Genomic DNA, 57,671 nt, shown 5'->3' on the forward strand with positions numbered 1-57,671 from the left:
GTGAATATGTCGAATTTAAAGCCCCGCTCCCGGAGGATATGGCAGAATTAATCGAAAACCTCAGAAAAAACGGTTGACAGACTGTTTCTTTTCTGAAATAATAAACGAAGCTGAATAGATTCTTTAAAACAGTCCAGAGAGGCTGAGAAGGATAACGGATAGACGGGATACGTGTATATGCGCGCACCTTGTCCTAAAACCCCTCTATGCTCTGGCAGGAGGGGTTTTTTTCTTCTATATGAACTGTGAGGTGTCACACATTGAATCAAAAAGCTGTCATTCTCGACGAACAGGCAATCAGACGGGCACTGACCAGGATTGCTCATGAAATGATCGAACGCAATAAAGGAATGAATAACTGCATCCTTGTCGGCATCAAGACAAGAGGGATTTACTTGGCAAAACGCCTTGCAGAACGAATCGAACAGATTGAAGGGAATCCTGTAACAGTTGGTGAAATTGATATTACTCTTTACAGAGACGATCTTTCCAAAAAAACGAGCAACGAAGAACCGCTTGTGAAAGGTGCAGATATTCCGGTAGACATCACAGATCAAAAAGTCATTCTCGTTGACGATGTCCTGTACACCGGAAGAACGGTCAGAGCAGGTATGGATGCGCTTGTTGATGTAGGCAGACCTTCCTCCATTCAGCTGGCTGTGCTTGTTGACAGAGGACACCGGGAGCTGCCGATCCGAGCGGATTATATCGGGAAAAACATTCCCACATCAAAAGCTGAAAAGGTGATGGTTCAGCTTGATGAGGTAGATCAAAACGATCTCGTCGCCATTTATGAAAATGAATAATAGATCACCTTTTTAAAGGCAATCCAGAGAGGTTGCAAAGAGGTGCACAACAAAGTCCCGAAAGTATTCGGCAGGTCTTTGTATGCCTCTTTGCGTAAAAATAGCAAAGAGGTTTTTTTATACAGTCATTGAGTCATCCTAAAATGAAAGTCAACAATCAGGGGGAAATCATCATGAGTAAGAAAAAAGTAAATTTAGGAGTCAGGGATGTCCCGACACCTTTCTCTTGGGTTTCATTCAGCCTGCAGCATTTGTTTGCCATGTTTGGCTCAACGATTTTGGTTCCGAAGCTGGTCGGAATGAGTCCTGCTGTGGCATTGGTGACAAGCGGCATCGGGACACTTGCTTACCTTCTTATAACGAAAGGGCAAATTCCGGCGTATCTCGGTTCATCCTTCGCCTTTATTTCTCCAATCATACTGGTAAAAGCGACCGGCGGGCCGGGAGCGGCAATGGTCGGGGCGTTTCTTGCAGGGTTAGTGTACGGGCTGATTGCCTTATTGATCAGGCAGCTTGGAACAGGATGGCTGATGAAGATTCTCCCGCCTGTAGTCGTAGGCCCTGTTATTATCGTCATCGGGCTGGGTCTGGCAAGTACTGCAGTAAACATGGCGATGTACGCTGATCCAAACGCAAGTGAATTGGTCTACAGCTTAAAGCACTTCAGTGTCGCAGGAGTTACGCTGGCCATCACGATTATTTGCGCCATTTTCTTACGAGGATTTTTAAGCCTGATCCCTGTTTTGATCGGAATTATCGGCGGATACTTGTTTGCCCTTACTCAAGGGATTGTCAACTTCCAGCCGGTGCTTGACGCGAAATGGTTTGCAGTGCCTGAATTTATCATCCCGTTCAAAGACTATTCACCGTCAGTAACACTCGGCATCGCAGCGGCAATGGTTCCCGTCGCGTTTGTGACAATGTCAGAGCATATCGGCCACCAAATGGTGCTGAGCAAAGTCGTCGGACAAGATTTCATTAAGAAGCCGGGGCTTCATCGCTCCATTATGGGGGACAGCGTGGCGACAATCCTTGCTTCCCTGATCGGCGGTCCGCCGACAACGACTTACGGGGAAAACATTGGCGTGCTGGCCATCACAAGAGTATTCAGCGTCTTTGTCATCGGCGGCGCGGCAGTGATTGCCCTTTGCTTCGGCTTTATCGGCAAAATCTCAGCGCTGATCAGTTCAGTGCCGTCAGCGGTCATGGGAGGCGTCTCCTTCCTGCTGTTCGGAATCATCGCTTCGAGCGGTCTGAGAATGCTGATTGACAACAAAATTGATTATGAAAACAACAGAAACCTCATTATTACATCAGTTATCCTTGTGATCGGTGTAGGAGGCGCATTTATCCAAGTGTCTCAAGGGGGATTCCAAGTGTCGGGAATGGCGCTTGCAGCAATAGTCGGTGTCATCTTAAACCTGATTCTTCCACAGCCGAAGGAAGAGCAGGCAGATACATCTGAACAACATCATATCTAAAACCTTTTAAAGAAAGTCCAGAGAGGCTTGGAAGGGTTATGAAGAGAAGGAAGCTTCAATGCTGCCCTCTATTTAACCATACCCCGAGTCTATCTAAGACCGGGGTTTTTTTCAGCCTTAAAGTTGAAATGAGAGGGGAAAAAACATGAAGCATTTAACGACGATGAGCGAACTCAGTATTGAGGAAATCAAAGATTTGCTTCAAACAGCACAAGACCTAAAAGGCGGAAAAACAGACAATTGGCTTATGGGGAAATTTGCAGCGAACCTGTTTTTTGAACCGAGCACGAGAACGCGGTTCAGCTTTGAGGTCGCAGAAAAAAAGCTGGGTATGAATGTGCTCAACCTTGATGGAACAAGCACAAGCGTGCAAAAAGGCGAAACCTTATACGACACCATCCGGACGCTCGAATCAATTGGTGCGGACGTGTGCGTCATCAGGCACAGTGAGGATGAGTACTATAAAGAGCTTGTCAGCCAGGTGAATATCCCGATTCTGAATGCGGGAGACGGATGCGGCCAGCATCCGACACAATCACTGCTTGATTTAATGACGATTTATGAAGAGTTCAATACGTTCAAAGGGCTTACCGTCTCCATTCACGGCGATATCAAGCACAGCAGAGTGGCAAGGTCTAATGCAGAAGTTTTGACTAGACTAGGTGCCCGAGTCCTGTTTTCCGGTCCTTCGGAATGGCAGGATGAAGAAAATACATTCGGCACATATGTCTCAATGGATGAAGCAGTTGAGTCTTCCGATGTCGTCATGCTGCTGCGCATTCAAAATGAAAGACATCAGTCCGCTGTCAGCCAGGACGGCTATTTAAACAAGTACGGTTTGACTGCAGAACGGGCTGAACGTATGAAGCAGCATGCAATCATTATGCATCCAGCTCCGGTAAACAGAGGAGTGGAGATTGATGACAGCTTAGTAGAAAGCGAAAAATCAAGAATCTTCAAGCAAATGCAAAATGGTGTATTTATCAGAATGGCAGTGATACAGCGTGCCTTACAAACCAATGTGAAAAGAGGAGAAGCAGCGTATGTCATATCTCATTAAAAACGGCTGGATACTTAACAAAAATGGTGAAAAAACAGAAGCGGATATTCGAGTGACCGGAGAAATCATCTCTGAAATCGGCAAGCTTGATGCAGCGGATGAAGAAACAGTAATTGATGCAAAAGGATTGCTTGTTTCACCTGGATTTGTTGATCTCCACGTACACTTCAGAGAGCCGGGCGGAGAGAAAAAAGAAACCATTGAAACCGGCGCAAAAGCAGCAGCGCGCGGCGGCTATACAACAGTAGCAGCAATGCCGAATACGCGGCCTGTTCCTGATACGAAGGAGCAGATGGAATGGGTGCAAAACCGTATTAAAGAAACATCATGCGTCAGAGTTCTTCCGTATGCATCTATTACGATCAGACAAATCGGCGGTGAAATGACAAACTTTGAAGCTTTAAAAGAAGCCGGGGCATTTGCTTTCACAGATGACGGCGTCGGTATACAGACAGCAGGAATGATGTATGAAGCGATGAAACGGGCAGCCGCAATTGACAAAGCGATTGTTGCGCATTGCGAAGACAACTCCTTAATTTACGGAGGAAGCGTTCATGAGGGGACATTCTCCAAAGCGAACGGTCTCAATGGCATTCCATCTGTGTGTGAATCGGTTCATATTGCCCGCGATGTATTGCTGGCTGAAGCGGCAAACTGCCATTATCATGTATGCCATATCAGCACGAAAGAGTCTGTCAGAGTCGTACGCGATGCGAAAAAAGCAGGAATCAGAGTGACAGCAGAAGTATCACCGCATCATTTGCTGCTTTGTGATGAGGACATTCCGGGGCTGGACACAAATTATAAAATGAATCCTCCGCTCCGCAGCGCAGAAGACAGAGCCGCTTTAATCGAAGGTCTTTTAGACGGAACAATTGATTTTATCGCAACAGACCATGCGCCGCATACAGAAGAAGAGAAAAACACAGACATGAAGATGGCGCCATTCGGAATTGTCGGCTTAGAAACAGCGTTTCCGCTTCTATACACACACTTTGTCAAAAAGGGCAGCTGGTCGCTGAAACAGCTGATTGAATACATGACAATCAAACCATGCGAAGCGTTCGGTCTCCCATACGGAACATTACAAACGGGGCAAGTCGCTGATATTACGTTAATCGATTTGGAAAAAGAAGCAGTTATAGACAAAGAAACATTTTTATCAAAAGGAAAAAATACACCATTCAACGGCATCAGCTGCACCGGCTGGCCGGTCGCTACAATTGCGGCAGGGAAGCTTGCTTATGAAGAAGGGAGACTTGTCAAATGAAGAGACGATTAGTACTGGAAAACGGAGCGGTATTCGAGGGAGAAGCCTTCGGAAGCTTAGAGCACAGCATGGGAGAAGTCGTTTTTAACACTGGGATGACAGGCTATCAGGAAATTTTATCTGATCCTTCTTACTGCGGGCAGATTGTAACATTAACGTACCCGCTTATCGGAAATTACGGCATTAACCGTGATGATTTTGAATCCATTACCCCTTTTGTGAAAGGGCTGATCATCAAAGAATTATGTGAACTGCCTTCAAACTGGCGTTCAGCATACACATTGGACGAATATTTAAAAATGAAAAACATTCCGGGACTGCAAGGAATTGATACGAGAAAGCTGACAAGAATGATTCGCACGGCAGGCGCGCTAAAAGGAACATTCACTTCACCAGATGAAGATATCGAGGCAGTGCTGAAAAGACTGAACGAAACTGAACTGCCGAGAAATCAAGTATCCCAAGTATCAGCCAAAACAGCATATCCGAGCCCGGGAAGAGGCAAACGCATTGTCTTGGTTGACTTCGGCATGAAGCACGGGATTCTAAGAGAGCTGAACAAACGGAAATGTGACGTTATCGTTGTGCCTTACAACATTACAGCAGAAGAAGTGCTTCAGCTGAAACCGGACGGCATCATGCTTTCTAACGGACCTGGGGATCCAAAAGATGTGCCTGAAGCGATTGAAATGATTAAAGGTGTTCTCGGAAAAGTGCCATTATTCGGAATATGTCTTGGCCACCAATTATTCGCGCTGGCGTGCGGGGCGAATACTGAGAAAATGAAATTCGGCCACAGAGGCTCAAACCACCCGGTAAAAGAGCTGGCTACCGGAAAAGTCGCCTTAACATCTCAAAACCATGGCTATACAGTGTCATCCATCAACGAAACAGAACTGGAAGTGACACATATCGCAATTAATGACGATACGATTGAAGGGCTGAAGCATAAAACACTGCCGGCATTTACAGTTCAATACCATCCTGAAGCCTCGCCTGGTCCTGAGGATGCCAACCATCTATTTGACAGATTCATTGAAATGATCGAAACAACAGAGAAAGAAGGGGAAGCGGTATGCCAAAACGCGTAGACATTAACAAAATTTTAGTAATCGGATCCGGACCGATCATCATCGGCCAAGCAGCAGAATTTGACTATGCGGGAACGCAAGCCTGCCTTGCTTTGAAAGAAGAAGGCTATGAAGTCATCCTTGTCAACTCAAACCCTGCCACGATCATGACAGATACAGAAATGGCTGACCGGGTTTACATCGAACCGCTCACACCTGAATTCCTGACACGAATCATCAGAAAAGAACGCCCAGATGCCATTCTTCCCACTCTCGGAGGCCAAACCGGTTTGAATCTTGCGGTTGAGCTTTCAGAAAGAGGCGTCCTGGCAGAATGCGGCGTTGAAGTGCTTGGCACGAAGCTGTCTGCGATTCAGCAGGCTGAAGACCGCGACTTGTTCAGAACACTGATGAATGAGCTGAATGAACCGGTGCCTGAAAGTGAGATCATCCACTCTCTGGAAGAAGCTGAAAACTTCGTCAGTCAAATTGGTTTCCCTGTCATTGTCCGCCCGGCATATACATTAGGCGGAACAGGCGGAGGCATCTGCTCGAACGAAACCGAACTGAAAGAAATTGTTGAGAACGGCTTAAAATTAAGCCCGGTGCATCAATGTCTGCTTGAAAAAAGCATCGCCGGCTATAAAGAAATCGAGTATGAAGTCATGAGAGACAGCCAGGATCACGCCATTGTCGTTTGTAACATGGAGAACATTGATCCAGTCGGAATCCATACTGGAGACAGTATTGTAGTCGCGCCGAGCCAAACGCTCAGCGACCGCGAATATCAGCTCTTGCGGAATGTATCGTTAAAACTGATTCGCGCTCTTGGAATCGAAGGCGGATGTAACGTACAGCTCGCTTTAGATCCGGACAGCTTCCAATACTACATTATTGAAGTAAACCCGCGTGTCAGCCGTTCATCTGCTCTTGCATCAAAAGCGACGGGATATCCGATTGCAAAGCTCGCTGCTAAAATCGCAGTCGGCCTTTCATTAGATGAAATGATGAACCCGGTGACAGGAAAAACATATGCAGCATTTGAACCCGCTCTTGACTATGTCGTATCCAAAATTCCGCGCTGGCCGTTTGATAAGTTTGAATCAGCAAACAGAAAGCTCGGCACGCAAATGAAAGCGACAGGAGAGGTCATGGCGATCGGACGCACGCTTGAAGAGTCATTGCTGAAGGCTGTGCGTTCCCTGGAAGCGGATGTGTATCATCTGGAATTGAAAGACGCTGCTGACATTTCCGATGAGCTTCTTGAAAAACGAATTAAAAAGGCCGGTGACGAACGCTTATTCTACTTAGCTGAAGCATACAGAAGAGGCTACACGGTAGAAGAGCTCCATGAATTTTCCGCTATCGATGTCTTCTTCCTGCATAAGCTGTTCGGAATCGTACAGTTTGAAAAAGAATTGAAGGCACATGCTGGCGATACGGATGTGCTGAGACGGGCAAAAGAACTCGGATTCTCTGATAAGTACATCAGCCGTGAGTGGGAAATGAAAGAATCGGAGCTTTACAGCTTGAGAAAACAAGCGGGAATTGCGCCGGTCTTCAAAATGGTAGATACGTGCGCGGCGGAATTTGAATCAGAAACACCATACTTCTACAGCACATACGAAGAAGAAAATGAGTCTGTCGTTACGGATAAGAAAAGTGTGATCGTGCTTGGTTCCGGTCCGATTCGAATCGGCCAGGGTGTTGAGTTCGACTACGCGACTGTTCACTCTGTGTGGGCCATTAAACAAGCAGGCTATGAAGCCATTATTGTCAATAACAACCCGGAAACCGTTTCAACAGATTTCAGTATCTCAGACAAGCTGTACTTTGAGCCGCTTACAATTGAAGATGTCATGCATATCATTGACCTCGAACAGCCGGTGGGCGTTGTCGTACAATTCGGCGGGCAAACTGCCATTAACCTGGCTGACGAGCTTTCTGCACGCGGAGTCAAAATCCTTGGGACTTCATTAGAAGATTTAGACCGCGCGGAAGACCGGGATAAATTTGAACAAGCGCTTGGAGAACTTGGCGTTCCGCAGCCGCTTGGCAAAACAGCGACATCAGTTGATCAGGCGGTAAGCATCGCGAGTGACATCGGCTATCCGGTACTGGTGCGCCCTTCCTATGTACTAGGCGGCCGGGCAATGGAGATTGTTTATCATGAGGAAGAACTGCTTCATTACATGAAAAACGCAGTCAAAATCAATCCGCAGCACCCAGTATTAATTGACAGATATTTAACTGGGAAAGAAATTGAAGTGGATGCAGTATCTGATGGTGAAACAGTTGTAATCCCGGGAATTATGGAGCACATTGAACGTGCGGGCGTTCACTCCGGAGACTCAATCGCTGTTTATCCGCCTCAGTCTCTCACAGAGGACATTAAGAAAAAAATTGAACAGTACACGATCGCACTAGCCAAAGGGCTGAACATTGTCGGTTTGCTCAATATTCAATTCGTCTTGTCAAAAGGCGAAGTGTACGTGCTCGAAGTGAATCCGAGATCAAGCAGAACCGTACCGTTCTTAAGCAAAATTACAGGTATCCCAATGGCGAATCTCGCAACCAAAATCATTCTCGGTCAAAAGCTGTCTGCGTTTGGCTATACAGAGGGCCTTCAGCCTGAACAGCAAGGTGTATTTGTAAAAGCACCGGTCTTCTCCTTTGCGAAGCTGAGAAGAGTGGACATTACGTTAGGACCTGAAATGAAATCAACAGGTGAGGTCATGGGTAAAGATTCTACCCTTGAAAAGGCGCTCTATAAAGCCCTGATTGCTTCAGGCATTCAAATCCCTAACTACGGTTCCGTGCTTTTAACAGTGGCTGATAAAGACAAAGAAGAAGGGCTAGCCATCGCTAAGCGGTTCCATGCGATCGGCTACAACATTTTAGCCACGGAAGGAACGGCAGGTTACCTGAAAGAAGCTTCAATTCCAGCGAAGGTCGTCGGAAAAATCGGCCAGGATGGCCCGAACTTGCTTGATGTGATCAGAAACGGAGAAGCGCAGTTTGTCATCAATACGCTGACAAAAGGAAAGCAGCCTGCACGAGACGGATTTAGAATCAGACGTGAATCAGTAGAAAACGGTGTTGCCTGCTTAACATCTTTAGATACGGCAGAAGCGATATTGCGAGTGCTGGAAAGCATGACATTCCGTGCTGATCAAATGCCGGCAGTCAATACAAATCAGGAGGCGGCAGTCACTATATGAAAAAAGCGTATTTGACAGTATGTTCTAACCAGCATATTGCAGACCGGGTGTATCAAATGGTTCTGAAAGGGGAGCTTGTCCAAGGGTTTACAACCCCGGGACAGTTCCTTCATCTTAAAGTGAGCGAAGCGGTTACGCCTCTTTTGAGAAGGCCGATCAGCATCGCCGACGTCAACTTTGAAAAAAATGAAGTTACCATCATTTATCGAGTAGATGGGGAAGGAACAAGGCTCTTGTCGCTAAAGCAGCAGGGAGAGCTTGTAGATGTCCTCGGGCCTTTGGGAAATGGCTTTCCGGTCAATGAAGTCCAACCCGGAAAGACGGCTTTGCTGGTAGGAGGCGGTGTAGGTGTGCCGCCTCTCCAAGAGCTGTCGAAACGCTTGAACGAAAAAGGGGTCAAGGTCATACACGTTTTAGGATTTCAATCAGCAAAGGATGTTTTTTACGAAGAAGAGTGCCAGCAGTACGGAGACACGTATGTGGCAACAGCTGACGGAAGCTATGGGGAAACCGGGTTTGTTACAAATGTAATTAAACAGAAAAATCTAGAGTTTGACATTCTCCTCAGCTGCGGGCCGACACCGATGCTGAAGGCGTTAAAAAAGGAATATGCCCATAAAGAAGTCTACCTGTCTATGGAGGAACGAATGGGCTGCGGAATCGGCGCATGCTTCGCGTGTGTGTGCCATACAAACGAAAGTGAGACATCCTACGTAAAAGTATGTCTCGACGGGCCTGTATTTAAAGCTCAGGAGGTGGCGCTGTAATGCTAGAGGTGAAATTACCTGGGCTTGATTTGAAAAACCCGATCATTCCTGCATCAGGCTGCTTCGGTTTTGGAAAAGAGTTTGCGCGTTTTTATGATTTGTCTTGTCTCGGAGCAATCATGATCAAAGCTACGACAAAAGAGCCTCGCTTCGGGAATCCGACCCCTAGGGTAGCTGAGACTGGCGCTGGAATGCTCAATGCGATCGGTCTGCAAAATCCGGGGCTGGAAAGCGTCTTGCAAAATGAGCTGCCGTGGCTTGAGCAGTTTGATACGCCGATCATTGCCAATGTCGCAGGCTCTCAAGTCGAGGATTATGTTGAAGTCGCGAAGCATATCAGCAAAGCGCCTAATGTTCATGCACTTGAATTGAACATTTCCTGCCCGAATGTGAAAACAGGCGGAATCGCTTTTGGCACGAACCCTGAAATGGCTGCCGATTTGACGAAAGCGGTTAAAGAGGTTTCAGATGTGCCCGTTTATGTGAAGCTTTCCCCGAACGTGGCAAATATCACAGAAATTGCATCAGCGATCGAAGAGGCGGGAGCGGATGGTCTTACGATGATCAACACATTAATCGGCATGAGGCTCGATTTAAAATCAGGCAAGCCGATATTAGCGAATAAAACAGGGGGACTTTCCGGCCCTGCTGTGAAGCCGGTTGCCATTCGCATGGTGTATGAAGTCAGCCAGGCTGTCAATATCCCGATTATCGGTATGGGAGGCGTGCAGACGGCTGAAGATGCACTGGAGTTTCTTCTCGCGGGAGCAAGCGCGGTCGCAGTCGGAACAGCAAACTTTGTGAATCCTTTTGCATGTCCAGACATCATTGAACAGCTCCCTGCTGTTTTGCGCCAATACGGCTATCAAACAATTGAAGAATGCATCGGAAGGAGCTGGAATCATGAAAAACAACCTGCCCATCATCGCGCTTGATTTTGCATCAGTTGAAGAAACACTTGCATTCTTAGCGCCTTTTCAGAAAGAACCGTTATTTGTAAAGGTTGGAATGGAGCTTTTTTATCAAGAAGGGCCATCCATAGTTAAACAGCTAAAAGAAAGAAATTGCGAACTGTTTTTAGATTTAAAACTTCATGACATCCCGACCACTGTAAACAAAGCGATGAAGCGCCTTGCCGGTCTCGGAGTAGACCTCGTCAATGTTCATGCGGCCGGGGGCAAAAAAATGATGCAAGCAGCTCTGGAAGGTTTAGAAGAAGGTACGCCGGCTGGAAAAAAACGCCCGTCACTTATCGCGGTAACCCAGCTGACAAGCACATCTGAACAAATGATGAAAGATGAACTGCTGATCCAAAAGCCTCTGATCGACACGGTTGTGCACTACAGCAAACTGGCGGAAGAAAGCGGACTGGATGGAGTGGTCTGCTCTGTTCATGAAGCGAAAGCAATTTACCAAGCGGTTTCGCCTTCATTTCTGACTGTCACTCCGGGGATCAGGATGTCAGAGGACGCTGCGAATGACCAAATCCGCGTAGCAACACCTGCAATTGCAAGAGAGAAAGGTTCATCAGCGATTGTGGTAGGACGCTCGATTACAAAAGCGGCAGACCCGGTAAAAGCCTATGAAGCTGTCAGACTCGAATGGGAGGGAATCAAACAATGAAACAAATCATCGCAAAACATCTATTAGACATCCAAGCTGTATTTTTACGCCCAAACGAGCCATTTACATGGGCAAGCGGCATTTTATCGCCAATCTACTGTGACAACCGCCTTACACTATCTTTCCGGGAGGTCAGAAATGATGTCGCCGCAGGCATCAGCAAGCTTGTCGAAGAGCATTTTCCTGAAGCTGAAATGATTGCGGGAACAGCAACAGCCGGTATTCCTCATGCTGCTCTGGCGGCTGACCGTTTGAATCTTCCGATGTGTTATGTGAGAAGCAAGCCGAAAGCGCACGGAAAAGGCAATCAGATTGAGGGAGCTGTTCAAAAAGGCCAAAAAACGGTCGTCATTGAAGACTTAATCTCCACAGGAGGCAGCGTGCTTGAAGCTGCGGCAGCTTTACAAGCGGCTGGCTGTGAGGTGCTTGGGGTTGTCTCAATCTTTACGTACGGGCTTCCTAAAGCGCAGGAAGCGTTTGCGAAGGCAGAACTGCCATACTACTCATTAACTGATTATGATACGCTGACAGAGGTCGCGCTTGAAAACGGAAATATTCATTCGGACGATCTGAAAAAGCTGCAAACGTGGAAGCAAAATCCCGAGTCGAAAGATTGGTTTAAAAAATAAAAAATAAATTCCGGTGATGCACAGGGGCTTCAAAGCCTTGCTGTGCGTGAAAACAGGCCTAGAGGCCTGTTTTTTTATTAATCCTATAAAAAAAGTCGGGTTGACTTATGTTAGAATTGTGCTAAAATTTACTACAAATCTAAAAACTTATCAAGAGCGGCTGAGGGACTGGACCTATGAAGCCCGGCAACCTGCACAGTGTGTAAGGTGCTACTTCCAGCAAAATGAATTCCATTTTGAAAGATAAGGGCTACATGCTGTTCCTGTCTTTCTTTCCGCCGGATTGAAAGTTTTTTATTTTAAGAGGAAAAAAGGCTGTTTGCGATAACAGCAGCCGCACCACATTACAATTGGGAAAAGACAACCGGCAGAAAGCTACTGTTTGTTTGTCTCCGAAAGGAGGAAAGAAGAAATGTTAACGTACGATAATTGGGAGGAACCAACGATTACATTTCCGGAAGACGATCCTTATAAAGGAGCGCTGTCAGTTTTAAAGTGGGCATACGGCCATTACGGCAATCAGCTTGTTTATGCCTGCAGTTTCGGAATTGAGGGAATCGTTCTGATTGACTTAATTTATAAAGTGAAAAAAGACGCAGAGATTGTGTTTCTTGATACAGGACTTCATTTTAAAGAAACCTATGAAACGATTGAGCGAGTGAAAGAGCGTTATCCGGGTCTTAATATCATCCTGAAAAAGCCAGATCTTACCCTTGAGGAGCAAGCCGAAGAATATGGTGACAAACTGTGGGAAAGAGAGCCGAATCAGTGCTGCTATCTTAGAAAGGTTGTTCCTTTAAGAGAGGCGCTTTCAGGGCATCCGGCCTGGCTTTCCGGTCTGCGCCGCGATCAAGGGCCAAGCCGTGCCAATACAAATTTCTTAAACAAAGATGAAAAATTCAAATCAGTAAAAGTATGTCCGCTTATCCATTGGACTTGGAAAGACATTTGGAGATACACATCCCGGAATGAGCTGGACTACAACCCGCTTCATGACCAAGGATATCCAAGCATTGGCTGCGCACCTTGTACGGCTCCTGCTTTTACCGCAGAGGATTTACGCTCAGGCAGATGGAATGGTATGGCGAAAACAGAATGCGGATTGCATGAATAAGGAGCTGCAAAATGGAATTAGCCGCTATTTTATTTAGCTTGTTTTTCGCGATGAATATCGGTGCAAGCGGCGCTGCAGCTTCGATGGGAGTTGCTTACGGCTCTGGAGCCATCAAAAAGAAAACCTACGCTTTGATCATATGTGCAGTCGGTGTGCTGGCCGGGGCGGTCATTGGCGGGGGCGAGGTTGTAAAAACCATCAGCTCCGGCATTATCCCCGAGCAGACGATTACACTGACGATTGTTTGCATCATTATTGGAGCCGCTGCGCTGTCGCTCTTTACGGCTAATCTGCTCGGCATTCCATTGTCGACAAGTGAAGTAACAGTCGGCGCGGTTGTCGGAGTGGGAGTGGCTTACAAAGTATTGTTTGTGAACAATCTTCTGGTCATTGTGGCGTTTTGGGTTTTTGTCCCGCTGTTTGCTTTCGGCTTCACCTATTTTGTTTCAAAGCTGTTTAGCTATTTTAAGATTGAAATTAAGTCTTCTAAAAAGCAAAAAATCCTTGGCATTGTTTTGTTAGTTGCCGGATTTTTTGAAGCGTTCTCTGCCGGCATGAACAACGTGGCGAATGCCGTTGGCCCATTAGTAGCGGCCGGTGTGCTTGATGTCGCGAAAGGAACCTTGTACGGGGGAGTTTTTGTCTCCCTTGGCGCACTGTTATTAGGCCGGCGGGTGTTAGAAACAAACGGGAAGAAAATTACGAGATTCTCAAAAGGAGAAGGCATTCTCTTATCCGGTACAGGAGCCGGACTGGTGATCATCAGTTCTGTATTTGGGATGCCGGTGCCTCTGGCGCAAGTCACGTCATCGTCTATTATCGGAATAGGCATGGCAAAAAACGGTCCGAATGTGTTCCATAAACAAGTTGTTCAAACGATGCTGAAGGTATGGATCGTATCGCCGTTTTTATCTTTATCGATTTCTTATCTGCTTGTATCCTTGTTTTTAAAAGAGGATTATTATTCAATCTTTATCATGGTAAGCGTGCTTTTAGCGGCGGGCGGTGCCATCAGCCTGACGAAGGCCATTCGTAAAGAGAGACGCTCTGTCCACGAACAAGGCGGGGGAATCTGATCATTAATCTGAGTTATTTTATATGTTAACTAGGAGGAAATGGATATTATGAGCTTAGCACCACACGGAGGAACATTAGTAAACAGAGTAGATGAATCATATGATGTGAGCAGCATTCAAAAAGAAATTGAACTTGATTTAATTTCTTTCGCGGATTTGGAATTAATCGGAATTGGCGCATACAGCCCGATCGAAGGCTTCTTTAATGAAAAAGATTACGTATCTGTTGTCGAAAACATGCGTCTTTCTTCCGGCGTTGTCTGGTCCCTTCCAATCACACTTCCGGTCGATGCGCAAAAAGCAGCGGAACTGTCAGTCGGTGAAACGGTAAAGCTAACGTATGAAGGAGAAACATACGGCGTGATCCAAATCGAAGACCTGTACGTGCCTGACAAACAAAAAGAAGCTGTCAATGTGTACAAAACGGATGAGCAGGAGCATCCGGGTGTTAAAAAGCTGTTCAGCCGCGGCGATACATATGTCGGCGGACCGATCACATTGATTAAAAAAGCTTCAAAACAGTTCCCTGAGTTTACGTTTGAACCGGCAGAAACAAGACGCCAGTTTGCGGAAAATGGCTGGGAAACCATTGTCGGTTTCCAAACAAGAAATCCTGTTCACAGAGCGCATGAATACATTCAAAAAACGGCTCTTGAAACAGTAGACGGCTTGTTCTTAAACCCGCTGGTAGGCGAAACAAAATCTGATGACATCCCAGCTGATGTGCGGATGGAAAGCTACCAAGTGCTTCTTGACAATTACTATCCGAAAGACCGCGTGTTCCTTGGCGTCTTCTTAGCGGCGATGCGTTATGCAGGACCGAGAGAAGCGATTTTCCACGCGCTTGTCAGAAAAAACTACGGCTGCACGCATTTTATCGTCGGCCGCGATCACGCAGGTGTAGGTGACTATTACGGAACATACGAGGCACAGGAGCTGTTTGACACATTTAAACCTGAAGAACTCGGAATTACACCGCTGAAATTCGAGCACAGCTTCTTCTGCGAAAAATGCGGGAATATGGGAACAGCGAAAACTTGCCCTCATGGCAGAGAGCATCACGTCATCTTATCAGGCACTAAGGTAAGAGGCATGCTGAGAGACGGTGTGCTGCCTCCTGCAGAATTCAGCCGCGCAGAAGTCGTAGAAGTGTTAATCAGAGGTATGAAGAAAAAAGAAGAAGCAGGCGTATCTTAAGGAGGACTGGCAGTGACAAATCGCGATATCGTATGGCATGAAGCCTCTATTACAAAAGAAGAGTATCAGCAAAAAAACAAGCACAAAAGCTCCATTCTCTGGCTGACAGGGTTAAGCGGTTCAGGTAAATCAACGATTGCCAATGCAGCTGCGAGAGAATTGTTTGAGCAGGGCTACCAGGTGATTGTGCTGGACGGTGATAATATCCGTCACGGCTTAAATAAGGATCTTGGTTTTTCTGATGAAGACCGAAAAGAAAACATCCGCCGGATCGGAGAGGTGGCAAAGCTTTTTGTTCAGCAGGGCACCATTGTGCTTACTGCTTTTATCTCTCCTTTCCGCGAGGACAGAGAACAGGTTCGCCAGCTTGTGGAAGCAGGCGAATTCAATGAGGTATACATTAAATGCGACCTCGATATTTGTGAACAAAGAGATCCGAAAGGGCTCTACAAAAAAGCAAGAAACGGGGAAATTCCGTTCTTTACAGGAATTGATTCTCCTTATGAAGAGCCGGAAGCACCGGAGCTCGTTCTTGATTCAGGACAGCATGACCGTGAAGAGTGTAAAAACCAGCTGATCGAGTTTGTCAAACAAAAATTGAGCTAAATATGATCTGCTGTGTTCTTCTCAGACGTTGAAATGCAAGCGAGAATAACATCACAGCGAATGTTCTGGAAGAACTCGAATAGATCGGGGGAAATACGATGGGGAAAGTATATATTGTAGGAGCGGGTCCCGGAGACCCTGATCTGCTGACAATTAAAGCGCTGAAAGCCATTGAAAAAGCTGATGTCATCTTATATGACAGATTAGTAAATAAAGAGATTTTACAATATGCCAAAGAGCAAGCAGACCTGATCTACTGCGGGAAGCTTCCAGATTTTCATACGATGAAACAAGAAACCATCAATCGATTTCTTGTGAAGTATGCACAAAAAGGGAAAACCGTTGTCAGACTGAAGGGCGGAGACCCATTTGTGTTCGGCAGAGGAGGGGAAGAAGCGGAATGCCTCTCTGAAAACGGAATTCCGTTTGAAATCATCCCTGGCATTACGTCAGGAATCGCGGCAGCCGCTTATGCCGGGATTCCTGTTACTCATCGGGATGCGGGCTCTAACGTCGCTTTTGTAACGGGTCATTATAAAAAAGAAGAAGATTTTGAGGAAAAGTGGAAAGTGCTGGCTACAGGAATTGATACACTTGTCATCTATATGGGTATCAAAAACGTACAGCAGATTGAAAGAAAACTCCTTGAAAACGGCCGGGACGGTTCTACGCCGGCAGCCTTTATTCACTGGGGAACAACGGACAAGCAAAAATCTGTTTTTTGTACAGTTGAAACCCTTTCAGAAACAGTGATAAAAGAAGATATTAAAAATCCGAGTTTAATTGTCATTGGAAATGTTGTAAATTATCACTATAAGCTGGATTGGTTTGAATCTGAACTGAAAAAACAAGATTTAAGCGAGGCGTTGTAAAATGAAACAAGCGATTTTATATGTTGGTCACGGCAGCCGGGTAAAAAAAGCGCAGCAAGAAGCCGCAGCCTTTTTGGAAGGATGCAAGGCGCACGTCTCTGCGCCTGTACAGGAAATCAGCTTTTTGGAGCTTCAGGAGCCGACAATTGAGACAGGGTTTGAAGCATGTGTGAAGCAAGGCGCCACTCATATCGCAGTGGTGCCTCTGCTTCTTTTAACAGCTGCGCATGCAAAACATGATATTCCGGAAGAAATTGCGCGTGCAGCATCGCGATATCCTTCAGTCCGCATTTCATACGGAAAGCCGATCGGGATTGACGAAGAAGTAGTCAAAGCAGTATATCACCGAATGAAAGACATAGGTGTTCCGTATGAAAATGCCAGAGTCGTGCTCATCGGGAGGGGCAGTTCAGATCCCGCTGTAAAAAGAGACGTAACCGGCATTGCCAATCTTCTTCAACAGATGATTCCGGTCAAGGAAGTCATCCCGTGCTTTTTGACAGCATGCGGCCCGAATTATAAAGAGATTTTTTCAGAGCTTAAAAAAGATGACGGCATGACAACCTTTGTTGTTCCCTATTTGCTCTTTACGGGTATGCTGATGAATGAAATAGAACGAGAGGTTCAGAAATTAAAAGCTCAAAATCCGAATGTCTATCTCTCTTCCTATATCGGTTTCCACCCCCATGTGAAAAACGCATTTTTAAACCGTGTGAGAGAAACCGCCGCAAACCATGAGGGGCAATTTGATTTTGACGGAGGTTCATATGCTTCCGCTGCACATTAGCCTGGAAAAGAAAAAGGTTGTCATTGCGGGGGGCGGCACCATTGCTCTCAGAAGGCTGAAAACGGTACTTTCTGAGGGAGCTGATATTACGCTTGTCAGTCCGGATGTTGAACCGGAAATCAAGAAGATGGCAGACAACCGCCGCATCAGATGGGCCAGCCGCACGATTGAAAAAGAAGACTATCTCGATGCTTTTTTGATTATTGCCGCGACGGATAATGCGGCAGTGAACAAAGAAATTGCTCAAACCGCTTCACCTTTTCAGCTTGTCAATTGTGTCAGTGAAGCTGAGCTTGGCAACGTGTACATACCGAAAATCGTAAAAAGAGGGCATGTTACGGTGTCTGTTTCTACAAACGGAGCCAGTCCAAAGCATACAAAGGAACTGTCTGAAAAAGTGGATGAGCTGATTGACGGCGACTTTGTCGCTGAAGTTGACAGGCTTTATCATGTAAGACGAAAGAAATAAGCCAGAGCATACAATGCTCTGGCTTTTCTTTATGCGGCTCAGCTTTTTTTCAGCTTGATGACAGTATCAGCATCAGGTGTGACAAAAACGGTATGCTGGCTGTCGTAGGTGACGAAGCCAGGCTTCGCACCGTTCGGTTTTTTGACATGTCTGATTTTTGTATAATCTACAGGAACTGAACTTGAATCTTTAGCTTTTGAAAAATAAGCTGCAATTGTCGCGGCTTCAATGATTGTTTGCTCATCCGGTTCGCTGCTTCTGATCACAACGTGGGAGCCTGGAATATCCTTCGTGTGAAGCCAAATATCGTCTCTGGCTGCCGCTCTTGTCGTTAAATATTCATTTTGGCGGTTGTTTTTACCCACTAAAATCGTTAAGCCCGAAGAGGATTCATATGTTTCTAAAACCGGGTTGTGCGGTTTTTGTTTTCTCTGTCCTTTTTGCTGCTTAGGGCGTAAATATTTGCCCTCCACGAGCTCCTCCCTGATTTCGCTGATATCTCGAGGAGAAGCGGACGAAAGCTGCTGAATCAGCTGATCAAAGTATTCGATCTCCTCCTGTGCCAGCCTGATTTGCTCTTCGACAACTGCGACCGAATTTTTCGCTTTCTGATACTTCGTGAAGTAGGCCTGTGCGTTTTCAGAAGGCGTTTTGTTCGGGTTTAACGGTATCGTGATTGTCGGACTTTCTTCATCGTAATAGTTGATGACCTCAGCCTGTTTATCACCTTTTTTCAGCATGTATAAATTAGCAGTTAAAAGCTCCCCGTATAGCTGAAATTCCTTCGCGTTTTCCGAATACTCCAGTGTTTTCTCTAATTTTTTGATTTTGTTGGCATTCTTCTTCCGTTCATTGACAACAAACCGTTCAAGATCCTGAGCCTGCTGCTTAACCCGGTCTCGTTCAGCTTTTCCGAAATAAAAACGGTCGAGCAGCTCGCTTAATGAATCAAACCGGCGCGCTTCACCTTTTAGATGAGTCAGCTCCAGCAGATAAAAATATTCCTTTCCGTTTACAGTTGTAATGTTGGGAAGGAAGCGGTGTTCTTTTACTTCTGTAAACAGCTCCAGCAGCGCTTTTGGCAGTGTGACTTTGTTGGCAAGCCCCGCTCTGTGAACCGCTTCTTTAGCAAAGAGCGGAGACACACCTGAAAAGTGGTCGACAATTTGTTTGTCCAGCCGTCCTTCTTGAAAACTGAGATGACGTAAAATATCGTCTTCTGTCGCCTCGAGCGGCGAGATTTTGTCCTGGGCCGGCGGAAGCTTATAATCGTAGCCGGGCAGTACGGTACGGTAGCTGTTCATTGACGGTGATAAATGCTTAAGTCCGTCGATGATCACATTTTCTGCTCCGTCTGTCAAAATGATATTGCTGTGGCGGCCCATAATTTCTACATAAAGCTTTCGAACGGTTTCATCGCCAATTTCGTTCCGGCTTTTGATATGAAAAATCATAATGCGGTCCAAGCCCGCTTGTTCAATTTTCTCAATGAATCCGCCTTCGATATGCTTTCTCAGCAGCATGCAAAACATTGGCGGTTCGCTTGGGTTTTCATAAGCTTGCGTCGTGATGTGCACCCGTGAATAGCTCGGGTGAGCGGATAGTAATAGTTTTTGGTTTTTTCCATTAGCACGGATGTGAAAAATCACATCGTGCTTATATGGCTGATGGACTTTCGTAATTCGCCCGCCCATCATTTTCTCATTAAGTTCGTGTGTCATTCCGTATGTAAACATGCCATCAAACGACATATGCAATACACCCTCTCATTCTTCCTGCATTCGATAATTATAGCATGAAATGGGACGAGTCAGAATAAGCATGCTTATAGAGTGATATCTCTATAAGAGAGCAGGGGAGTGGACGAGCGGAATGAAGTTTCATGAAATGGGACAAACAGATTTACTAGAGGCAACCAATACGTCCATGAAACAAGGATTAACAGAAAAAGAGGTGAAAAAACGCCTCGACAAGCATGGACCAAACGAGCTGCAAGAAGGGAAAAAAACATCAGCGCTTCTCTTGTTTTTGGCGCAGTTCAAAGATTTTATGGTGCTTGTGCTTCTGGCGGCAACGTTAATCTCAGGATTTCTTGGTGAATATGTAGACGCGGTTGCGATTATTGCGATTGTGTTGGTGAATGGCATACTCGGTTTCTTTCAAGAAAGGCGTGCTGAGCAATCTCTTCAGGCTTTAAAAGAGCTTTCAACACCGCATGTCATGGCGCTCAGGGAAGGAAGCTGGACAAAGATTCCTTCTAAGGAACTTGTGCCGGGTGATATTGTGAAATTTACAAGCGGGGACAGGATTGGCGCGGACGTTCGAATTGTCGAAGCGAAAAGCCTTGAAATAGAAGAATCAGCGCTGACCGGGGAATCAATCCCGGTTGTGAAGCATGCAGATAAATTGAAAAAACCGGATGTTTCCCTCGGTGATATTACGAATATGGCATTTATGGGAACCATTGTGACCCGCGGCAGCGGTGTCGGGGTCGTTGTCGGCACAGGAATGAATACGGCAATGGGGAAAATTGCCGACATGCTTGAATCAGCAGGGACACTGTCAACCCCGCTGCAAAGAAGACTTGAGCAGCTCGGGAAGATTTTAATTGTTGTTGCCTTGCTTTTGACCGTACTTGTCGTTGCTGTCGGTGTCATTCAGGGGCACGATCTGTACAGCATGTTTTTAGCGGGTGTGTCGTTAGCAGTCGCCGCAATTCCAGAGGGGCTCCCGGCGATTGTGACAGTGGCGCTGTCGCTAGGCGTACAGCGGATGATTAAGCAAAAATCAATCGTACGAAAGCTTCCCGCGGTTGAGACGCTTGGGTGTGCGTCTATCATTTGTTCAGATAAAACCGGGACAATGACGCAAAACAAAATGACGGTGACACATGTCTGGTCCGGTGGAAAAACATGGAGAGTAACCGGGGCCGGCTATGAGCCGAAAGGAAGCTTCACACTGAACGAAAAAGAGATCAGTGTGAATGAGCATCCGCCGCTTCAGCAGATGCTGCTGTTCGGAGCGCTTTGTAACAACTCCAATATTGAGAGAAGAGATGGCGAATATGTGCTTGACGGAGATCCAACGGAGGGAGCGCTGCTCACCGCGGCAAGAAAAGGCGGTTTTTCAAAGGAGTTTGTTGAATCTCATTACCGGATGATTGAAGAGTTTCCGTTTGATTCTGCACGGAAAATGATGACTGTCATTGTCGAGGATCAGGACAGAAAGCGGTATATCATTACAAAAGGTGCACCGGATGTGCTGATGCAGCGCTCTTCCCGTATTTTTTATGACGGCTCAGCGGCGCTTTTCTCAAATGAGAGAAAAGCAGAAACAGAGGCGGTATTAAGACAGTTGGCATCCCAGGCGCTCAGAACGATAGCGGTTGCCTACAGGCCGCTAAAAGCAGGTGAAACACCGTCTATGGAGCAGGCGGAAAAAGATTTGACGATGCTCGGTCTTTCGGGCATTATCGATCCGCCGCGGCCGGAAGTCAGACAGGCGATTAAAGAATGCCGTGAAGCGGGAATTAAGACCGTCATGATTACAGGCGATCATGTGGAGACTGCTAAAGCGATAGCGAAAGACTTGCGCCTCCTTCCGAAAAGCGGCAAAATCATGGACGGCAAGATGCTGAATGAACTTTCTCAAGAAGAGCTTTCTCATGTAGTGGAGGATGTGTATGTATTTGCCCGTGTTTCTCCAGAGCACAAACTGAAAATCGTTAAAGCCTACCAGGAGAACGGGCATATTGTGGCGATGACGGGAGACGGCGTCAATGACGCCCCAGCCATTAAACAGGCTGACATTGGAGTCTCTATGGGCATTACCGGGACAGATGTGGCCAAAGAAGCGTCATCCCTTGTTCTCGTGGATGATAATTTTGCGACGATCAAATCAGCGATAAAAGAGGGCAGAAACATCTATGAAAATATCAGAAAGTTTATCAGGTACCTGTTGGCTTCTAACGTCGGAGAAATTCTTGTCATGCTGTTTGCGATGCTGCTTGCCCTTCCTTTGCCGCTCGTGCCGATTCAGATTTTGTGGGTCAACTTGGTGACCGACGGATTGCCGGCAATGGCGCTCGGCATGGATCAGCCGGAAGGAGATGTGATGAAGCGGAAGCCGCGTCATCCGAAAGAAGGAGTGTTTGCCCGCAAGCTTGGATGGAAGGTCGTCTCCAGAGGATTTTTGATCGGAGCTGCCACCATTTTAGCGTTTATCATTGTGTATCACCGGAATCCGGAGAATTTGGCTTATGCCCAGACGATCGCGTTTGCCACATTGGTTCTGGCTCAGCTTATTCACGTTTTTGACTGTCGCAGCGAGACCTCTGTTTTTTCCAGAAATCCGTTTGAAAATCTGTACTTAATCGGCGCAGTATTGTCATCAATTTTGCTGATGCTGGTCGTGATCTACTATCCGCCGCTTCAGCCGATTTTCCATACAGTTGCCATTACGCCGGGAGACTGGATGCTCGTCATCGGCATGTCCGCCATTCCTACTTTTTTGCTGGCTGGGTCACTTTTGACAAGAAAAAAATAAATTCATATGATATAATCTTAGGGGTAATAGCATGTCTATTGCCCTTTTATTATAGAACAGGGAAGAATTGGGTGTTTTAAAATGATACGAAGTATGACAGGCTTCGGCAGTGCAAGCAAAACACAAGATGATCTCTCTGTAAGCGTTGAACTTAAATCTGTGAACTACAGATTTAAAGAAGTGAACGCTCGTTTGCCAAGGCCTTTGCTATATTTTGAAGATAAGCTGAAACAGACCATTCTGCAGCATATCCATCGCGGAAGAATTGAACTTTTCGTATCCGTTGACAGCGATATGCTTGTTGAGAAAAGGCTTGAAATTGATTGGCCGCTGCTCGATGAGTTTGTCGCAGCTGCGAGAGATATGAAGAAGCGGTATCAATTGTCTGCAGAGCCTGATGTAATGGATTTCTTCAAGCTTGACCATGTAGTTCAGATTCATGAAGAACAGACGCAAAATGACAAGCTGGAGGCGTTAATCACCGCTGCTGCAGAGGAAGCGGTAAAAGGGCTCTGTGAAATGCGTGAAAAAGAGGGGCTGCTTTTAGCAAAAGACTGCCTGCTGCACATTGATCAGCTTGAAGAGCTGGTGAAAGAGACTGAATTGCTGGCAGCGGATGTCGTATCTCGTTACCGGGAACGGCTGTACGCCAGAATAAAAGAATGGACTGAAGACGTGTTAGACGAGAGCCGGCTTGTAACAGAATGCGCTATTTTTGCAGACCGCTCTGATATCACTGAAGAGATTACCAGGCTGAAGAGCCACTTCGCCCAGTTTCGTGATATATTAGCTGGAGGCGGAGCTGTCGGGCGCAAACTCGACTTTCTCGTTCAGGAGCTGAATCGGGAAGCAAATACAATCGGCTCAAAAGCAAATGATCATCAGATCACAAAGCTTGTCGTCGAAATGAAAAGTTCTATTGAAAAAATAAAAGAACAAGTGCAAAATATAGAATAGTGACTGTGCGTATTGTTTACAGACGGTCTTACTAGGCTAAACTAGAGACGTCTATTTTACAGGGGGAACGTAGAAGATGACGATTAAACTGATTAATATCGGATTTGGCAATATTATCTCCGCCAATCGGATGATTTCGATTGTCAGCCCGGAGTCTGCGCCAATCAAACGAATGATCCAGGATGCAAGAGACCGCGGAATGCTAATTGACGCTACATACGGGCGAAGAACCCGTGCAGTTGTCGTCATGGATAGTGATCACATTATCTTATCTGCCGTCCAGCCTGAGACAGTTGCACACAGACTTTCTGTTAAAGAAGAAATTATGGATGAAGGGCAGGGATAATTGCCGCATGAAAGAAAGAGGGTTATTAATCGTTCTCTCAGGTCCCTCAGGAGTTGGTAAAGGAACGGTTCGGCAAGCGATTTTTTCGCAGGAAGACACAAAATTTGAATATTCGATTTCAGTAACCACAAGAAGTCCGCGAGAGGGCGAAGTGAACGGAGTCGATTATTTTTTCAAAACGAGAGATGAATTCGAGCAAATGATTGCAGACAACAAGCTGCTTGAATGGGCAGAGTATGTCGGCAATTATTACGGCACGCCTGTCGATTATGTTGAACAGACGCTTCAAGAAGGAAAAGACGTCTTTTTAGAAATCGAAGTTCAAGGCGCTCTTCAAGTGAGAAATGCTTTCCCGGAAGGCCTGTTTATTTTCCTTGCGCCTCCAAGCCTTTCTGAACTGAAGAACAGAATCGTGACAAGAGGAACGGAAACAGACGCTCTGATTGAAAATCGAATGAAAGCCGCAAAAGCTGAGATCGAAATGATGGATGCTTATGATTATGTTGTTGAAAACGATAATGTCGAAACGGCTTGCGATAAAATCAAAGCAATCGTTCTCGCTGAACATTTGAAGCGCGAGCGCGTTGCGCCAAGATATAAGAAAATGCTGGAGGTTGAATAACCAATGTTAGATCCGTCAATTGATTCTTTAATGAATAAATTAGATTCGAAATACACGCTCGTGACTGTTTCCGCGAGACGTGCCCGAGAAATGCAAATCAAAAAAGACCAAATGATTGAACATACGATTTCACACAAATATGTAGGCAAAGCTTTAGAAGAAATTGATGCAGGCCTGCTTTCGTTTGAAAAGGAAGACCGCGAATAGTAGCACAAGTAGCAACCTATATCATGTAGGTTGTTATTTTTTTCCGTGCGGTTTTTGTAAAGTGCAGAGGGGGAGAAGTCATTGCTTAATAATCGAAATGTGTTACTTTGCGTGAGCGGAGGCATCGCTGTTTATAAAGCCTGTGCGTTAACGAGCAAGCTGGTTCAGGCAGGAGCAAATGTCAAAGTGATTATGACTGAATCAGCATGTCGGTTCGTCTCACCGCTGACATTTCAGGCATTGAGCCGCCATGAAGTCTATACAGATACATTTAAAGAACAAAATCCAAGCGTCATATCTCATATTGATGCCGCAGACTGGGCCGACTTGGTTATCGTGGCGCCGGCTACGGCTAATGTGATTGGAAAACTGGCAAACGGCATTGCTGATGATATGCTGACGACAACATTGTTAGCAGCAACGGCTCCCGTTTGGATCGCGCCGGCGATGAACGTTCACATGTACGACCACCCGGCAGTCAAACGAAATATTTCTGTTCTTTATCAGGATGGTTTTCGTTTTATTGAGCCGAGCGAGGGCTATTTAGCATGCGGTTATGTAGGAAAAGGCAGATTGGAAGAGCCTGAAAATATCGTGAAGCTAGCCGAAAAGCATTTTGCTGACGAAAAAGTCGCTCCTTTGGAGGGCAAACGTGTGGTCATTACAGCTGGTCCGACAAGGGAAGCGGTTGATCCTGTCCGATTTTTCACCAATAAATCAACGGGCAAAATGGGATATGCATTAGCGGAGGCTGCTGTCCAGCTCGGCGCACAGGTAACCTTAATCTCTGGCCCTGTTTCGCTGGATCTGCCGAAAGGCCTTTCTCAGTTTATCCCTGTTCAATCGGCTGCGGATATGCGCGAAGCGGTGCTCTCTGTGTATGACGCAAGCGATATTGTCATCAAAACAGCTGCAGTAGCCGATTTTACGCCGAAAACAGTGTTTGACCATAAAATGAAAAAACAAGACGGCGGGATGACCCTTGAATTAAAAAGAACGGTTGATATTTTGAAAGAATTGGGCGAGAAAAAGCAGGAGCAGCTATTGGTCGGATTTGCCGCTGAAACACAAGACGTTGAACACTATGCCCGTAAAAAGCTCGCCGCCAAAAATCTTGATATGATTGTGGCAAATGATGTAAAAGCAAATGGGGCCGGTTTTGGTGCTGATACGAATATCGTGACAATCTTCTTCAAAGACGGGCGCAAACGCGAGCTGCCGATGATGTCTAAGCTCGATGTTTCTTTTGAAATCCTTCAGGAGATCGCAGCCCTCTTAACACAAACCGGAGAGCGCCCATGAATTTTGCCGAAGTCATCGTTGATGTCAGCACCAAAAATATAGACAGGCCTTTTGATTACAAAATCCCAGACCATCTCAAGGGCATGATCAAAACGGGCATGCGGGTCATTGTTCCGTTTGGCCCCCGTAAAATTCAAGGATTTGTGACAGCTGTCAAAGAAGCATCTGATCTCTCGGGGAAGTCTGTCAAGAAAGTAGAGGATTTATTAGATCTTACACCTGTTTTGACAGAGGAGCTTATGAATCTGTCATCATGGCTGTCCGACAAAACGCTGTCTTTTAAAATAACGGCGCTTCAAGCGATGCTGCCTGCTGCATTAAAGGCGAAATATGAAAAAGAATTAAAAATCGCAGACGGCGCCGATCTTCCGCCTCAAGTGGAACGGCTGTTTTCTGAAACAAAGACTCTGCTGTATTCGGATATACCCGATCACGATACGCTGAAAATGATTCAAAAGCATGTTCAAAAAGGCAGCATTGACGTGACGTATAAAGTCGCGCAAAAAGCCAATAAAAAAATGGTCAGGCACATTCAGGCAAATGCGAGTAAAGAAGAGCTTGCCAAGCAGGCTGAGGGATTATCCCGCCAAGCAGCAAAGCAGCAGGCAATTCTTCACTTTTTCATCGCTGAGCCGGAAGGGGTGAAAATCCCTGCGGCGGAATTGTGCAACAAAACGGATGCGAGCTCTGCGACCATCAAAACCCTGATCCAAAAGGGGCTTTTGAAGGAAAGCTATGAAGAGGTTTACAGAGATCCCTATCAGGACAAAATGTTCAAAAAAACAGAACCGCTCCCGCTGACAGACGAACAGAGCGCTGCCTTTGAGCCAATACGTCAGACCTTGGACAACGATGAGCATAAAGTGTTCCTTCTTCACGGCGTGACAGGAAGCGGAAAAACAGAAATTTATCTGCAATCGATTGAAAAAGTACTGGCGAAAGGAAAAGAAGCCATCGTCCTCGTACCGGAAATCTCGCTGACGCCGCAGATGGTCAATCGCTTCAAGGGCCGTTTCGGCTCTCAGGTTGCAGTCATGCACAGCGGATTATCCACAGGGGAAAAATATGACGAGTGGCGCAAAATCCACCGGAAGGAAGTGCGGCTTGTCGTCGGCGCCAGATCAGCTATTTTTGCTCCATTTGAAAATCTCGGCATGATTATCATCGATGAAGAGCATGAATCCTCTTATAAACAAGAAGAAATGCCGCGCTATCATGCGAAAGAGGTGGCAATCAAGCGGGCTGAGCATCACAGCTGTCCTGTTGTGTTAGGCAGTGCTACCCCAACATTAGAGTCATATGCACGGGCGCAAAAGGGTGTGTACGAGCTTCTTTCGCTGAAGCATCGCGTTAACCGCCAGGTGATGCCTGAGGTTTCCCTTGTCGATATGAGAGAGGAGCTCCGAAACGGGAATCGCTCGATGTTTTCAGTTGAATTGATGGAAAAGCTTGAAGAAACGATTGCCAAGGGTGAGCAGGCCGTGCTGTTTTTAAATAAAAGGGGCTATTCTTCCTTTGTGATGTGCAGGGATTGCGGATATGTCCCGCAATGCCCGCACTGCGACATTTCCATGACGTATCATCGTTACGGCCAAAGGCTGAAATGCCATTATTGCGGACATGAGGAGCCTGTTCCGCATACTTGTCCCGAATGCACAAGCGAGCATATTCGTTTTTTCGGAACGGGAACACAGCGGGTGGAGGAAGAGCTGACAAAAGTTCTGCCAAATGCGAGAGTGATTCGGATGGATGTTGACACGACATCGCGGAAAGGCGCCCATGAAAAATTATTGTCAGCTTTCGGAGAAGGAAAAGCGGATATTCTTCTCGGAACGCAAATGATCGCAAAAGGGCTTGATTTTCCGAATGTCACACTTGTCGGAGTGTTAAGTGCCGATACCACACTTCATATTCCTGATTTCAGATCGGCCGAAAAAACATTTCAGCTGTTAACGCAAGTCAGCGGCCGGGCAGGCAGGCATGAAAAGCCCGGCCATGTCATCATTCAAACGTACACACCGTCCCATTACAGCATCCAGCTGACGAAGACGCACGATTATGAAACGTTCTATCAGCACGAAATGGCGCACAGGAGAGAGCAAGCCTATCCGCCCTATTACTTTTTGGCTCTTGTGACTGTTTCTCATGAGGAAGCGGCGAAAGCAGCTGTTACTGCTGAAAAAATCGCTCACTTTTTGAAAGCAAACTGCGGAGCTGACACGAAAATTCTCGGGCCAAGCGCGTCGCCGATAGCCAGGATCAAAGATAGATATCGCTACCAATGCGTGATAAAATACAAACAGGAAACCCAGTTATCCGCTTTGTTGAAGAAGATACTGGAACATTATAAACGCGAAATTGAACAAAAGCATGTAATGATTTCAATTGATATGAATCCTTATATGATGATGTAAGATCTCACGTCTTGGAGGGTAACAAATTGGCAGTAAAAAAGGTTGTCACACATCCTGCGGAGGTGTTGGAAACACCTGCGGAAACCGTGACTGTTTTTGATAAAAAGGTAAAAAAGCTGCTTGATGATATGTACGACACCATGCTTGAAATGGATGGAGTCGGACTGGCAGCGCCGCAGATCGGCATTTTAAAAAGAGTGGCTGTCGTAGATATCGGAGATGACAGCGGGAGAATTGATCTCGTTAATCCCGAGATTTTAGAAAAAAGCGGTGAGCAAACCGGAATTGAAGGATGCCTGAGCTTTCCTGGCGTCTATGGTGATGTCACACGTGCCGATTATGTCAAAGTGCGTGCGCTTAACCGTCAGGGAAAACCGTTCATTCTGGAAGCGCGAGGTTTTTTAGCGAGAGCCGTGCAGCACGAAATGGACCACTTAGACGGTGTGCTGTTTACATCTAAAATAAGCAAATACTATACAGAAGATGAACTAGCGGATATGGAAGGATGATTTGATGACGAGGATCGTATTTATGGGGACGCCGGATTTTTCAGTTCCTGTTTTAAGAACCCTGATAGAGGATGGTTATGAAGTAGTGGGGGTCGTCACACAGCCGGACCGTCCGAAGGGCAGAAAAAAAGTGCTGACACCTCCTCCGGTAAAGGAAGAGGCATTGCGTCACGGCATCCCGGTTCTTCAGCCGGAAAAAGTCAGATTGAAAGAAGAAATTGAGAAAGTGCTGGCTTTAAAGCCAGACCTTATTGTAACGGCAGCATTCGGACAAATTTTGCCTAAGGAGCTTCTCGACAGCCCGAAATACGGCTGCATTAACGTTCACGCGTCACTTTTACCGGAACTGCGCGGGGGGGCTCCGATCCATTATTCCATTCTGCAGGGAAAGAAAAAAACCGGTGTTACCATTATGTATATGGTAGAAAAATTGGATGCCGGCGATATGATCTCAAAAGTGGAAGTGGACATTGAAGAAACCGATAATGTCGGAACGCTGCACGATAAATTAAGCGTAGCTGGCGCGAAGCTATTGTCTGAAACAGTTCCAAACGTCATTGCCGGCAGCATATCACCTGAAAAGCAGGATGAAGAGAAAGCGACATACGCGCCTAACATCAAAAGAGAGCAAGAGCTGATCGATTGGTCTAGAACAGGTGAAGAGCTTTACAACCAAGTCCGCGGCTTAAACCCTTGGCCTGTTGCCTATACGACTCTTAATGGACAAAACTTGAAAGTGTGGGCGTCGAAAAAAATACCCGCACAAACAAAAGCTGAGCCCGGCACAGTCGTTTCGGTTGAAAAGGAAGGGATTATAGTAGCCACAGGTAACGATACGGCCCTGTTATTAACCGAACTTCAGCCGGCCGGCAAAAAACGCATGAAAGGCGAGGACTTTGTGCGCGGTGCTCATGTTGAAGCCGGTGATAGGTTAGGAGTAAACAATGAAAAAAAATAGTGTTCGTGATATCGCCCTAGAGGCGCTGGTCAAACTAGAACAAAACCAGGCATACAGCAACCTGCTACTGAAATCGGTCATTAAATCAAATGAGCTGAGTGATCAGGACAGAGGGCTTTTGACTGAACTTGTCTACGGTACATTGCAAAACAAGATCGCGCTCGATTATATGCTCAAACCGTTTATTAATAAGCCTCAAAAAGTAAAGCCGTGGGTGATTCAGCTTCTTCGCCTATCCTTGTATCAAATGGAGTATTTGGAGAAGATTCCAGAGAGGGCGGCTATCCATGAAGCGGTCGAGATAGCTAAAATCCGCGGACACAAAGGCATTGCATCATTTGTCAACGGCGTGCTTCGTTCCATTCAGCGCGAAGGTGTTCCATCCTTTGACGCTATCGAAGATCCTGTCCGCCGGCTGGCGACAGAGACAAGCCATCCGGAATGGCTTGTGAAAGAGTGGGCGGATGCATATGGATTTGATGCGGCTGAAAAGATTTGCCGCATCCACCTCATTCCGCCGAAGCAGACACTGCGGGTCAATCAAATGAAAACAGACAGATCGGATTTGCTTAATCAAATGGCTGCTGAGGGAATCGAAGTTGAAAAAGGCGATCTGGCTGAAGACGCTGTGAAGCTCTTAAAGGGATCAATCGCTGGAACTCATTTCTTCCAAAACGGTGAAGTTTCCATTCAGGATGAGAGCTCCATGCTCGTCGCCCGCGCCCTTGATCCTAAGCCCGGTGAAACGGTGCTTGACGCGTGTGCCGCGCCTGGAGGAAAGTCGGCTCATATCGGAGAATTGATGGAGAACAAGGGAAGCGTTACATCACTTGATCTTCACAAGCATAAAGTGAAGCTGATCAAAGAAGCTGCAGATAGGCTTGGCCTTACAATCATTGACGCGAAAACGATGGATGCGAGAAAAGCAGGCGAAACGTTTGAAAATGGACAGTTTGACCGGATATTGGTCGATGCCCCGTGTTCAGGTTTTGGTGTCATCCGAAGAAAGCCGGACATGAAATACACGAAAAAACCTGATGACAGCGCGCGGCTTGCTGAAATCCAGCTGTCGATCTTGAGGGAAATCGCACCATTAGTAAAAAAAGGTGGCACTCTTGTCTACAGTACGTGTACAATGGACCGGACAGAAAATGAAGAAGTAATACATGCGTTTATACAAGAACATCCTGATTTTGAACCCGATTTGTCTCTTGAAAAGCGGCTGCCCGAAAAGGCGAGACCCTTTGTTCGGGATGGAAGGGTGCAAATCCTTCCTCATTATTTCGGAACAGATGGTTTCTTTATTTGCAGCATGAGAAAGAAGGGATAAGTAATGGCAGAACTAAAAAAAACAAAAGTAAGAAAAGAATTGCGGACAGAGCGCCCGTCTATTTATTCTTTTGAATTAGATGAAATCAAACAATGGCTGACAGACAACGGAGAGAAACCGTTCCGCGCGGCACAGATCTTTGAATGGCTATATGAAAAACGCGTGTCTTCTTTTGAAGAAATGACAAACTTGTCAAAGGATCTGCGTGAGAAATTAAGCGCTCATTTTGAGATGACGACGCTGAAAACGGCTGTTAAACAAACCTCTCAAGACGGTACGATGAAGTTTTTGTTCGAGCTGCATGACGGTTATACAATCGAAACCGTTTTAATGAGACACGAGTATGGCAATTCTGTATGTGTAACGACACAAGTCGGCTGCCGTATTGGCTGTACGTTTTGCGCGTCAACACTCGGAGGTTTGAAACGAAACCTTGAAGCGGGTGAAATTGTCGCTCAAGTACTCAAAGTTCAAAAGGCTCTGGATGAAACGGATGAACGTGTCAGCTCTGTGGTGATTATGGGAATTGGTGAACCTTTTGATAACTTTAATGAAATGCTTGCTTTCTTGAAAATCATTAACCATGACAAGGGCCTGAATATTGGTGCTCGTCATATTACGGTTTCTACAAGCGGCATCATCCCGAAAATTTACGAATTCGCTGATCAGAAAATGCAGATTAACTTTGCAATTTCTCTGCACGCGCCGAATACAGAAATCAGAAGCCGTTTGATGCCGATTAACAGAGCCTATAAACTGCCTGATTTAATGGAAGCCGTTAAATATTATATTAATAAAACGGGACGCCGTATCAGCTTTGAATACGGGCTGTTCGGGGGCGTAAACGACCAGGTCGAGCACGCTGAAGAACTTGCCGACTTGCTGGAAGGAGTCAAATGCCACGTAAACTTGATTCCGGTAAACTACGTGCCTGAACGGGACTATGTGCGTACACCACGTGATCAGATTTTTGCTTTTGAGAAAACGCTGAAATCCCGCGGAGTAAATGTCACAATCCGAAGAGAGCAAGGACATGACATTGACGCAGCCTGCGGTCAGCTTCGCGCGAAGGAGCGTCAAGACGAGACGAGGTGATGAGGGTTGTTAACAGCCTTAAAAACAGATACAGGGAAAATCCGCCAGCATAATGAAGATGATGCGGGAATATTCAAGGGGAAAGATGAATTTGTATTAGCGGTTGTCGCTGATGGCATGGGCGGCCATCTTGCTGGAGATGTTGCAAGCAAGATGGCTGTGAAAGCCATGGGGGAAAAATGGAATGAGGCAGAAACGATTCCAGTTGCGCCCTCGGAATGTGAAGAGTGGCTTATTGAACAGATTCTTGCGGTAAACAGCAAAATATACGATCACGCCCAGGCCCACGAAGAATGCCAAGGTATGGGGACGACGATTGTATGTGCGCTTTTTACAGGGAAAACGGTTTCTGTTGCCCATATAGGTGACAGCAGATGCTATTTGCTCCAGGACGATGATTTCATTCAAGTGACAGAAGATCATTCGCTTGTAAATGAACTGGTTCGCACTGGAGAGATCTCCAGAGAAGACGCCGAACATCATCCGCGAAAAAATGTGTTGACGAAGGCACTTGGAACAGACCAGTCAGTCAGCATTGATACACGTTCCTTTGACATTGAAGCCGGGGACAAACTGCTTCTATGTTCTGACGGACTGACGAATAAAGTGGAAGGCACTGAATTAAAAGACATCCTGCAAAGCGATTCAGCTCCTCAGGAAAAAGTAAACCTGCTTGTGGACAAAGCCAATCAGAATGGCGGGGAAGACAACATTACAGCAGTTTTGCTTGAGCTTGCTTTACATGTTGAAGAGGGTGAAGATCAGTGCTAATCGGCAAGCGGATCAGCGGGCGTTACCAAATTCTCCGCGTTATAGGCGGTGGGGGAATGGCCAACGTGTATTTAGCTGAGGATATCATTCTAGACCGTGAAGTCGCAATCAAAATCCTTCGGTTTGACTATGCGAATGACAATGAGTTTATCAGGCGTTTCCGCAGAGAAGCCCAATCCGCATCAAGCCTTGATCACCCGAATATTGTCAGCATTTACGATTTGGGCGAGGAAGGCGATATTTATTATATTGTCATGGAATACGTTGAGGGCATGACGCTCAAAGAATACATAACAGCAAACGGGCCGCTTCACCCTAAAGAAGCGCTGAACATCATGGAGCAAATTGTCTCAGCTATTGCTCATGCCCATCAAAATCAGATTGTTCACAGAGACATTAAGCCGCATAACATTTTGATTGACCACATGGGAAATATCAAAGTGACGGATTTCGGAATTGCGACGGCACTGAGTTCGACCACAATCACCCATACCAATTCTGTCCTGGGCTCAGTCCATTACTTATCACCTGAACAGGCGCGGGGCGGTTTGGCGACAAAAAAATCGGATATTTATGCGCTTGGAATCGTTTTATTTGAGCTTTTAACCGGCCGTATCCCGTTTGATGGAGAATCGGCAGTCAGCATCGCCTTAAAGCATCTTCAGGCGGAAACTCCTTCGGCGAGAAGGTGGAATCCGTCAGTACCCCAAAGCGTTGAAAACATCATACTAAAGGCAACTGCCAAAGATCCTTTTCATCGCTACGAAACGGCTGAAGACATGGAAGCAGACATACAAACAGCTTTTGACGCCGACAGACTCAATGAAAAGAGATTTACCATTCAAGAAGATGAAGAAATGACAAAAGCGATTCCTATCATTAAAGATGAAGAGCTCGCTAAAGCTGCTGGCGAAAAAGAAGCTGAATCGACATCCGTCCAAGAGAATAAAACAAAGAAAAACGGCAAAAGAAAAAAGTGGCCGTGGGTATTGCTCACGATATGCATCGTTTTCATCACGGCTGGAATTCTCGCTGTCACTGTTTTCCCATCGCTTTTTATGCCTAAAGATGTCAAAATACCTGATGTCTCCGGAATGGAATACGAAAAGGCGGCAGGCCTTTTGGAAAAAGAAGGTTTGCAGGTTGATTCTGAGGTTTTGGAAATCTCGGATGAGAAAATTGACGAGGGCCTGATGGTAAAAACGGATCCTAAAGCGGATTCCACAGTCAAAGAAGGAGCAACGGTCACGCTTTATAAGAGCACCGGAAAAGCAAAAACGGAGATCGGTGATGTGACAGGCCAACCGGTCGATCAGGCAAAAAAAGCGTTAAAGGACCAGGGGTTTAAACATGTAACGGTGAATGAAGTGAATGACGAGAAAAACGCGGGTACTGTCATTGACCAGAATCCGTCAGCAGGGACTGAGCTTGTGCCGAGTGAAGATCAAGTCAAGCTCACAGTCAGTATCGGACCCGAAGACATTACGCTTAGAGACTTGAAAACTTACAGTAAAGAAGCAACGTCTGGATATCTGGAAGACAACGGGCTGAAGCTGATAGAAAAAGAAGCATACTCGGATGACGTTCCAGAAGGACAGGTTGTTAAACAAAAACCAGCAGCAGGAACGGCAGTAAAGCCGGGAAACGAAGTTGAAGTGACATTCTCTCTCGGACCTGAGAAAAAACCTGCGAAAACAGTGAAAGAAAAGGTCAAGATCCCCTACGAGCCAGAAAATGAAGGTGACGAGCTTGAAGTGCAAATCGCGATTGACGATGCGGATCGCAGCATCTCTGACACTTATGAAGAATTTAAGATAAAAGAGCCGACTGAACGGACGATCGAACTAAAGATTGAACCCGGCCAAAAAGGGTATTATCAAGTGATGGTAAACAATAAAGTCGTCAGCTACAAAACCATTGAGTATCCAAAAGATGAATAACAAGGAGGGAAAATATGCCTGAGGGCAAAATTATTAAGGCGCTAAGCGGCTTTTACTATGTACTGGATGAATCAGAGGATTCAGATAAATTGATACAATGCAGAGGAAGAGGCATTTTCAGAAAGAACAAAATTACCCCTCTCGTCGGCGATTACGTTGTGTATCAGGCTGAAAATGATAAAGAGGGATATCTGTTAGAAATTAAAGAAAGAACCAATGAGCTTATCAGGCCGCCAATTTGCAACGTTGATCAAGCGGTCCTTGTATTCTCAGCGGTTCAGCCTTCTTTCAGCACGGCATTGCTCGACCGCTTCTTGGTTCTTGTTGAGGCCAATGATATTCAGCCGATTATATGCATTACAAAAATGGATCTGATTGAAGATCAAGATACACAAGATGCGATTCAAGCCTATGCACAGGACTACCGGAAAATTGGTTATGACGTGTATCTCACCTCCTCTAAGGACCAAGACAGTTTAGCGGACATCATCCCGCATTTTCAGGACAAAACAACGGTGTTTGCCGGTCAGTCCGGTGTTGGAAAATCCTCGCTTCTCAACGCGATCAGTCCGGAGCTCGGTTTGAGAACAAACGAGATTTCCGAGCATTTGGGCCGCGGGAAACACACAACCCGTCACGTGGAGCTGATTCACACGTCCGGAGGCTTGGTTGCGGATACTCCGGGATTCAGTTCGCTTGAATTCACAGACATTGAGGAAGAAGAGCTGGGCTATACCTTCCCTGATATTAGAGAAAAAAGCTCTTCATGCAAATTTAGAGGCTGTCTGCATTTAAAAGAGCCGAAATGTGCGGTGAAACAAGCTGTTGAAGACGGGGAATTAAAGCAGTACCGCTATAACCATTATGTTGAATTTATGACGGAGATTAAAGACAGAAAGCCGAGGTATTAGCATAATGATAAAGGTTGCACCATCTATTCTTTCCGCTGATTTTGCCGCTTTAGGCAATGAGATTAAAGATGTAGAAAAGGGCGGAGCCGATTGTATTCATATTGATGTCATGGACGGCCATTTTGTCCCGAATATCACGATCGGTCCGCTGATTGTAGAAGCTGTCCGGCCGGTAACAGATCTGCCGCTTGATGTTCATTTAATGATAGAGGAGCCGGATCGTTATATCACGGATTTCGCGAAAGCGGGCGCAGATATCCTGTCTGTGCATGCTGAGGCATGTCCACACCTGCACCGCACCATCCAGCTCATTAAAGAGCATGGCGTGAAGGCCGGTGTTGTTCTGAACCCGCATACGCCTGTTCAAGTCATCGAGCATGTTTTTGACGATCTTGATCTTGTTCTTTTAATGACGGTGAACCCGGGATTTGGCGGGCAGAAATTTATTCATTCAGTCCTTCCTAAAATAAAAGAGGTTAAGCGAATGGCCGATGAAAGAGGAAAAAAAGATCTGTTAATTGAAGTAGACGGCGGCGTCAACAAAGAAACCGCTCCGCTAGTCATTGAAGCGGGCGCAAATTTACTCGTTGCCGGCTCAGCTGTTTATGGCCAGCCTGACCGCAAAAAAGCGATTTCTGAAATCAGAGGAAGCAAATAAGCAAATCAAAAAAGAGCTGGGCATACTGAGCCTAAGCTCTTTTTCCTGTATGCAGAGAAAGGAATCAGTGATGAAAACAATCAATATCGTTGCGGGAGGCCCTAAAGATCTCATTCCCGATCTAACCGGCTATACGGCTGAACACATCCTCTGGATCGGTGTCGACAAAGGCACGGTCACTCTTTTAGATGCCGGGATCATTCCTGATGAAGCCTTTGGAGATTTTGACAGCATAACAGAGCAAGAACGCCGCCGAATTGAAAAAGCCGCTCCCGCACTCCATGTGTATCAAGCAGAAAAAGATCAAACAGATTTAGACCTCGCCCTTGACTGGGCGCTGGAAAAGCAGCCGGATATCATTCAGATTTTCGGCATTACAGGCGGCAGAGCTGATCATTTTTTAGGAAACATCCAGCTTCTGTACAGAGGTGTAAAAACAAATATAAAAATTAGGCTGATAGACAAACAAAATCATATTCAAATGTTCCCTCCCGGTGAATATGATATTGAGAAGGATGAAAACAAGCGATATATCTCCTTCATACCGTTTTCCGAAGAAATACATGAGCTGACCCTGGACGGTTTTAAATATCCGCTAAATAAGTGTCATATTACGCTCGGTTCAACACTATGTATTAGTAACGAACTCATTCATTCACGAGGTACTTTTTCGTTTACAAAAGGCATATTAATAATGATAAGAAGCACGGATTAGCATGTGCTTTCATTCATTTGCTGAAATCAATGAACAGGCGGTTACGGGACGTTATAGGAGGGGACAAAAATGAAATTTTACACCATTAAATTGCCGAAGTTTTTAGGAGGAATTGTCCGGGCGATGCTGGGCTCATTTAGAAAAGATTAATGCCCAGGGGTTCAAAGCCCTCTTTCACCACATAAAAACGCCTGCCACATATCGGGGCAGGCGTTCATTTTGTTATACACGCTCAACTTTACCGGATTTCAAAGCTCGAGCAGATACATATACTTTTTTAGGTTTTCCGTTCACAAGGATACGAACCTTTTGAAGATTCGCGCCCCAAGTGCGCTTAGAAGCGTTCATTGCGTGAGAACGGTTATTCCCAGCTGTTGTTTTTTTACCTGTGATAACGCATTTACGTGCCATTTGTTTCCCTCCTCACTTGCACAAAACATCTACTTTTAAACATTCATATGATCTTAGATGCTTTCGATATGGATACTTTAAATAATTTACCACAGCTAAAAAACGTTTGCAACTATTGTTTCATCATCTTTCAAGAAAATTCACTTGACATCTTGCAGAAACAGCGGCGCTATAGTATATGTAGAGGGACGGGCAGCAATACCCGGGTCTTTTCTTTTCATAATGGAAACCATATAGTAGAATAGCTGTAACTCTATGCATTCGAAGGAGGAACTAGTGTGTCCATTGAATTAAGAACGAAGTACGGGCAGATTGATATATCTAATGAAGTCATTGCGATGGTTGCAGGAGGGGCGGCGATTGACTGTTACGGCATTGTCGGCATGGCCTCCAAAAACCAGATTAAAGACGGACTGACTGAAATCCTTCGGAAAGAGAATTTCAGCAGGGGTGTCCAAGTTCGCCAAGAAGGAGAACAGATACATATTGACATGTATATCATTGTCAGCTATGGCACGAAAATTTCTGAAGTGGCACATAATGTCCAAACAAAAGTAAAGTACACAGTAAACCAAACCATCGGACTGGCAGTGGACTCTGTCAATATTTATGTCCAAGGCGTACGAGTGACGAACCCGTAGTTAGGAGGAGTAGGATTGTCTATCAGAACATTAGACGGCAGAACCTTTGCCGAGATGATTCTTGCGGGAGCGCAGAATCTGTCTCAAAACGCGAGTGCGGTTGATGCGCTGAACGTGTTTCCGGTGCCGGACGGCGATACGGGAACAAACATGAACCTGTCGATGACTTCCGGAGCAAGAGAAGTGGAGCAAATGGATACGGATGATATCGGTAAGGTGGGCTCCGCGTTATCTAAAGGACTGCTCATGGGAGCACGCGGAAATTCAGGAGTTATCCTGTCCCAATTGTTCCGCGGCTTCAGTAAAAGCATTGAAACGAAAAAAGAAATTAATGCGTTAGAGTTTGCACAAGCACTGCAAGCAGGTGTTGATATGGCGTATAAAGCTGTCATGAAACCTGTAGAAGGCACCATTTTAACAGTTGCAAAAGATGCTGCGAAAAAAGCGGTGGCTCTGGCAGAAAAAGAAACCGATATCACAGCGCTGATGACTGCTGTGACAGGTGAAGCAGAGGCGTCTTTAAACAGGACCCCTGAATTGCTTCCTGTCCTGAAGGAAGTAGGAGTCGTCGACAGCGGCGGCAAAGGCCTGCTTTGTGTGTATGAAGGTTTTCTTGCTTCATTAAAAGGTGAAATTGTGCCTCAGAAAGCAGTTCTTCCGTCACTTGACGACATGGTCAGCGCAGAGCATCACAAGAGCGCGCAAAGCATGATGAATACCGAAGATATTGAATTTGGTTTTTGTACCGAAGTGATGGTTAGGCTCGATCAGACAAAACGAGAATTCGACGAAGGCACGTTCAGACAAGACCTAAGCCAGTTCGGTGATTCTCTGTTAGTCATTGCGGATGAATCGCTGGCAAAGGTTCATATTCATGCGGAAGAGCCGGGAAATGTATTAAACTATGCCCAGCATTACGGTGAATTGATCAAAATTAAAATAGAAAATATGAGAGAACAGCATACCTCCATCATCAGCCAAGAAAGCAAGCCTGCTGAGAACGAAAAACCGCCGGCAAAGCAGCCGTATGGCATTGTGACTGTAGCGATGGGAGAAGGCATTTCTGACTTATTCAAAAGCATCGGCGCTTCTGTTGTGATTGAAGGCGGGCAGACCATGAACCCGAGCACTGAGGATATTGTCGAGGCCGTGAAATCTGTAAATGCAGAAACGGTGTTTATCCTACCGAATAACTCAAACATCATCATGGCTGCTAATCAAGCGGCCAGCGTAATGGGTGAACAGGTTTTTGTCATTCCTGCCAAAACGGTTCCGCAAGGGATGTCAGCCCTGCTGGCATTTAATCCGGATCAAGAAACTGAAGCGAACGAAGCCAATATGCTCAGCGCCATTCAGCAAGTAAAAAGCGGGCAGGTGACGTACTCAGTCAGAGACACTCATATTGACGGCAAAGATATTAAAAAAGGCGACTTTATGGGAATTCTGAATGGAACGATTATCGGCACTGCTGAAGATCAGCTGTCAGCCGCGAAAATGCTGATGTCAGAAATGATCGGAGAAGACGACGAAATTGTCACCATCCTATATGGTGAGGATGCGTCTCAGGAAGAAGCGGAGGAGCTTGAAGCGTTTCTTAGTGAAAAGTACGAGGAGATTGAGGTTGAGATCCACAACGGAAAACAGCCGCTGTATTCGTATATAGTTTCTGCAGAATAGAAGGGCGATTCGCCCTTCTATTCTTATGTCTGCTTTTAAGTGCGGCAGCGCTGTAACGCGCCCGCTTGCCATTTTATATGTGATCAATTAGTCTAGAAGCAAAGCGCTTATAAGCTCTTGTTCATAAGGAGGAATAGCATGAAATACAGAAGCGTTTTTGATATTATCGGCCCGGTTATGATCGGTCCGTCCAGCTCGCATACAGCGGGAGCGGCGAGAATTGGGAGAGTGGCCAGAAGTTTATTTGGCAGAGAGCCTGAGAGCATCGTCGTATCCTTTTACGGCTCTTTTGCGGAAACGTATAAGGGCCACGGCACAGATGTCGCGATTATCGGCGGATTGCTTGATTTTGATACATTCGACGAACGAATTAAAACCGCTATAAAAATTGCAGAAGATAAAGGAATTGATATAGAGTTTCGGGTTGAAGATGCTGTCCCGGTCCATCCGAACACAGCCAAAATCACCATTTCTGATGAAAAGGGAGAGCTTGAGCTGACGGGTATTTCAATTGGCGGAGGAAAGATTGAAATCACAGAATTAAATGGTTTTGAACTCCGGCTTTCAGGAAATCATCCGGCCATATTGGTTGTTCATAATGACAAGTTTGGCACGATTGCCGGTGTTGCCAATGTTTTGGCGAAATTTTCAATCAACGTAGGCCATATGGAAGTAGCCCGAAAAGATATCGGCCAGCTTGCGCTGATGACAATAGAAGTCGATCAAAATATTGACGACCACGTTCTCGACGAGCTGTCGAAGCTGCCGAATATTATTCAAGTGACAAAGATTGCTGACTAGAGAAAGGTCAGGAGGAGCCAGTTATGTTTCGTAATGTAAAGGAATTAATTGAGATTACTAAAGAAAAGCAAATATCCATCTCTGAGGTAATGATCGCACAAGAGATGGAAGTAACAGAAAAAACAAAAGAAGAGATTTTTCAGCAGATGGATCACAATCTGACTGTTATGGAAGCGGCGGTTCAGAAAGGACTCGAGGGAGTTACGAGCCAAACGGGCTTAACAGGCGGGGATGCCGTTAAATTGCAGGCCTATATTCAATCAGGAAAAAGCCTGTCTGGACCGCTGATTTTAGATGCGGTATCGAAAGCTGTTGCAACAAATGAAGTAAATGCAGCCATGGGAACGATCTGCGCGACACCGACTGCAGGTTCTGCTGGTGTGGTGCCAGGCACGTTATTTGCTGTAAAAGAAAAGCTGAACCCAACAAGAGAACAAATGATCCGCTTTTTATTTACGGCCGGTGCTTTCGGATTTGTTGTGGCTAATAACGCAAGTATTTCCGGCGCCGCCGGGGGATGTCAGGCAGAGGTTGGATCAGCCTCAGGCATGGCAGCTGCGGCGATTGTTGAAATGGCAGGCGGAACGCCCGAACAAAGCGCAGAGGCCATGGCCATTACATTAAAAAATATGCTTGGCCTTGTGTGCGACCCTGTTGCGGGGCTTGTTGAAGTGCCTTGCGTGAAACGGAATGCAATGGGCGCGTCAAATGCGATGATTGCTGCTGATATGGCATTGGCAGGCATTACAAGCCGCATCCCATGTGATGAGGTTATCGATGCAATGTATAAAATTGGCCAAACGATGCCCACTGCACTTAGAGAAACAGGACAGGGCGGTTTAGCAGCAACACCGACTGGAAGAGAATTAGAGAAAAAAATTTTCGGAGGAGCGCTAGGTTCACGTGAAACAACATCAGCAAACTAGTATAGCTAACATTAAGGGTATTGGGCCGGAAACAGAAAAAACATTGAATGAACTCGGTATTTATGACATTTCTGATCTTCTGAATTATTTCCCTTATCGCTATGATGACTACGAGCTGAGGGATTTAGAAGAAGTGAAGCATGATGAAAGAGTTACCGTCGAAGGGAAGGTTCATTCAGAGCCTTCTCTTACCTATTACGGAAAGAAACGAAACCGGCTGACATTCAGGCTTCTTGTCGGCCACTATTTAATCACAGCCGTATGTTTTAACCGTCCTTATTTGAAGAAAAAGCTTTCGCTTGGCTCTGTTGTGACGGTCTCCGGTAAATGGGACAAGCACCGCCAAACCATCTCTGTTCAGGAGTTAAAAAACGGGCCGCATCAAGAGGATAAAAGCATTGAACCAGTGTATTCTGTGAAAGAAAATGTGACCGTCAAAATGATGAGACGCTTTATTCAACAGGCGCTGACCCAATATGCAGACTCACTTCCGGATCCTCTTCCGGAAAAGCTAAGAACAAGCTATAAGCTGCCGGACTATCAACAGGCGTTAAAAGCAATGCACCAGCCTGAAACAAGAGAAGCGTTAAAGCTTGCCAGACGCCGGTTTGTTTACGAAGAATTTTTGTTGTTTCAGTTGAAAATGCAGGCGTTCCGAAAGGCGGAAAGAGAGCAGACTCAAGGGATACGGCAGCGTTTTTCAAACGAAGAACTCATGAGATTTATCAAAAGCCTCCCGTTTCCCCTCACAAACGCCCAGTCGCGCGTGCTTCGCGAAATAACATCAGACATGTCTTCTCCATACAGAATGAACCGTCTTCTTCAAGGGGACGTAGGATCAGGAAAAACGGCAGTCGCCGCCATTGCGCTGTATGCCGCGATTCTGTCCGGATACCAGGGAGCGCTCATGGTGCCGACAGAAATTCTGGCCGAACAGCATGCTGATTCGCTCGTTTCACTATTTGAAAAGTGGGATGTCAGCGTCGCCCTTTTGACAAGCTCTGTCAAAGGAAAGCGGCGAAAAGAACTGCTTGAGCGCCTTGCGGCGGGAGAGATTGATATTCTTGTAGGAACCCACGCTTTAATCCAAGATGAAGTGGAGTTTAAGGCGCTGAGCCTCGTTATTACAGATGAACAGCATAGATTTGGAGTTGAGCAGCGCAAAAAGCTTCGGAACAAAGGGCAGGATCCCGATGTTCTCTTTATGACAGCCACTCCAATCCCAAGAACGTTAGCCATTACAGTGTTCGGTGAAATGGATGTATCTGTCATTGATGAAATGCCGGCGGGACGAAAACAAATCGAAACCTATTGGGTAAAGCATGACATGCTGGACCGTATTTTGGCATTCGTCGAAAAAGAATTAAAGCAGGGCAGGCAGGCTTATATCATCTGCCCGCTGATTGAAGAATCAGACAAGCTTGATGTGCAAAACGCCATTGACGTGTACAATATGCTTTCTGACATTTTCCGGGGGAAATGGAACGTCGGTCTTATGCACGGAAAGCTGCATTCTGATGAAAAAGATCAGGTCATGAGAGAATTCAGCGCGAATCACTGTCAAATTCTCGTATCAACCACTGTTGTTGAGGTTGGCGTGAATGTTCCGAATGCAACCATTATGGTGATTTATGATGCCGACCGTTTCGGGCTGTCACAGCTTCACCAGCTGCGCGGCCGTGTCGGACGGGGTGAGCATCAATCTTTCTGCATTCTGATGGCCGACCCTAAATCAGAAACAGGAAAAGAACGGATGAGAATCATGTCCGAGACCAATGACGGCTTCGAGCTATCTGAAAAGGACCTTGAACTGAGAGGCCCCGGGGATTTCTTCGGGAAAAAACAAAGCGGTATGCCTGAATTCAAGGTGGCGGACATGGTTCATGATTACAGAGCGCTTGAAACAGCAAGGCAGGATGCTTCGAATCTTGTGGCTTCTGACGCGTTCTGGAAGGAGCCGGAATACGGTGCGCTGAGAGAGCATTTGCTGAAGAGCGGCGTAATGGACGGGGAAAAATTGAGCTGAGCACCAGAAGTTTTTGGTGTTCAGCCAGAAACAATCGTTGCATTCCAATCTATGAAATTATATACTACTATTAGTACCTAGTCTTAATTGTCCGGATGGTGTTTAGATATGAGAAGAAATAAGAGAGAACGCCAGGAATTACTTCAGCAGACGATTCAAATAACCCCCTTTATTACAGACGAAGAATTAGCGGGTAAATTTGGGGTGAGCATTCAGACGATACGTTTGGACCGCTTAGAGCTTTCCATACCGGAGCTGAGAGAAAGAATTAAGAATGTGGCAGAGAAAACGCTTGAAGATGAAGTGAAATCTCTGTCACTGGACGAAGTTATCGGAGAAATTATTGACCTTGAGCTGGATGATCAGGCGATATCCATTTTAGAAATAAAACAGGAGCATGTGTTCAGCCGGAATCAGATTGCGAGAGGGCACCATTTATTTGCCCAGGCGAATTCTTTGGCCGTTGCAGTCATTGATGACGAGCTGGCGCTGACTGCAAGTGCAGACATCCGCTTTACAAGACAGGTAAAGCAGGGTGAACGTGTCGTAGCGAAAGCGAAAGTGACGGCAGTCGAAAAAGAAAAAGGAAGAACGGTCGTCGAAGTGAACAGCTATGTCGGCGAAGAAATTGTTTTTTCTGGACATTTTGACATGTACCGTTCAAAACATTCATAAAGGTGGAGCATGCATGAGAATAGCTGTAGATGCAATGGGAGGAGACCACGCTCCCAAAGCTGTTATTGACGGAGTTATAAAGGGGATAGAGGCATTTGATGATCTCCATATCACACTTGTCGGTGACAAAACAACGATAGAATCACACTTAACCACAACATCAGATCGCATCACGGTGCTGCACGCAGATGAAGTGATTGAGCCTACGGATGAACCGGTCCGCGCCGTGAGAAGAAAAAAGAACTCATCTATGGTCCTTATGGCGCAGGAAGTTGCGGAAAACAGAGCTGACGCCTGCATTTCAGCAGGAAATACCGGTGCATTAATGACAGCCGGTCTGTTTATTGTCGGAAGAATTAAAGGAATTGACCGCCCGGCGCTTGCCCCGACACTTCCGACCGTTTCAGGAGACGGTTTTCTTCTCCTTGATGTTGGCGCCAATGTCGATGCCAAACCGGAGCACCTCGTTCAATACGCCATCATGGGTTCTGTTTATTCTCAGCAAGTGCGCGGTGTCACTTCACCGAGAGTCGGGCTTTTAAATGTCGGAACAGAAGATAAAAAAGGAAACGAACTGACGAAGCAGACGTTTCAAATTTTAAAAGAAACAGCAAATATTAATTTTATCGGAAATGTGGAAGCGCGAGACCTTTTAGATGATGTGGCGGATGTTGTAGTAACAGACGGCTTTACCGGGAATGTTACACTCAAAACACTGGAAGGCTCTGCGTTATCTATTTTTAAAATGATGAGAGAAGTAATGACGTCTAATCTCACATCAAAGCTTGCAGCAGCTGTGCTGAAGCCAAAGTTGAAAGAAATGAAAATGAAAATGGAGTATTCGAATTATGGCGGAGCAAGTCTTTTTGGCTTAAAAGCGCCTGTGATCAAGGCGCACGGCTCTTCAGATTCTAATGCTGTTTTTCATGCGATTCGGCAAGCAAGAGAGATGGTCAGCCAAAATGTGGCTGCGCTCATTCAGAAAGAAGTTAAAGAAGAAAAAACAGATGAGTAGTCTGGAGGTTTTTACATCATGAGTAAGATTGCATTTTTATTCCCGGGTCAGGGATCACAATTTATCGGCATGGGAAAAGAGCTTTATGAGCAGGTGCCTGCTGCAAAACGTCTGTTTGATGAAGCGGATGAAACATTGGAAACAAAACTCAGCTCACTGATTTTTGAAGGTGATGCTGAAGAATTAACACTTACATACAATGCGCAGCCTGCCTTGCTGACGACAAGCATTGCTGTTCTTGAGAAATTTAAAGAATCAGGCATTACACCTGATTTCACAGCAGGACACAGCCTTGGTGAATATTCCGCACTGGTTGCGTCTGGCGCACTGTCTTTCAAAGATGCTGTTTATACCGTCAGAAAACGCGGCGAGTTTATGAATGAAGCGGTGCCGGCTGGCGAAGGAGCTATGGCTGCGATTCTCGGCATGGATGCTGAAGCACTAAAGCAAGTAACCGATAAAGTCACGGAGGAAGGCCACCTTGTACAGCTTGCGAATCTCAACTGTCCCGGACAAATCGTTATTTCCGGAACAGCTAAAGGGGTAGAGCTTGCGTCTGAACAGGCAAAAGAGAACGGTGCAAAACGCGCAATCCCGCTTGAAGTAAGCGGTCCGTTCCATTCCGAACTGATGAAGCCTGCTGCTGAAAAACTGAAAGAAGTACTGGACTCCTGTGAAGTAAAAGACGCTGACGTTCCGGTCATCTCAAATGTTTCTGCTGATGTTATGACTGATAAGGCAGACATCAAAGAGAAACTCATTGAGCAGCTATACTCTCCGGTTCGTTTTGAGGAAAGCATTAACAAGCTGATTGCAGAGGGTGTGACGACTTTTATTGAAATTGGTCCCGGAAAAGTGCTTTCAGGCCTTGTGAAAAAAGTAAACAGACGCTTAAAAACAATTGCTGTATCAGATCCGGAAACGATCGAGCTGGCAATTCAAACGCTTAAGGAGGAGAATGAAAATGCTTAATGACAAAACAGCTATTGTCACTGGCGCATCCCGCGGAATCGGCCGCTCAATCGCCCTTGACCTGGCAAAAAGCGGCGCAAACGTTGTCGTGAACTACTCCGGCAATGAAGCGAAAGCAAATGAAGTCGTAGATGAAATCAAATCAATGGGCAGAAAAGCAATTGCTGTCAAAGCGGATGTATCAAATCCCGAAGATGTACAAAACATGATAAAAGAAACGCTATCTGTTTTTTCTACGATTGACATTCTTGTTAATAATGCCGGAATTACAAGAGACAATCTCATCATGAGAATGAAAGAAGATGAATGGGATGATGTCATTAACATTAACCTGAAGGGTGTTTTCAACTGCACGAAAGCTGTTACAAGACAAATGATGAAACAGCGTTCAGGCCGGATTATTAACGTATCGTCTATCGTCGGCGTCAGCGGAAATCCTGGACAGGCCAACTACGTGGCTGCAAAAGCCGGTGTGATCGGTTTAACAAAATCTTCTGCTAAGGAGCTCGCAAGCCGCAATATTACGGTAAATGCGATTGCGCCTGGATTTATCTCAACTGATATGACAGATAAGCTTTCAAAAGACGTTCAAGACGAAATGCTGAAACAAATTCCGCTCGCGCGCTTTGGCGAACCTGGCGATGTCAGCAGCGTTGTCACGTTCCTTGCTTCAGAGGGAGCCCGTTACATGACAGGCCAAACGCTTCATATTGACGGCGGAATGGTGATGTAAGTTTTTTTCTCAAAAATTTCATCATAGTTTCTCTAGTTTTTTAAAAACGAATCCACTATAATACTTGAGGGGAGGTGAATTGCTATGGCAGATACATTAGAGCGTGTAACGAAAATCATCGTAGATCGCCTTGGCGTTGATGAAGCAGACGTCAAACTTGAAGCTTCTTTCAAGGAAGACTTAGGTGCTGATTCCCTAGATGTAGTTGAGCTTGTTATGGAACTTGAAGACGAGTTTGATATGGAAATTTCTGACGAAGATGCTGAAAAGATTGCAACAGTCGGCGACGCTGTGAACTACATACAAAACCAGCAATAAGCTGATGCTAAAAGTCCCGCCGAAACGCGGGGCTTTAGCCCTTTATTCGTGCAGTTATTACAGCATGCCGCTTTTACGCGCGCTGTATCCGGTTTAGTCAGAGAAGCGCGGTGAACCTGATGTGCCTATGGAGGTTACTATGTCAAAACACTCACATTATAAAGATAAAAAAAAGTTCTATAAAAAAGTAGAACAATTTAAAGAGTTTCAAGAACGGATTTCGGTTCACTTTCAAAATGAAAAGCTTTTGTATCAAGCATTTACACATTCATCTTATGTGAATGAGCATCGGAAAAAGCCGTATGAAGATAATGAAAGGCTTGAATTTTTAGGTGACGCTGTTTTGGAACTGACGATCTCCAGATTCTTATTTGCCAAGTACCCGGCTATGAGTGAAGGAGATTTGACGAAATTGAGAGCCGCGATTGTATGCGAACCGTCTCTCGTTTCATTGGCTCATGAACTGTCATTCGGCGACCTTGTCCTGTTGGGTAAAGGTGAGGAAATGACAGGCGGAAGAAAGCGTCCTGCTCTATTGGCGGATGTTTTTGAGGCATTTATCGGAGCCTTGTATCTTGACCAGGGGTTAGAGCCGGTCGAAAGTTTCTTAAAAGTCTATGTGTTCCCTAAAATTAACGATGGTGCTTTTTCTCATGTGATGGATTTCAAAAGCCAGCTGCAGGAATATGTGCAGCGGGACGGCAAAGGCTCTCTGGAGTATAAAATCTCCAACGAAAAAGGTCCTGCGCACAATCGTGAATTCGAAGCCATCGTATCTCTAAAGGGTGAACCACTCGGAGTCGGAAATGGCCGTTCAAAGAAAGAAGCCGAACAGCACGCTGCTCAGGAAGCTTTAGCTAAATTGCAAAAACACCATACGAAACAATAAAATCCCCCTGAGTCGTAAGGGGGATTTCAGTATGTATGCCGTCTTATTTCACCCATGTTTATGATAGAATTGAAATACTTATTACATAAGGAGGATCGCTATGTTCCTCAAACGTTTAGACGTTATAGGATTTAAATCATTTGCAGAACGGATTTCCGTAGATTTTGTAAAAGGCGTTACAGCGGTTGTCGGACCGAACGGAAGCGGAAAAAGCAACATCACAGATGCCATTCGCTGGGTTCTCGGAGAACAATCAGCCCGGTCTCTTCGCGGCGGAAAAATGGAAGATATCATTTTTGCCGGCAGTGATTCGAGAAAGCGATTAAATCTAGCTGAAGTTACGCTTACTCTTGATAATGATGATCATTTCTTGCCGATTGACTTCCATGAGGTCAGTGTCACAAGACGCGTGTACAGATCAGGCGAGAGTGAGTTTCTGATTAACAATCAGCCGTGCCGCTTAAAAGATATTATTGATTTATTTATGGACTCTGGCCTGGGTAAAGAAGCATTTTCTATTATCAGCCAAGGGAAAGTGGAAGAGATCCTGAGCAGTAAAGCGGAGGATCGCCGCAGTATCTTTGAAGAAGCGGCCGGAGTGCTTAAATATAAAACGAGAAAGAAAAAAGCAGAAAATAAATTGTTTGAGACACAGGACAATTTAAACCGGGTAGAAGATATATTACATGAGCTAGAAGGACAGGTTGAACCTCTTAAAATTCAAGCTTCAATAGCGAAAGACTACCTGGAGAAAAAGAAAGAGCTGGAGCATGTTGAAATTGCGCTGACAGCCTATGATATCGAAGAGCTGCATGGCAAATGGTCAACTCTTAAAGAGAAGGTACAGCTCGCCAAAGAAGAAGAGCTCGCAGAATCGTCTGCGATTTCTGCGAAAGAAGCAAAGATTGAGGATACGCGAGACAAAATTCAAGCGCTTGATGAATCAGTAGATGAGCTCCAGCAAGTCTTACTGGCAACGAGTGAAGAGCTGGAAAAGCTTGAAGGCCGTAAAGAAGTCCTGAAAGAACGCAAGAAAAACGCTGTGCAGAACCAAGAACAGCTTGAAGAAGCCATCGTTCAGTTTCAGCAAAAAGAAACGGTGCTGAAAGAAGAGCTAGCGAAGCAGGAAGCTGTCTTCGAAACGCTTCAGACAGAGGTGAAACAGTTAAGAGCTCAGGTAAAAGAAAAGCAGCAGGCTCTCAGTCTTCACAATGAAAATGTCGAAGAGAAAATCGAACAGCTGAAAAGCGATTACTTTGAGCTTTTGAACAGCCAGGCTTCGATTCGTAATGAGCTCCAGCTGCTGGATGACCAGATGTCCCAATCCGCTGTTATATTGCAGAGGCTTGCGGACAACAATGAAAAGCATCTGCAGGAACGGCGAGATATATCTGCGCGTAAAGCCGCATGTGAAACGGAATTTGCCCGAATTGAGCAGGAGATTCACAGTCAAGTCGGTGCATATCGTGACATGCAGACAAAATATGAGCAGAAAAAGCGCCAATACGAAAAAAGTGAATCCGCTCTGTATCAGGCATACCAATACGTTCAGCAAGCGAGATCAAAAAAGGACATGCTTGAGACGATGCAGGGAGATTTCTCCGGCTTTTATCAAGGTGTTAAAGAAGTGCTGAAAGCGAAAGAGCGCCTTGGCGGAATTCGCGGAGCTGTACTTGAGCTGATCTCAACAGAACGGAAGTATGAAACGGCCATCGAAATTGCGCTCGGCGCTTCTGCCCAGCATGTCGTGACCGACGATGAACAGTCTGCCCGTAAAGCGATTCAATATTTAAAACAGAATTCCTTCGGCCGGGCGACGTTTCTGCCTCTTTCTGTTATCAGGGACCGCCAGCTTCAAAGCCGTGACGCGGAAACAGCAGCACAGCACTCGTCATTTCTCGGGGTTGCCAGTGAACTGGTCACATTTGATCCTGCATATCGGCGCATCATCCAGAACCTGCTTGGAACCGTGCTGATCACAGAGGATTTAAAGGGAGCAAACGAGCTTGCGAAGCTTCTCGGTCACCGGTATCGCATCGTAACCCTTGAGGGAGATGTCGTGAATCCGGGTGGTTCGATGACGGGCGGCGCGGTTAAAAAGAAAAATAACTCCCTGCTTGGAAGAAGCCGGGAGCTTGAAGATGTGAGCAAACGGCTCGCTGAAATGGAAGAGAAAACAGCACTGCTTGAACAAGAAGTCAAAACCCTTAAGCAATCCATTCAGGATATGGAGAAAAAACTGGCTGACTTAAGAGAAACCGGGGAAGGCTTAAGATTAAAGCAGCAGGATGTAAAAGGCCAGCTGTACGAACTACAAGTTGCCGAGAAAAATATCAACACCCATTTAGAGCTCTACGATCAAGAAAAATCTGCTCTGTCAGAAAGCGATGAAGAGAAGAAAACACGCAAACACAAGCTGGAAGAAGAGCTTTCTTCCGTATCAGAAAAGATGAAACAGCTTGAAGAGGATATTGACAGACTGACAAAACAAAAACAAACACAATCGTCAACGAAAGAGTCTCTCTCCAACGAGCTGACTGAGCTGAAGATCACAGCGGCCAAAAAAGAACAGGCATGCAAGGGTGAAGAGGACAACCTTGCCAGATTAAAGAAAGAGCTCACAGAAACAGAGTTTGCGTTAAAAGAGGCGAAAGAAGACTTAAGCTTTTTAACGTCAGAGATGTCTTCAAGCACCAGCGGCGAAGAAAAGCTGGAAGAAGCCGCAAAACATAAATTGAATGACAAAACGAAAACGATCGAACTGATTGCGTTAAGACGCGATCAGCGTATCAAGCTTCAGCATGGGCTTGATACGTATGAGCGTGAGCTGAAAGAAATGAAACGCCTTTATAAACAAAAAACAACGCTCTTAAAAGACGAAGAAGTCAAACTCGGCCGAATGGAAGTAGAGCTTGATAATTTACTCCAGTACTTACGGGAGGAATACAGCTTGTCCTTTGAGGGGGCAAAAGAGAAATATCAGCTTGAAACTGATCCAGAGGAAGCCAGAAAGCGCGTGAAGCTGATTAAACTCGCAATCGAAGAGCTGGGCACCGTAAACCTCGGAAGCATAGATGAGTTTGAGAGGGTCAACGAACGGTATAAGTTTCTGTCAGAACAAAAAGAAGATTTGACAGAAGCGAAAAATACTCTGTTCCAAGTGATTGAAGAAATGGATGAAGAAATGACGAAACGCTTTAACGACACATTCGTTCAAATCCGCTCACACTTTGATCAAGTCTTCCGCTCCCTATTCGGAGGAGGACGAGCTGAACTGAGGCTCACCGATCCTAACGATCTGCTTCACTCAGGAGTCGAGATTATCGCACAGCCGCCGGGGAAAAAACTGCAAAACTTAAACCTTCTGTCTGGCGGAGAGCGTGCGCTTACTGCAATAGCGCTCTTATTCTCAATCCTAAAGGTTCGTCCTGTGCCGTTTTGTGTCCTTGACGAAGTAGAAGCTGCGCTCGACGAAGCGAACGTGTTCCGTTTTGCGCAGTATTTAAAAAAATACAGCAGCGATACCCAGTTTATCGTGATTACCCACAGAAAAGGGACGATGGAGGAAGCGGATGTGCTATACGGCGTAACAATGCAGGAATCCGGTGTTTCCAAGGTAATCTCAGTTAAGCTGGAAGAAACAAAAGAATTCGTTCAGTAACGAGGAAAGAGGTTAAAAGATGAGCTTTTTTAAAAAATTAAAAGAGAAAATCACAAAACAGACAGATTCCGTATCTGAAAAGTTTAAGGATGGCCTTGAAAAAACAAGAAACTCCTTTCAAAACAAAGTGAATGATCTTGTGTCCCGTTACCGTAAAGTGGATGAGGATTTCTTCGAAGAGCTTGAAGAGGTTCTCATCAGCGCGGATGTCGGTTTTACAACCGTTATGGAATTAATAGATGAGCTGAAAAAAGAAGTGAAACGCAGAAATATTCAAGATCCGATGGAAGTCCAGTCTGTTATTTCTGAGAAGCTGGTCGAGATTTATAACAGCGGAGATGAGCAAATTTCTGAGTTGAACATCCAGGATGGCCGTTTAAATGTAATCCTTCTGGTGGGTGTAAACGGAGTCGGCAAAACGACAACGATCGGAAAGCTTGCCCATAAACTAAAGCAAGAAGGAAAATCTGTCGTACTTGCTGCCGGAGACACATTTAGAGCAGGCGCCATTGAACAGCTTGAAGTATGGGGAGAGCGTACGGGAGTTCCTGTCATTAAGCAGACCGCCGGTAGCGACCCTGCGGCTGTCATCTACGATGCTGTCCATGCTGCCAAAGCAAGAAATGCCGATGTATTAATCTGTGATACGGCAGGGCGTCTCCAAAACAAAGTAAACTTAATGAAAGAGCTTGAAAAAGTGAAGCGCGTCATCGAAAGAGAAGTGCCTGAAGCGCCGCATGAAGTGCTGCTTGCCCTTGATGCCACAACCGGCCAAAACGCTATGGCACAGGCGAAAGAGTTCTCTAAAGCAACAAATGTTACCGGCATTGCTTTAACGAAGCTTGACGGTACGGCAAAAGGCGGTATCGTCCTTGCGATCCGCAACGAACTTCACATCCCGGTTAAACTAGTCGGGTTAGGTGAAAAAGTTGATGATCTCCAGGAATTTGATCCTGAATCGTATGTGTACGGACTCTTTTCAGATTTAGTGGAAAAAGCCGACGATTAAAAAAGGGCCCTCACATTTGGGGGCCTTTTTCTTTTTTTATCTTCTCACTTGATAGGCGAAATGATAAAGGCTATTATCAGTGGATGCCAGTCTTGAATCTCCTGAATAAACTCTGAATGGGATGATGTCATAGTAATGAACGGAAACAGATGTGTAATACGTGTAGTACCCTGCAGCTGGCCCCAAATACATTGGAACCTCAAACGTTCCGTTTGCATCGGTTGTTCCTGAAGCTGTTTGTGTTGTATTTCCGACTTTCGTATCTGCTTCGAATCTTACTGGAGCGTTTGGCACCGGCTGTCCGTTTTGGTCGAGTAATTTGCCGCCTATCGTAATATTGTACTTGACTCGCCAAAATTGACCTTGGCCGTAATTGATTTTTCCGTAAACCCCTCCATCTGTGCTGATATTAGTGATTGAAGCCTTATAAGGCGCTTCAGCAGCGTCTGCTTGATTTGCAGGGAAAATGATTGTAAACACGGCTGCCAAGCACAGCATAAATAATAAACCGATTTTTTTCATAAAAAATCCTCCTTTAAAATAGGGTTCATATACAACATCGGAATAAATTGGATTTTATTTAGCGTATTTTGGAAAAAGGTAATCATTGCATTGACAAGATAAAAACTTGACAGTCTCAATGAAACCGTGTAAACTAAGTTATCGTAAAGGGATTTGACTTAACAAAGGGGAGAGCTCAAATGTCACTCGAAAAGACAACGAGAATGAACTATCTGTTTGATTTTTATCAGTCGTTGTTGACGTCAAAACAGAAGAGCTACATGTCGCTTTATTATTTGGACGATTTCTCCCTAGGCGAAATAGCCGAAGAATATGAGGTTTCAAGACAAGCTGTTTATGATAACATCAAACGAACAGAAGCGATGCTTGAACAATATGAAGAAAAGCTGCTCCTTTTGAAAAAGTTTCAGGAGCGTAAAGAGATGTTTAATAAGCTGAAGGAGCTTGCTTCCGGTTCAAAAGAAGAGGAAGAAATTACAGCTCTGATTGAAGCGCTTGAGAAATTAGATTAGGAGGCGGCAAACTATGGCATTTGAAGGATTAGCCGACCGACTGCAGCAGACGATTTCTAAAATCCGCGGAAAAGGGAAAGTCAGCGAACAAGATGTAAAAGATATGATGCGTGAGGTTCGTCTTGCGCTTCTTGAGGCTGACGTTAACTTTAAAGTAGTCAAGGATTTTGTCAAAAAAGTAAGTGAACGCGCTGTAGGCCAAGACGTCATGAAAAGTCTGACGCCCGGCCAGCAGGTCATTAAAGTTGTTAAAGAGGAACTGACTGAGCTGATGGGCGGCGAAGAGAGCAAAATCGCCGTTGCAAAAAGACCGCCGACTGTTATTATGATGGTCGGTCTCCAAGGTGCCGGTAAAACGACAACAAGCGGTAAGCTTGCGAATCTGCTGCGCAAAAAGCATAATCGCAAACCGATGCTGGTTGCTGCCGATATTTACCGCCCAGCCGCGATTAAGCAGCTTGAAACGCTCGGCAAACAGCTTGACATGCCTGTTTTCTCTCTTGGTGATCAGGTCAGTCCTGTAGAAATAGCTAAACAGGCTATTGAAAAAGCCAAGGAAGAACATTATGACTATGTCATTTTGGATACGGCAGGCCGCTTGCATATCGACCATGAACTGATGGATGAACTGACCAACGTGAAAGAAATCGCGAATCCGGAAGAAATCTTCCTGGTTGTCGATTCAATGACAGGTCAGGACGCTGTGAATGTTGCCAAAAGCTTTAATGAACAGCTCGGTTTAACCGGTGTTGTGTTAACTAAGCTTGATGGAGACACACGCGGCGGTGCTGCGCTTTCTATTCGCGCGGTCACAAACACGCCGATTAAGTTCGCTGGTTTAGGCGAAAAGCTTGATGCATTAGAAGCGTTCCATCCTGAACGTATGGCATCAAGGATTCTTGGCATGGGCGACGTGCTGACATTGATTGAAAAAGCACAGGCCAGCGTCGATGAAGATAAGGCCAAAGAGCTCGAACAAAAAATGAGGACGATGAGCTTCACATTGGACGATTTTCTGGAGCAGCTCGGGCAGGTCAGAAACATGGGACCGCTTGATGAGCTTCTGCAAATGATGCCGGGTGCAGGCAAAATGAAAGGCCTGAAAAACATCCAAGTTGATGAAAAACAGCTGAATCATGTGGAAGCGATCATTAAATCCATGACTGTTCTTGAAAAAGAACAGCCGGATATCATCAATGCCAGCCGGCGGAAGCGGATTGCGAAAGGAAGCGGGACATCCGTGCAGGAAGTCAACCGTCTGCTTAAGCAGTTTGACGAAATGAAAAAAATGATGAAGCAGATGACAAACATGTCAAAAGGTAAGAAAAAAGGGTTTAAGCTACCTTTTATGTAATCGGTTATACATGATAAAACCGTTGTTAAGAAAAAACACTTTACAAACACTTTTATCATTGTTAATATACTATCTTGTTGAAATATTTTCGGAGGTGCTAGTAAAATGGCAGTAAAAATTCGTTTAAAACGTATGGGAGCAAAAAAATCTCCTTTCTATCGTATTGTTGTAGCAGATTCTCGTTCACCGCGTGACGGCCGTTTCATCGAAACAGTCGGAACTTACAACCCGGTTGCAAAACCAGCGGAAGTAAAAATCGACGAAGAGCTTGCTCTTAAATGGCTTCAAACTGGAGCGAAACCATCTGATACAGTTCGCAACTTGTTCTCTAGCCAAGGAATCATGGAAAAATTCCACAACGCTAAACAAGGCAAGTAATGACTGATCAACACTTGGAAGATTTGATTGTCAAAATTGTGACGCCGCTTGTTGATCATCCAGATGACATTCGCGTCATAAGAGAAGAAACCGATCAAAAGATTGCGCTGCGCTTATCTGTCCATAAGTCAGATACCGGTAAAGTTATCGGAAAGCAAGGCCGGACTGCAAAAGCGATTCGAACAGCTGTATTTGCAGCTGGCGCACAGTCTTCTAAGAAAGTTCAATTTGAGATATTTGACTAAAAGGGAGAGGGCCGGCACCTCCCCTTTTTTTACACGCAAAAAAAGGGTAAACTGATAGAAGCTTAGGCAAAATAGAAAAGCCTGAGCCAAAAAAAGTTTTAAAAGCGGGGAGCTTGGTGCGATGCAAATTATTCACCGTGTAGCCGTTATGCAAGTCTTAACCGAGCGCAGCAAAGAAAAGCTTTTAGCTTCTTTTGCCGAAAAGAAACAAATGCTTGAACGAGAATGCAGCCAGCTCTATTTTCAGCTTAGAAAACATGAGAAAGAACAGCAAAACCCAGATATGATTGAACAATTTAAAAAGGCAATAGAAAAGCGAAAAGATAACATAAAAATAATCGATTTTCAAATCGGTCAAGTACATACATTGCCGCTCGGCAGTGAGATGAAAGAAAAGGAAGTCGATGCGCTGCTGACAATTGAAGCCGGGGATGACTGGCAGGAGAAAACAGCAGCAAACACCATCGTCATAAAAGACGGAAAAGTAATTGAAATTCGCCAGAGGTGATCATATGACAACGCGATGGTTTAATGTAGGCAAAATCGTAAATACCCACGGAATCAAAGGCGAAGTTCGGGTGATTTCGAAAACAGATTTTGCCGAAGAACGGTACAAGCCGGGCAACACGCTGTATTTGTTTATGGACGGACGTAACGAACCCGTGGAAGTAACGGTAAACACGCACAGACTGCATAAGCAATTTCATCTGCTGCAGTTTAAAGAAAGACAAAGCCTGAATGAAGTAGAGGAACTGAAAAACGCAATCATTAAAGTTCCTGAAGAGGATTTAGGAGAGCTGAATGAGGGAGAGTTTTATTTCCACGAAATTATTGGGTGCGAAGTATTTACAGAAGACGGCGAACTAATCGGAAAGATCAAAGAAATTTTGACGCCTGGAGCTAATGATGTATGGGTCGTCGCGCGAAAAGGGAAAAAAGACGCGCTGATTCCTTACATTGAATCAGTGGTCAAGCATATCGATGTCAGTGAAAAGAAAATTGAGATTGAACTCATGGAAGGGTTAATAGACGAATGAAAATCGACTTTTTGACACTGTTTCCCGAAATGTTTGAAGGTGTGCTCGGTTCATCGATTCTTCAAAAAGCCCAGGAAAAAGATGCGGTGCAGTTTCAGGTTGTGAATTTCCGGGAGTATTCTGATAACAAGCACAATACTGTTGATGATTATCCTTATGGCGGCGGCGCAGGCATGGTTCTCAAGCCTCAGCCTGTTTTTGACGCGGTCGAGGATCTGACATCAAAGGCAGCCGCTGCTCCGCGTATCATCCTCGTATGCCCGCAAGGTGAGCGTTTCACCCAAAAAAAAGCCGAACAATTAGCAAAGGAAGAGCATTTGCTGTTCATTTGCGGCCATTATGAAGGATATGATGAACGCATTCGAGAGCATCTGGTGACGGATGAAATATCCATTGGCGATTTTGTTCTGACAGGCGGCGAGCTTCCTGCAATGATGATTGCAGACAGTGTCGTCAGACTGCTTCCGGGTGTGCTGGGCAAAGAAGCTTCCCATATTGAGGATTCATTCAGCACCGGTCTCTTAGAGCACCCGCATTATAC

58 protein-coding genes and 1 riboswitch (2 of these 59 cut by a window edge) are annotated in these 57,671 nt (G+C 45.6%); of the genes, 55 read left to right on the top strand and 3 right to left on the bottom strand.

What is annotated here, in order from left to right; translation table 11 throughout:
* The 18 genes from M1M80_RS08550 to sirC all read left to right on the top strand — a co-directional run.
* On the top strand, positions 1 to 77 hold the 3' portion of the coding sequence (locus M1M80_RS08550) for an RluA family pseudouridine synthase (protein ID WP_060398590.1). Its footprint begins 835 nt before the window's first position; only the last 77 of its 912 coding nucleotides appear in the window; the start codon falls outside the window, past its left edge; its stop codon occupies positions 75 to 77.
* A 183-nt stretch (positions 78 to 260) separates the two neighbouring features.
* Entirely contained in the window at positions 261 to 806 is a 546-nt protein-coding gene (gene pyrR, locus M1M80_RS08555; RefSeq protein WP_003221477.1) for a bifunctional pyrimidine operon transcriptional regulator/uracil phosphoribosyltransferase, read from the top strand.
* A 173-nt stretch (positions 807 to 979) separates the two neighbouring features.
* Positions 980 to 2,287, top strand: a complete 1,308-nt coding sequence (pyrP, locus tag M1M80_RS08560; RefSeq protein WP_019258351.1) for a uracil permease PyrP — start codon at positions 980 to 982, stop codon at positions 2,285 to 2,287.
* 145 nt (positions 2,288 to 2,432) lie between these two features.
* Complete coding sequence (locus M1M80_RS08565) at positions 2,433 to 3,347, top strand: aspartate carbamoyltransferase catalytic subunit (RefSeq protein ID WP_060398591.1); 915 nt, start codon at positions 2,433 to 2,435, stop codon at positions 3,345 to 3,347.
* Entirely contained in the window at positions 3,331 to 4,617 is a 1,287-nt protein-coding gene (locus M1M80_RS08570) for a dihydroorotase (RefSeq protein ID WP_060398592.1), read from the top strand. Before M1M80_RS08565 ends, M1M80_RS08570 begins: the two co-directional genes overlap by 17 nt.
* Positions 4,614 to 5,708: a carbamoyl phosphate synthase small subunit gene (locus M1M80_RS08575; RefSeq protein ID WP_060398593.1), complete on the top strand. Its 1,095-nt coding sequence runs from the start codon at positions 4,614 to 4,616 to the stop codon at positions 5,706 to 5,708. Before M1M80_RS08570 ends, M1M80_RS08575 begins: the two co-directional genes overlap by 4 nt.
* Positions 5,693 to 8,908: a carbamoyl-phosphate synthase (glutamine-hydrolyzing) large subunit gene (carB, locus tag M1M80_RS08580; protein WP_060398594.1), complete on the top strand. Its 3,216-nt coding sequence runs from the start codon at positions 5,693 to 5,695 to the stop codon at positions 8,906 to 8,908. The genes M1M80_RS08575 and carB overlap by 16 nt, the downstream gene beginning before the upstream one ends.
* Positions 8,905 to 9,675: a dihydroorotate oxidase B electron transfer subunit gene (pyrK, locus tag M1M80_RS08585; protein ID WP_060398595.1), complete on the top strand. Its 771-nt coding sequence runs from the start codon at positions 8,905 to 8,907 to the stop codon at positions 9,673 to 9,675. The genes carB and pyrK overlap by 4 nt, the downstream gene beginning before the upstream one ends.
* The gene (locus M1M80_RS08590; RefSeq protein WP_060398596.1) at positions 9,675 to 10,610 is read left to right on the top strand and encodes a dihydroorotate dehydrogenase; all 936 of its coding nucleotides are present in this window, start codon (positions 9,675 to 9,677) and stop codon (positions 10,608 to 10,610) included. Before pyrK ends, M1M80_RS08590 begins: the two co-directional genes overlap by 1 nt.
* A complete protein-coding gene (gene pyrF / locus M1M80_RS08595; protein WP_060398597.1) occupies positions 10,579 to 11,298 on the top strand; it encodes an orotidine-5'-phosphate decarboxylase in 720 nt (239 codons plus the stop codon). Before M1M80_RS08590 ends, pyrF begins: the two co-directional genes overlap by 32 nt.
* Entirely contained in the window at positions 11,295 to 11,927 is a 633-nt protein-coding gene (gene pyrE, locus M1M80_RS08600) for an orotate phosphoribosyltransferase (protein ID WP_060398598.1), read from the top strand. The genes pyrF and pyrE overlap by 4 nt, the downstream gene beginning before the upstream one ends.
* 144 nt (positions 11,928 to 12,071) lie before the next feature.
* Positions 12,072 to 12,177: riboswitch (SAM riboswitch) on the top strand.
* Between the two features lie 162 nt (positions 12,178 to 12,339).
* Entirely contained in the window at positions 12,340 to 13,041 is a 702-nt protein-coding gene (locus M1M80_RS08605) for a phosphoadenylyl-sulfate reductase (RefSeq protein WP_003238646.1), read from the top strand.
* 11 nt (positions 13,042 to 13,052) lie between these two features.
* Positions 13,053 to 14,117, top strand: a complete 1,065-nt coding sequence (cysP, locus tag M1M80_RS08610; RefSeq protein ID WP_003238644.1) for a sulfate permease — start codon at positions 13,053 to 13,055, stop codon at positions 14,115 to 14,117.
* 48 nt (positions 14,118 to 14,165) lie between these two features.
* On the top strand, positions 14,166 to 15,314 hold the full coding sequence (gene sat / locus M1M80_RS08615) for a sulfate adenylyltransferase (protein WP_060398599.1): 1,149 nt from the start codon (positions 14,166 to 14,168) through the stop codon (positions 15,312 to 15,314).
* A gap of 12 nt (positions 15,315 to 15,326) precedes the next feature.
* A complete protein-coding gene (gene cysC, locus M1M80_RS08620; protein ID WP_060398600.1) occupies positions 15,327 to 15,920 on the top strand; it encodes an adenylyl-sulfate kinase in 594 nt (197 codons plus the stop codon).
* A gap of 98 nt (positions 15,921 to 16,018) precedes the next feature.
* Positions 16,019 to 16,792 carry a uroporphyrinogen-III C-methyltransferase gene (cobA, locus tag M1M80_RS08625; RefSeq protein WP_060398601.1) on the top strand — a complete coding sequence of 258 codons (774 nt, stop codon included), beginning with the start codon at positions 16,019 to 16,021 and terminating at the stop codon, positions 16,790 to 16,792.
* 1 nt (position 16,793) lies between these two features.
* Positions 16,794 to 17,579, top strand: coding sequence for a sirohydrochlorin chelatase (gene sirB / locus M1M80_RS08630; RefSeq protein ID WP_060398602.1), 786 nt, complete (start codon positions 16,794 to 16,796; stop codon positions 17,577 to 17,579).
* Positions 17,560 to 18,048: a precorrin-2 dehydrogenase gene (gene sirC / locus M1M80_RS08635; protein ID WP_060398603.1), complete on the top strand. Its 489-nt coding sequence runs from the start codon at positions 17,560 to 17,562 to the stop codon at positions 18,046 to 18,048. The genes sirB and sirC overlap by 20 nt, the downstream gene beginning before the upstream one ends.
* 38 nt (positions 18,049 to 18,086) lie before the next feature.
* Here the strand turns inward: sirC and rqcH are convergent, their stop codons facing one another.
* Complete coding sequence (gene rqcH / locus M1M80_RS08640; RefSeq protein ID WP_060398604.1) at positions 18,087 to 19,799, bottom strand: tRNA modification protein RqcH; 1,713 nt, start codon at positions 19,797 to 19,799, stop codon at positions 18,087 to 18,089.
* 121 nt (positions 19,800 to 19,920) lie between these two features.
* Between rqcH and M1M80_RS08645 the strand changes: the two genes are divergently transcribed.
* The 17 genes from M1M80_RS08645 to spoVM all read left to right on the top strand — a co-directional run bounded on the left by M1M80_RS08645 (position 19,921) and on the right by spoVM (position 37,478).
* On the top strand, positions 19,921 to 22,593 hold the full coding sequence (locus M1M80_RS08645; protein WP_060398605.1) for a calcium-translocating P-type ATPase, SERCA-type: 2,673 nt from the start codon (positions 19,921 to 19,923) through the stop codon (positions 22,591 to 22,593).
* An 81-nt stretch (positions 22,594 to 22,674) separates the two neighbouring features.
* A complete protein-coding gene (locus M1M80_RS08650) occupies positions 22,675 to 23,550 on the top strand; it encodes a YicC/YloC family endoribonuclease (RefSeq protein WP_019258365.1) in 876 nt (291 codons plus the stop codon).
* A 76-nt stretch (positions 23,551 to 23,626) separates the two neighbouring features.
* Positions 23,627 to 23,896 (top strand): extracellular matrix/biofilm regulator RemA, encoded by a 270-nt coding sequence (remA, locus tag M1M80_RS08655; RefSeq protein ID WP_003154355.1) that lies wholly within the window; start codon positions 23,627 to 23,629, stop codon positions 23,894 to 23,896.
* Between the two features lie 7 nt (positions 23,897 to 23,903).
* Positions 23,904 to 24,518, top strand: coding sequence for a guanylate kinase (gene gmk / locus M1M80_RS08660; RefSeq protein ID WP_003238626.1), 615 nt, complete (start codon positions 23,904 to 23,906; stop codon positions 24,516 to 24,518).
* A gap of 3 nt (positions 24,519 to 24,521) precedes the next feature.
* Entirely contained in the window at positions 24,522 to 24,725 is a 204-nt protein-coding gene (rpoZ, locus tag M1M80_RS08665) for a DNA-directed RNA polymerase subunit omega (protein WP_003221520.1), read from the top strand.
* Positions 24,726 to 24,806: 81 nt separating this feature from the next.
* On the top strand, positions 24,807 to 26,027 hold the full coding sequence (gene coaBC, locus M1M80_RS08670) for a bifunctional phosphopantothenoylcysteine decarboxylase/phosphopantothenate--cysteine ligase CoaBC (protein WP_060398606.1): 1,221 nt from the start codon (positions 24,807 to 24,809) through the stop codon (positions 26,025 to 26,027).
* Entirely contained in the window at positions 26,024 to 28,441 is a 2,418-nt protein-coding gene (gene priA / locus M1M80_RS08675) for a primosomal protein N' (RefSeq protein ID WP_060398607.1), read from the top strand. Before coaBC ends, priA begins: the two co-directional genes overlap by 4 nt.
* 26 nt (positions 28,442 to 28,467) lie before the next feature.
* Complete coding sequence (gene def, locus M1M80_RS08680; protein ID WP_060398608.1) at positions 28,468 to 28,950, top strand: peptide deformylase; 483 nt, start codon at positions 28,468 to 28,470, stop codon at positions 28,948 to 28,950.
* Positions 28,951 to 28,954: 4 nt separating this feature from the next.
* Positions 28,955 to 29,908 (top strand): methionyl-tRNA formyltransferase, encoded by a 954-nt coding sequence (fmt, locus tag M1M80_RS08685; protein ID WP_060398609.1) that lies wholly within the window; start codon positions 28,955 to 28,957, stop codon positions 29,906 to 29,908.
* Positions 29,895 to 31,238, top strand: a complete 1,344-nt coding sequence (rsmB, locus tag M1M80_RS08690) for a 16S rRNA (cytosine(967)-C(5))-methyltransferase RsmB (RefSeq protein WP_060398610.1) — start codon at positions 29,895 to 29,897, stop codon at positions 31,236 to 31,238. The genes fmt and rsmB overlap by 14 nt, the downstream gene beginning before the upstream one ends.
* Before the next feature lie 3 nt (positions 31,239 to 31,241).
* Positions 31,242 to 32,333, top strand: coding sequence for a dual-specificity RNA methyltransferase RlmN (rlmN, locus tag M1M80_RS08695; RefSeq protein WP_003238612.1), 1,092 nt, complete (start codon positions 31,242 to 31,244; stop codon positions 32,331 to 32,333).
* A gap of 6 nt (positions 32,334 to 32,339) precedes the next feature.
* Positions 32,340 to 33,104 carry a protein-serine/threonine phosphatase PrpC gene (gene prpC / locus M1M80_RS08700; RefSeq protein WP_003238611.1) on the top strand — a complete coding sequence of 255 codons (765 nt, stop codon included), beginning with the start codon at positions 32,340 to 32,342 and terminating at the stop codon, positions 33,102 to 33,104.
* Entirely contained in the window at positions 33,098 to 35,044 is a 1,947-nt protein-coding gene (prkC, locus tag M1M80_RS08705; RefSeq protein ID WP_060398611.1) for a serine/threonine protein kinase PrkC, read from the top strand. Before prpC ends, prkC begins: the two co-directional genes overlap by 7 nt.
* Positions 35,045 to 35,058: 14 nt before the next feature.
* Positions 35,059 to 35,955 (top strand): ribosome small subunit-dependent GTPase A, encoded by an 897-nt coding sequence (rsgA, locus tag M1M80_RS08710; RefSeq protein ID WP_060398612.1) that lies wholly within the window; start codon positions 35,059 to 35,061, stop codon positions 35,953 to 35,955.
* 4 nt (positions 35,956 to 35,959) lie between these two features.
* Entirely contained in the window at positions 35,960 to 36,613 is a 654-nt protein-coding gene (gene rpe, locus M1M80_RS08715) for a ribulose-phosphate 3-epimerase (RefSeq protein ID WP_060398613.1), read from the top strand.
* Positions 36,614 to 36,683: 70 nt separating this feature from the next.
* Positions 36,684 to 37,328, top strand: a complete 645-nt coding sequence (locus M1M80_RS08720; protein WP_003238606.1) for a thiamine diphosphokinase — start codon at positions 36,684 to 36,686, stop codon at positions 37,326 to 37,328.
* Between the two features lie 69 nt (positions 37,329 to 37,397).
* Positions 37,398 to 37,478, top strand: a complete 81-nt coding sequence (gene spoVM, locus M1M80_RS08725; RefSeq protein WP_003221545.1) for a stage V sporulation protein SpoVM — start codon at positions 37,398 to 37,400, stop codon at positions 37,476 to 37,478.
* A 72-nt stretch (positions 37,479 to 37,550) separates the two neighbouring features.
* Here spoVM and rpmB read toward each other — a convergent pair whose 3' ends face one another.
* Entirely contained in the window at positions 37,551 to 37,739 is a 189-nt protein-coding gene (gene rpmB / locus M1M80_RS08730) for a 50S ribosomal protein L28 (protein WP_003221548.1), read from the bottom strand.
* 278 nt (positions 37,740 to 38,017) lie between these two features.
* On the opposite strand from rpmB, the gene M1M80_RS08735 reads away from it, so the two are divergent.
* The 13 genes from M1M80_RS08735 to ftsY all read left to right on the top strand — a co-directional run bounded on the left by M1M80_RS08735 (position 38,018) and on the right by ftsY (position 53,082).
* Positions 38,018 to 38,380: an Asp23/Gls24 family envelope stress response protein gene (locus M1M80_RS08735; RefSeq protein WP_003238605.1), complete on the top strand. Its 363-nt coding sequence runs from the start codon at positions 38,018 to 38,020 to the stop codon at positions 38,378 to 38,380.
* 15 nt (positions 38,381 to 38,395) lie between these two features.
* A complete protein-coding gene (locus tag M1M80_RS08740; protein ID WP_060398614.1) occupies positions 38,396 to 40,057 on the top strand; it encodes a DAK2 domain-containing protein in 1,662 nt (553 codons plus the stop codon).
* Between the two features lie 138 nt (positions 40,058 to 40,195).
* Positions 40,196 to 40,858, top strand: coding sequence for an L-serine ammonia-lyase, iron-sulfur-dependent subunit beta (gene sdaAB / locus M1M80_RS08745; protein WP_003238602.1), 663 nt, complete (start codon positions 40,196 to 40,198; stop codon positions 40,856 to 40,858).
* Positions 40,859 to 40,881: 23 nt separating this feature from the next.
* On the top strand, positions 40,882 to 41,784 hold the full coding sequence (sdaAA, locus tag M1M80_RS08750; protein ID WP_003238601.1) for an L-serine ammonia-lyase, iron-sulfur-dependent, subunit alpha: 903 nt from the start codon (positions 40,882 to 40,884) through the stop codon (positions 41,782 to 41,784).
* The gene (gene recG / locus M1M80_RS08755) at positions 41,762 to 43,810 is read left to right on the top strand and encodes an ATP-dependent DNA helicase RecG (protein WP_060398615.1); all 2,049 of its coding nucleotides are present in this window, start codon (positions 41,762 to 41,764) and stop codon (positions 43,808 to 43,810) included. The genes sdaAA and recG overlap by 23 nt, the downstream gene beginning before the upstream one ends.
* 108 nt (positions 43,811 to 43,918) lie before the next feature.
* Complete coding sequence (fapR, locus tag M1M80_RS08760; protein WP_003238599.1) at positions 43,919 to 44,485, top strand: transcription factor FapR; 567 nt, start codon at positions 43,919 to 43,921, stop codon at positions 44,483 to 44,485.
* Between the two features lie 13 nt (positions 44,486 to 44,498).
* A complete protein-coding gene (gene plsX / locus M1M80_RS08765; RefSeq protein WP_003238598.1) occupies positions 44,499 to 45,500 on the top strand; it encodes a phosphate acyltransferase PlsX in 1,002 nt (333 codons plus the stop codon).
* An 18-nt stretch (positions 45,501 to 45,518) separates the two neighbouring features.
* Entirely contained in the window at positions 45,519 to 46,472 is a 954-nt protein-coding gene (fabD, locus tag M1M80_RS08770; protein WP_003238597.1) for an ACP S-malonyltransferase, read from the top strand.
* Positions 46,465 to 47,205 carry a 3-oxoacyl-[acyl-carrier-protein] reductase gene (fabG, locus tag M1M80_RS08775; RefSeq protein ID WP_003238596.1) on the top strand — a complete coding sequence of 247 codons (741 nt, stop codon included), beginning with the start codon at positions 46,465 to 46,467 and terminating at the stop codon, positions 47,203 to 47,205. The genes fabD and fabG overlap by 8 nt, the downstream gene beginning before the upstream one ends.
* Before the next feature lie 84 nt (positions 47,206 to 47,289).
* On the top strand, positions 47,290 to 47,523 hold the full coding sequence (acpP, locus tag M1M80_RS08780; RefSeq protein ID WP_003154310.1) for an acyl carrier protein: 234 nt from the start codon (positions 47,290 to 47,292) through the stop codon (positions 47,521 to 47,523).
* Between the two features lie 139 nt (positions 47,524 to 47,662).
* Positions 47,663 to 48,412, top strand: coding sequence for a ribonuclease III (gene rncS / locus M1M80_RS08785; protein WP_003232030.1), 750 nt, complete (start codon positions 47,663 to 47,665; stop codon positions 48,410 to 48,412).
* Between the two features lie 100 nt (positions 48,413 to 48,512).
* A complete protein-coding gene (gene smc / locus M1M80_RS08790) occupies positions 48,513 to 52,073 on the top strand; it encodes a chromosome segregation protein SMC (RefSeq protein ID WP_060398616.1) in 3,561 nt (1,186 codons plus the stop codon).
* Between the two features lie 19 nt (positions 52,074 to 52,092).
* Positions 52,093 to 53,082, top strand: coding sequence for a signal recognition particle-docking protein FtsY (ftsY, locus tag M1M80_RS08795; RefSeq protein ID WP_003238594.1), 990 nt, complete (start codon positions 52,093 to 52,095; stop codon positions 53,080 to 53,082).
* A 36-nt stretch (positions 53,083 to 53,118) separates the two neighbouring features.
* Here the strand turns inward: ftsY and M1M80_RS08800 are convergent, their stop codons facing one another.
* Positions 53,119 to 53,604 (bottom strand): Ig-like domain-containing protein, encoded by a 486-nt coding sequence (locus M1M80_RS08800; protein WP_060398617.1) that lies wholly within the window; start codon positions 53,602 to 53,604, stop codon positions 53,119 to 53,121.
* 179 nt (positions 53,605 to 53,783) lie between these two features.
* Between M1M80_RS08800 and M1M80_RS08805 the strand changes: the two genes are divergently transcribed.
* The 7 genes from M1M80_RS08805 to trmD form a co-directional block, all read left to right on the top strand.
* Entirely contained in the window at positions 53,784 to 54,116 is a 333-nt protein-coding gene (locus tag M1M80_RS08805) for a putative DNA-binding protein (RefSeq protein ID WP_003238590.1), read from the top strand.
* Between the two features lie 13 nt (positions 54,117 to 54,129).
* Complete coding sequence (gene ffh / locus M1M80_RS08810; RefSeq protein WP_019258383.1) at positions 54,130 to 55,470, top strand: signal recognition particle protein; 1,341 nt, start codon at positions 54,130 to 54,132, stop codon at positions 55,468 to 55,470.
* A 105-nt stretch (positions 55,471 to 55,575) separates the two neighbouring features.
* On the top strand, positions 55,576 to 55,848 hold the full coding sequence (rpsP, locus tag M1M80_RS08815) for a 30S ribosomal protein S16 (protein ID WP_003220815.1): 273 nt from the start codon (positions 55,576 to 55,578) through the stop codon (positions 55,846 to 55,848).
* Positions 55,848 to 56,093, top strand: coding sequence for a KH domain-containing protein (locus M1M80_RS08820; RefSeq protein WP_003238584.1), 246 nt, complete (start codon positions 55,848 to 55,850; stop codon positions 56,091 to 56,093). Before rpsP ends, M1M80_RS08820 begins: the two co-directional genes overlap by 1 nt.
* 121 nt (positions 56,094 to 56,214) lie before the next feature.
* Complete coding sequence (locus M1M80_RS08825) at positions 56,215 to 56,601, top strand: YlqD family protein (protein WP_003238581.1); 387 nt, start codon at positions 56,215 to 56,217, stop codon at positions 56,599 to 56,601.
* Positions 56,602 to 56,605: 4 nt separating this feature from the next.
* The gene (gene rimM, locus M1M80_RS08830) at positions 56,606 to 57,130 is read left to right on the top strand and encodes a ribosome maturation factor RimM (RefSeq protein ID WP_060398618.1); all 525 of its coding nucleotides are present in this window, start codon (positions 56,606 to 56,608) and stop codon (positions 57,128 to 57,130) included.
* A protein-coding gene (gene trmD / locus M1M80_RS08835; RefSeq protein WP_003238578.1) for a tRNA (guanosine(37)-N1)-methyltransferase TrmD crosses the window boundary here: on the top strand, positions 57,127 to 57,671 show its 5' portion. The gene runs 187 nt beyond the window's last position; only the first 545 of its 732 coding nucleotides appear in the window; its start codon is at positions 57,127 to 57,129; the stop codon falls past the right edge of the window. Before rimM ends, trmD begins: the two co-directional genes overlap by 4 nt.

Source organism: Bacillus inaquosorum, assembly GCF_023238325.1.
Lineage (GTDB): Bacteria > Bacillota > Bacilli > Bacillales > Bacillaceae > Bacillus > Bacillus inaquosorum.

What these genes read in the sequence shown, in the direction of transcription:
- pyrP (WP_019258351.1), top strand. Translation starts at nt 980, where the DNA reads ATGAGTAAGAAAAAAGTAAATTTAGGAGTCAGGGATGTCCCGACACCT.
- M1M80_RS08565 (WP_060398591.1), top strand. Translation starts at nt 2,433, where the DNA reads ATGAAGCATTTAACGACGATGAGCGAACTCAGTATTGAGGAAATCAAA.
- M1M80_RS08570 (WP_060398592.1), top strand. Translation starts at nt 3,331, where the DNA reads ATGTCATATCTCATTAAAAACGGCTGGATACTTAACAAAAATGGTGAA.
- M1M80_RS08575 (WP_060398593.1), top strand. Translation starts at nt 4,614, where the DNA reads ATGAAGAGACGATTAGTACTGGAAAACGGAGCGGTATTCGAGGGAGAA.
- carB (WP_060398594.1), top strand. Translation starts at nt 5,693, where the DNA reads ATGCCAAAACGCGTAGACATTAACAAAATTTTAGTAATCGGATCCGGA.
- pyrK (WP_060398595.1), top strand. Translation starts at nt 8,905, where the DNA reads ATGAAAAAAGCGTATTTGACAGTATGTTCTAACCAGCATATTGCAGAC.
- M1M80_RS08590 (WP_060398596.1), top strand. Translation starts at nt 9,675, where the DNA reads ATGCTAGAGGTGAAATTACCTGGGCTTGATTTGAAAAACCCGATCATT.
- pyrF (WP_060398597.1), top strand. Translation starts at nt 10,579, where the DNA reads ATGAAAAACAACCTGCCCATCATCGCGCTTGATTTTGCATCAGTTGAA.
- pyrE (WP_060398598.1), top strand. Translation starts at nt 11,295, where the DNA reads ATGAAACAAATCATCGCAAAACATCTATTAGACATCCAAGCTGTATTT.
- M1M80_RS08605 (WP_003238646.1), top strand. Translation starts at nt 12,340, where the DNA reads ATGTTAACGTACGATAATTGGGAGGAACCAACGATTACATTTCCGGAA.
- cysP (WP_003238644.1), top strand. Translation starts at nt 13,053, where the DNA reads ATGGAATTAGCCGCTATTTTATTTAGCTTGTTTTTCGCGATGAATATC.
- sat (WP_060398599.1), top strand. Translation starts at nt 14,166, where the DNA reads ATGAGCTTAGCACCACACGGAGGAACATTAGTAAACAGAGTAGATGAA.
- cobA (WP_060398601.1), top strand. Translation starts at nt 16,019, where the DNA reads ATGGGGAAAGTATATATTGTAGGAGCGGGTCCCGGAGACCCTGATCTG.
- sirB (WP_060398602.1), top strand. Translation starts at nt 16,794, where the DNA reads ATGAAACAAGCGATTTTATATGTTGGTCACGGCAGCCGGGTAAAAAAA.
- sirC (WP_060398603.1), top strand. Translation starts at nt 17,560, where the DNA reads ATGCTTCCGCTGCACATTAGCCTGGAAAAGAAAAAGGTTGTCATTGCG.
- rqcH (WP_060398604.1), bottom strand. Translation starts at nt 19,799, where the DNA reads ATGTCGTTTGATGGCATGTTTACATACGGAATGACACACGAACTTAAT.
- M1M80_RS08645 (WP_060398605.1), top strand. Translation starts at nt 19,921, where the DNA reads ATGAAGTTTCATGAAATGGGACAAACAGATTTACTAGAGGCAACCAAT.
- M1M80_RS08650 (WP_019258365.1), top strand. Translation starts at nt 22,675, where the DNA reads ATGATACGAAGTATGACAGGCTTCGGCAGTGCAAGCAAAACACAAGAT.
- remA (WP_003154355.1), top strand. Translation starts at nt 23,627, where the DNA reads ATGACGATTAAACTGATTAATATCGGATTTGGCAATATTATCTCCGCC.
- gmk (WP_003238626.1), top strand. Translation starts at nt 23,904, where the DNA reads ATGAAAGAAAGAGGGTTATTAATCGTTCTCTCAGGTCCCTCAGGAGTT.
- rpoZ (WP_003221520.1), top strand. Translation starts at nt 24,522, where the DNA reads ATGTTAGATCCGTCAATTGATTCTTTAATGAATAAATTAGATTCGAAA.
- priA (WP_060398607.1), top strand. Translation starts at nt 26,024, where the DNA reads ATGAATTTTGCCGAAGTCATCGTTGATGTCAGCACCAAAAATATAGAC.
- fmt (WP_060398609.1), top strand. Translation starts at nt 28,955, where the DNA reads ATGACGAGGATCGTATTTATGGGGACGCCGGATTTTTCAGTTCCTGTT.
- rsmB (WP_060398610.1), top strand. Translation starts at nt 29,895, where the DNA reads ATGAAAAAAAATAGTGTTCGTGATATCGCCCTAGAGGCGCTGGTCAAA.
- rlmN (WP_003238612.1), top strand. Translation starts at nt 31,242, where the DNA reads ATGGCAGAACTAAAAAAAACAAAAGTAAGAAAAGAATTGCGGACAGAG.
- rsgA (WP_060398612.1), top strand. Translation starts at nt 35,059, where the DNA reads ATGCCTGAGGGCAAAATTATTAAGGCGCTAAGCGGCTTTTACTATGTA.
- rpe (WP_060398613.1), top strand. Translation starts at nt 35,960, where the DNA reads ATGATAAAGGTTGCACCATCTATTCTTTCCGCTGATTTTGCCGCTTTA.
- M1M80_RS08720 (WP_003238606.1), top strand. Translation starts at nt 36,684, where the DNA reads ATGAAAACAATCAATATCGTTGCGGGAGGCCCTAAAGATCTCATTCCC.
- spoVM (WP_003221545.1), top strand. Translation starts at nt 37,398, where the DNA reads ATGAAATTTTACACCATTAAATTGCCGAAGTTTTTAGGAGGAATTGTC.
- rpmB (WP_003221548.1), bottom strand. Translation starts at nt 37,739, where the DNA reads ATGGCACGTAAATGCGTTATCACAGGTAAAAAAACAACAGCTGGGAAT.
- sdaAB (WP_003238602.1), top strand. Translation starts at nt 40,196, where the DNA reads ATGAAATACAGAAGCGTTTTTGATATTATCGGCCCGGTTATGATCGGT.
- sdaAA (WP_003238601.1), top strand. Translation starts at nt 40,882, where the DNA reads ATGTTTCGTAATGTAAAGGAATTAATTGAGATTACTAAAGAAAAGCAA.
- fapR (WP_003238599.1), top strand. Translation starts at nt 43,919, where the DNA reads ATGAGAAGAAATAAGAGAGAACGCCAGGAATTACTTCAGCAGACGATT.
- plsX (WP_003238598.1), top strand. Translation starts at nt 44,499, where the DNA reads ATGAGAATAGCTGTAGATGCAATGGGAGGAGACCACGCTCCCAAAGCT.
- fabD (WP_003238597.1), top strand. Translation starts at nt 45,519, where the DNA reads ATGAGTAAGATTGCATTTTTATTCCCGGGTCAGGGATCACAATTTATC.
- fabG (WP_003238596.1), top strand. Translation starts at nt 46,465, where the DNA reads ATGCTTAATGACAAAACAGCTATTGTCACTGGCGCATCCCGCGGAATC.
- acpP (WP_003154310.1), top strand. Translation starts at nt 47,290, where the DNA reads ATGGCAGATACATTAGAGCGTGTAACGAAAATCATCGTAGATCGCCTT.
- rncS (WP_003232030.1), top strand. Translation starts at nt 47,663, where the DNA reads ATGTCAAAACACTCACATTATAAAGATAAAAAAAAGTTCTATAAAAAA.
- smc (WP_060398616.1), top strand. Translation starts at nt 48,513, where the DNA reads ATGTTCCTCAAACGTTTAGACGTTATAGGATTTAAATCATTTGCAGAA.
- ftsY (WP_003238594.1), top strand. Translation starts at nt 52,093, where the DNA reads ATGAGCTTTTTTAAAAAATTAAAAGAGAAAATCACAAAACAGACAGAT.
- M1M80_RS08800 (WP_060398617.1), bottom strand. Translation starts at nt 53,604, where the DNA reads ATGAAAAAAATCGGTTTATTATTTATGCTGTGCTTGGCAGCCGTGTTT.
- M1M80_RS08805 (WP_003238590.1), top strand. Translation starts at nt 53,784, where the DNA reads ATGTCACTCGAAAAGACAACGAGAATGAACTATCTGTTTGATTTTTAT.
- ffh (WP_019258383.1), top strand. Translation starts at nt 54,130, where the DNA reads ATGGCATTTGAAGGATTAGCCGACCGACTGCAGCAGACGATTTCTAAA.
- rpsP (WP_003220815.1), top strand. Translation starts at nt 55,576, where the DNA reads ATGGCAGTAAAAATTCGTTTAAAACGTATGGGAGCAAAAAAATCTCCT.
- M1M80_RS08820 (WP_003238584.1), top strand. Translation starts at nt 55,848, where the DNA reads ATGACTGATCAACACTTGGAAGATTTGATTGTCAAAATTGTGACGCCG.
- M1M80_RS08825 (WP_003238581.1), top strand. Translation starts at nt 56,215, where the DNA reads ATGCAAATTATTCACCGTGTAGCCGTTATGCAAGTCTTAACCGAGCGC.
- rimM (WP_060398618.1), top strand. Translation starts at nt 56,606, where the DNA reads ATGACAACGCGATGGTTTAATGTAGGCAAAATCGTAAATACCCACGGA.